We start from the raw sequence: 44,744 nt of genomic DNA on the forward strand, positions 1-44,744 counted from the left end.
CGCCAAGGGGAAGCCAACGCCCTGGGCAATCTGGGCAATGCCTACGATTCCCTCGGGCAATTCCAGCGGGCGATCAACTTGTACGAGCAATCCCTGGCAATCAAAAGTGCAATCGGCGATCGCCAAGGAGAAGCCGCCTCCCTGAGCAATCTGGGCAATGTCTACAATTCCCTCGGGCAAGTCCAGCGGGCGATCGAGTTTCACGAGCAATCCCTGGCAATCCAACGCGAGATCGGCGATCGCCAAGGAGAAGCTAGCTCCCTGAACAATCTGGGCAATGCCTACGATTCCCTCGGGCAATTCCAGCGGGCGATCAACTTGTACGAGCAATCCCTGGCAATCAATCGCGAGATCGGCGATCGCCAAGGAGAAGCCGCCCCCCTGAGCAATCTGGGCAATGTCTACAATTCCCTCGGGCAATACCAGCGGGCGATCAACTATCACGAGCAATCCCTGGCAATCAATCGCGAGATCGGCGATCGACGTGGAGAAGCCAGTGTCCTGGGCAATCTGGGCAATGTCTACGATTCCCTCGGGCAATTCCAGCGGGCGATCAACTATCACGAGCAATCCCTGATGATCGCTCGCGAGATCGGTGATCGCCAAGGAGAAGCCGCCTCCCTGAGCAATCTGGGCAATGTCTACAATTCCCTCGGGCAATTCCAGCGGGCGATCAACTATCACGAGCAATCCCTGGCAATCAATCGCGAGATCGGCGATCACAAAGGAGAAGCCAGTGTCCTGGGCAATCTGGGCAATGCCTACAATTCCCTCGGACAATACCAGCGGGCGATCAACTTCCACAAACAATCCCTGGTGATCGACCGCGAGATTGGTGATCGCCAAGGAGAAGCCTACTCTCTGGTCAATCTGGGCAGTGCCTACCTTTCCCTCGATCAAGTCCAGCGGGCGATCGAGTTCTATCAACAAGCCTTAGCCTTAGCCCAATTTGTTGGTAGTCGCTATGCTGAAAGACAGGCTTTAAACGGACTGGGCTCCGTATTTAAAGAACAAGGTCAAACTGAAGCGGCGATCGCCTTTTATAAGCAGTCTGTCAACGTCACCGAAAGCATTCGCCAAGACATTCGCGGACTCGATCGCACCCTCCAACAGTCCTACACCGACAGCGTTTCTGACACCTACCGCAACCTCGCCAACCTGCTGCTCACCGAAGGGCGACTGCTCGAAGCCCAAGAGGTGCTGGACTTGCTGACCTTGCAAGAAATTCGAGACTACAACCGAGGCACTCGCGCCACCGTCAATGCCCAAGGTAAACTTGAATACACCCGCCTCGAATCGCAAATTATTCAAGAGCATGGCAGCTTGATCGAATTTGATCAAAAAGTGCTGGACTGCGAAAAAACAAATTGCGCCGACAAAGCCCGCTTGGTGCAACAACGCGACGCATTGAAGCAGGAATTTTTGCAAACGATCAAAAAAGCCCAACTCGATAGCCAAGCCAAACAACGCAACGACGAAAGCACCGAAGATCCGACCCTGTTGGCCCGCAAAGCTGCCCCGATCGTGCAACAACAACCGGGCACAATCTTGATTCAAACCTTTGTGCAACGGGGCAAAGAAACCGACAACAAAAAAGGCAAACTATGGCTGCTGTGGGTGGCAGGCAACACGGCCGGCAAAATTGATCGCGAAATTGATTCCCTCGACTTTGCCAACACCGTCCGCGACTTCCGCGATGCCCTCAGCCGCCCCGACGGCGACCCCGCCAAAATCCGGCAACTGGGCCGCAAGCTCTATGACTGGTTGATTAAGCCGCTGGAATCAGAACTACAGCAAAACCAAATTCAACACCTGATTTTTCGGCTCGATCGGGAACTGCGCTACATCCCGATCGCCGCCCTACACGACGGCAACCAATTCCTGATCGAACGCTACACCGTCGCCAACATCCTAACGATCGCCACCACCAACACCACCGATCGCCGCAGCACCACCCCCGAGGGCGATCGCATCCTGGCCCTGGGCAAAACCGAAAACTACGGCGACTTTGGCCCCTTGCCCCACGTGAAAGACGAAATCGCCGCGATCGTCCGTAATCCCGCCCAGGGCAACAGCGGCCTCTACCCCGGCGATGGCTATCTCGATCGACAATTCACCCTGGATGCGCTGCAACAAAACCTCTACGGCCGCCGCTTGCTGCACATCGCCACCCACGGCAAATTCAGCCCCGCCGGGATGACGGAATCCTATTTGCTGCTGGGTGATAACGGTCGGTTGGCCATGTCCGATATCCATAGCCTGACGCATCTCGATGGGCTGCACTTGGCGGTGCTGTCCGCTTGCCAAACAGGTCTGAGTGGCGACCCCGCAGGCGATCTCGATCGCCCCGACGGTCGGGAAATCAACAGCCTGACCCACGCCTTCACGGCCGAAGGCGGCGCAAAGGCGATCCTGGCCAGCCTGTGGAACGTGAACGATCGCTCCACCAGCCTCCTGATGCGGGAGTTCTATCGCCGCCTCGCCGCCGATCCCAAACTGACCAAAGCCGAAGCCCTGCGCCAATCCCAAATCGCCTTTTTGAAAGGAGAATTGACCCGATCGGGCGACGTGGACAACCCCGCCCACCCGTTCTATTGGTCGCCCTTCGTCCTCACGGGCAATAGCTGGTGAACCACGGTGGGGATGAGGGGTGCGATCGCCCCAAACCAGCGGCTAGATTGTGGCCAGGTGTTCTGCAATCTTGGTTCATGAAGTCCTGGCCGCCGTTGACTGACTATCGCCGCGCGTTGGATCGGTTGCCGATCGACCGGCCGTTGACCCCAGAGGAAGCGATCGAACTGCTGGAATTGCGCGATCGGGTGGCGGCGGAACTGGCCCAGACTCCCGATCTGCTCACTCCGGCACTGGGGCGGCAATTGTGGTGGTTGGATCTCCAATTGCGCGGCTGGAGCGATCGGCTTCTGGTCGCGTTGGAGTCAGCCCCCGCCGATCGCCAAGCCGAGGTCGATCGCCTGGTGTATGCGCGATCGCTCATCCCCAGTTCCCAGCGGTGGGAGCGGTTCGACCCATTTGCCAACGTGCTGAGTGCGGTCTTTTTGACCGGCTCGACGGGCTTGATTGTGGATATTGCCGCCAAGTTTTTTGTGCCGGGGGTGGATTTGTTTGGCTCGTTGGCCGTCGCAGGGCAAAGCGCGATCGCCCTGGTCACGGGCCGCACCCTGGTCACGGAAACGGGCCAAACCTGGCTGAAACGGCAGCTCATTCGCTATGGCATCGGCGATCGCTATTGGCAAGAGGCGGGCTGCTTGGGTTCCTTGGCACTGTTGGGGTTGCTGATTGCGGTGCGTCAGGTGGGATTTCCGTTGCTGGCGGAACAATACACCCGCTGGGGCGAAAAAGCCTACAAAGACAACCGCTTGGCCACGGCGGGGGAATGTTATGAGCGGGCGTTGCTGTTTCAACCTGAGGCGATCGAGGCGCGTTACCTGGCGGGGCGGTTGGCCGATGAAGTCAGCGAACCGGAACAAGCCCAACAGCACTATCGATTAGTCCTGAAAAACCCGCCGGAGAAAACCGCCAGCTCGGAAGATTGGCAATTTTATTTGCAAGCGTCTAGTAACCTGTCGCGGCTGTATCTGTTGAAAAAAGACCCGGAACAGGCGGCGGTGATTGCGCAGTTGGCGGTGCGGGCTAGCGCACCCATGCCCAAGGATCCTGCCTTGGACGATGGGCTTTACGGTCTCTATAAAAATCTCGGCTGGGCCCGGTTTGCCCGGGGGCGCTACGAGGAGGCGGAATCGTGGCTGGAAAAGGCGATCGCCCTAGAACCTTTCATCAACCGCTCCGATCGCGCCGCCGCGGCCCATTGCCTGATGGCCAAAACCTTGGATGGGTTGCAGGACTATCGATCGGCCTTGCCCCACTGGGAACGGTGCGCCAACGACGCGGCCCAACTGGGCACACCGGAAGGGGATGCCTGGCAAGGGCAAGCGGGCGATCGCCTCGACCAGCCCAATGCCAAGCCGCCGAAGTCTTCTAATCCTGCCAATTCTGCGTACTAGCTCACAACCATGATTCGACCTCGCCTGTTGTTGCTGACCGGTTGCCTGCTGAGTGCGATCGCCGCGATTGCCCCAGGCCATCCCGCGATCGCCCAAACCAGCTACAGCCTTGAGAGTTGGCAAGGGGATGTGAGATTGATGCGATCGGGGCAGCGAGAACAGCGACTCACGCGCCAAACCGGGCGACGGTTGGACGCGACCGATCAGTTGCGGCTCCAAGGGCGGCGCAGTTGGGCCAATGTGCGCTGTCCGCAGGGCTTGGTGCGCTGGGATGAGGTGCGCCAGTCGCGATCGGTGACGGAGATCTGCAACCCCTCCGACACCATTACCATTAGCCCGAGAACGGGCACTCGCGACGGCGACTCGGACTTGTTGGCGATCGCAACTTGTGAGTTTGTCCCCAAAACCTACTTTCTGCCCCGGCTGGAGTTGTTTTCCTGGCCCAGGGTGGACAATGCCCGCCGCTATCGGGTGGAATGGGTCGATCGCGATCGCGAGGTGGTGATTTGGCAAACCAGCACGGCCGCCACGCAACTGAGCTATGGCGGCCCCCGCTTAACCGGTCGGCGCTATGGCTTGCGGGTAACGGCGATCGGCGCGAACAATCAGCCCATCAGCACCTACACCTTGAATCACGTTTTGCCCCTGCCCAATGAGTGGGCCCCAACTTTTGCGCGCGATTGGGCGGAAATTACGGGCGATCGCACCTTGATGCCCGATAGCCAGCGCTGGGCCCGGGTGGATTTGGCCCTGTCGGTCAGTCGGGCGGAGGGCGATCCGGAGCTGTGGTGGACGGTGGTGCAGGAACTGTCGCCGGAAGCCGACACCAAAAATCCCACGGCGCATATGCGCTTGGCGTTGGCCTATTTGCATCTGAACCGGGGCACTGAGGCGCAATGGATGGCGCGGCGGGCCTTGGCGGCAACGGGGCGATCGCCGTCTGCGGCGCGGGCTGAGGCGTTGATCATGTTGGCGAAGGCTTCGACGGTGATTAACGACCATCCCGAAGCGATGAGGGCGCTCACGGAGGCGCGATCGATCTATCAAGGGCTATCAGAAACCAACCAAGTGGAAGCGATCGATATGGTGACTGAATACCTCCGCGATCGCGCAACCACGCCTTGCAACCAATCGCAGTGATCGCCGTGGCTAGACTGGGAGTGAGCAGCATTTGCGGAGGATGCCTATGTCTGCGCCGGCCAGCGAGGCAAGCCAAGCGTCAGCAACTTGCGGATAAGTTACGGGAATTGGGTGTTGATCCGGATGCGTTGGGGTGAGTGGCGTTGGGGTTGGGTGTTCTTTAAATGTGGAGTGAGCTAATGACAGTTCGAGAGCGGTTGATTGCAGAAGTGGGTGATTTGCCTAACGGTTTGGTGGTGCAGGCGTTAGCGCTGATTCAGTTTTTGAAGGTGGATTATTTGCGTCGCCAAACGGCGTTGGCATCGGGGGGATTTTATCGACCTAGATCAGGAAAGTCACCATTGCGTCATGCGGGGAAATGGGTGGGCGACGATTTGTTGGATTGTCTAGATTTAGTTCACAGCAATCGAGGGGAGGCAGAATTTTGACTTATCTCCTTGATACGAATCACTGTAGCTATATTTTGGCGAATGATCGTTCTGTAGTCGATCAGATTGAGTTGGTTGGTGTTGAGAGTATTGGTATTTCTGTGATTACCGAAGGTGAATTGATTTACATGGCGGAAAATTCTGCAAATCCTGTCGATAATCTTTCGGTTGTTGAAGATCTGATTGATGACTTAGATGTTTATCCTGTCGATAGTGTTACAAGTCGAGTTTATGGAAAATTGAAAGCTGCTATTTTTGAGTGTTTTGGGCCAAAGGATCGCTCCAAGCGGAGGCGGACTAGATTAGAAAGTTTGGGAGTTGGCGAAAATGATCTATGGATTGCTGCTACAGCGATACAACACGATTTCACTGTGGTTTCTGGTGATCGTGATTTTCTGAGAATTCAAGAAGCATTTCCTTTAAAGCTGGAAAATTGGCACATTTCTACTTGATTTGGGTTCTATGAATACTTTTGGTTGATTGTGAGAGGCAAAGCGATGATGAAGCGGTGGGGATTGGTGGGGGCGTTGGGGGTGTGGTTGTGGGCTTGTCCGGTGGGGGCGCTGGAGTCGCGGACGGTTCAAGGGGAGCTGACAGTCACAGATGAAAAAATTGGAGACAAGTTTGTTGATCTGTATCAGTTTTCTGGCCAGGCAGGTGAAAAAGTAGCAATTGAGGCAAGAAGTAAGGATCTTGATACTTTTATTGCTTTATTAGACTCGACCCCCAAGAGGCTAGCAACCAATAACAATGGTTCTGATGGCACTAACTCATTGCTAGTTTTTGAGTTGCCGAAAACAGGTCAGTATTTCATTGCAGTCAGTTCGGCTGTCTCCAACCAGCTTGGAAAATATGAACTGATTTGGAGAGTGGCAACACAAGCAGATGAGTGGCGAGTTGAAGCGAGTCGATTGAACTTAGCCGCTCGACAATTACAAGTCCGCGGTCAGAATCGAGAGGCTTTACCGCTATTTCAAAAAGCCTATGAACTTTATCGACTAGCGCAAGATCGCGCGGGTGAAGGCGCAACCCTCACCAACATCGGCACGGTTTACCAGAGTTTGGGTCAATACTCGCAAGCGCTGGAGCATTACCGCCAAGCGCTGGCAATTCTTAAGGAAGTGGGCGATCGCGCGGGCGAAGGTAAAACCCTCAACAACCTTGGCTTGGTTTACCAAAGCTGGGGTCAATACCCGCAAGCCCTAGAGCATTACCGCCAAGCACTGGCGATTTGCAAAGAAGTGGGTGATCGCGCAACCGAAGGCACAACCCTCAACAACATCGGCTTGGTTTATAACAATTTGGGTCAATACCTGCAAGCGCTGGAGCAGTTCCGCCAAGCGCTGGCGATTCGCAAAGAAATGGGCGATCAAGCTGGTGAAGGCACAACCCTCAACAACATCGGCTTGGTTTACAACAATTTGGGTCAATACCTGCAAGCGCTGGAACATTACCGCCAAGCCCTAGCGATTCGCAAAGAAGTGGGCAATCGTGCTGGCGAAGGCACAACCCTCACCAACATCGGCGCGGTTTACGACAATTTGGGTCAATACCCGCAAGCACTGGAGCAGTTCCGCCAAGCCTTGGTGATTCACAAGGAAGTGGGCAATCGCGCAACCGAAGGCACAACCCTCACCAACATCGGCGCGGTTTACAGCAATTTGGGTCAATACCCACAAGCGCTGGAACATTACCGCCAAGCACTAGCAATCCAACAAGAAGTGGGCGATCAAGCAGGCGAAGGCACAACCCTCAGCAACATCGGCGCGGTTTACGACAATTTGGGTCAATACCCGCAAGCGCTGGAGCAGTTCCGCCAAGCACTAGCAATCCAACAAGAAGTGGGCGATCGCACAGGTGAAGGCGCAACCCTCAATAACATTGGCTTGGTTTACAACAGTTTGGGTCAATACCCGCAAGCACTGGAGTATTACCGCCAAGCACTGGCAATTCGTAAAGAAGTGGGTGATCTTGCAGGCGAAGGCACAACCCTCAATAACATCGGTGCGATTTACGTCAATTTGGGTCAATACTCGCAAGCGCTGGAGCAGTTCCGCCGAGCACTAGCGATTCGCCGGGAAGTAGGCGATCGCGCAGGTGTAGGCAAAACCCTCAACAACATCGGCGCAGTTCACCAAAGTTTGGGTCAATACCCGCAGGCGCTGGAGCAGTACCGCCAAGCACTGGCGATTCTCAAAGAAGTGGGAGATCGCGCAGGAGAAGGCAGAACTCTCAACAACATTGGTTTTATGCTCGCAGCCCAACAAGAACTGATCGCCGCGATCGCCCTATTTAAGCAATCTGTTGCTGTTTACGAAGCCATTCGTAAAGATAACCGCACTCTCAGCCCAGAACAACAAAAGTCCTATACCGAAAAAGAAGCTGGCACTTATCGAGAACTCGCTAATTTATTGATTAATCAAGGGCGATTTGCAGAAGCCGAGCGCGTCCTCGATTTGTTGGTGATCCAAGAACTCAGTAACTACAACCAAGGCACAAGAGCCACCGTCAGCGAACTGGGAACAATCAGCTTCACGGATGGCGAAAAAGCCATTCTGGATAAACACAATGGAATCATTGACTTCGCCCAAAAATTAGCCGCCTGCACCAGCAATTGCAACGACTTGCAACAGCAATACGACAAACTCACCCAGGAATTTCAACAGGCCGTAGCCCAAGTTGCTGAACAAGTTCGCCAACGTAAAGAACGCGGCATCCAAGACCCCGAAGAACTGCGAACCGCCGCGGCCGAAGTGGTGAACCAACAGCCGGGCACGATCGTGATTCAAACGATCGTGCAGCGCCCCAGCGAAACCCCCGACAAACGCGGCCGCCTGTGGGTGTTGTGGACAACCCAAGGCGAAGTCGCCAACTTTCGCGAGGTGATGTTGCCCAGTGATTTTCAGAAAACGGTGTTTGAATTCCGCCGCGCCTTGTCGTCAGCAGACACCGACCCCAACACCACCAAACAACTAGGCCGAAAACTCTATGACTGGGTGATTAAACCCCTCGAATCTGAACTGAAAGCCAACGACATTAAACATTTGATTTTTCGGCTCGATCGGGAATTGCGCTACATCCCCATGGCCGCCTTGCACGATGGCGACAGCTACTTAATCGAAAAATACAGCGTCGCCAACTTCGTCACCCTGGGCGATTTGAATAAAACCGATCGGCTCAAACCACCCGACCAAAGCCGGATCGCCGCCTTTGGACGCACCACGGGCAATGGCGATTTTAAGCCCCTGCCCTATGTGGCTGATGAAGTCGATGCGATCGTCCGAGAAGTCGATCGCCCCGATCCCCAAGGTGGTTTCTATCCCGGCTCCAGCTACTTAAATGACGGCTTCACGCGCGATCACCTGCAAGCCAGCCTATTCAACAACCGGATTCTGCACCTGGCCACCCACGGCCGCTTCAGCCCAACCAATGCAGCCAATTCAGCGCTGTTGTTGGGTCAGGGAAACAACGAGCTGTTGTTGCCAGAAGTCGAAACCCTGCGCGGCTTGGGCAACGTGCATTTGGTGGTGCTGTCAGCCTGCGAAACGGCCTTGGGCGGCGACCCGGACGAAACGGGGTTCAGCGGGGCCGATGGTCGGGAAATCAGCAGTTTGGCCTATTCCTTCACCCGGGGCGATCGCGCCAAGGCGATCCTAGCCAGCTTGTGGAACGTGAACGATCGCTCCACCAGCCTGCTGATGCGGGAGTTCTATCGCCGCCTTGCCGCCGACCCCAAACTGACCAAAGCCGAAGCCTTGCGCCAAGCCCAAGTCGCCTTTTTGCAAGGGGAACTGACCCGATCGGGCGAGGTGAACCAACCCGCCCACCCGTTCTACTGGTCGCCCTTTGTGCTCACGGGCAATAGCTGGTGAGGATCGAGCAGCAACCACTATCGCGACTGGAAAATGTTTTGCACCATCACCCGATCGAGGCCCGCCGCCACCCGATCGAGTTCGGCCACTTCGCCTGCATTCAGCAACCAGCCGATCGCCCCTGTGTTTTCCTTGGCCTGAATCAGGGATTTGGCCCCAGGAATTGGCATAGCGCCCTTGGCGATGCACCAATTCAGCGCCACTTGGGTGATGGTTTTGGCCCTTGCTTGGGCGATCGCTCCCAGGCAATCGAGCAAGGGTTGCAGTCCCGGTAATAGTTGCCGAAACAGCACCCCGCGAATTCCCTTGGGGAGGGTCGTTTGGGGGTTGTATTTACCCGTGAGCAAACCCAACCCCAGAGGGCTGTAGGCAATCAGTTTGATGCCCAGTTCATCGCAGGTGTCCTTCAGTCCCAACTCCGTGACCGGGTAGGTGGACAACAAGGAATATTGCACTTGCAACGTGGCGATCGGGATGCCGCGTTCTTGGAATCGGCGGTGAACCTGTCGTAACCGCTGGGGGCCAAAGTTCGAGAGGCCCACGCCGCGCACCAGTCCTTGTTCGTAAAGGTCGCACAGCCCATCCAGCAGGGCCCATTCTTGCCAGGGAGCGTAATTGGCCGTTGACCAGTGCAGTTGGGCCAAGTCCACTCGCCCCAGGCGCTTGGCTGAAGCTGCACAGGCCCTGACCATGGATCCCCGGGTCAGTCGCCAAGGATAGGCCGCGAGTTTGGTGGCCAAACAGAGGCGATCGCCCTGAGGGCCCTGATAGTCCCGGGCAAACTGCCCCAAAAGTTGCTCACTGCGGCCGTTCAGCCGTCCCGTGCCGTAGGAATCGCCCGTGTCAAACAGCGTCACGCCGGCCGCCACGCAGTGGTTAAACACCTGCTGCAACTCGCTGTCCATGGTTTCGTCATAACCCCAGAGTAGCCGGTTGCCCCAAGCCCAAGTGCCGCAACCCATCACGGGCAGGGCGATCGCCGAATTCTGCATGAGTCCGAGTCGGTTGACATCTTCCCCATCCTAAAGGAGTGGGGATTCTGGCCCTAGACCAACAACCGAAGTGGTTCGGCGAGACTATCGGTTGATGCTATCCCGTTTGATCCGACTCAGCACCCCCCACGGTTAAGCTCAATCATCGTCTCTTGGGAGTTGTCCCCTAGGCGATTTCTGGGACTCCGGTTGGGCATATTAAAGGTAAGAGACGATCGGAATCTTGTCCGTTTGGGAAAGGAACTGGGTTCGATCGGGCGATCCCCGTCAGGAGCCGGTTTTGTGAACCTGCCTGGTTCGTCTCCTGGCGTTGCTAGTTTGACCCGGGCGCTGGGTCTGCCGACTCGATCGGCTGGTCTGGAGGATGATCGAGTCATCTGACCGAAAATGCTCAGTATTTTCAGGGATTTCAGCGGGGTCAATTAAGCTTGAGCGCCCTAGCTGAGCCTATCGATGTTTGAGCGATTTCGCCCCTAGTGAATTGATGGTTGAGTAATGAAAACCAAAGTTCTTGAATGTATAAAATGCGTCTCGAAACTCAATTGGGTTTAAGATTTTCGTCAATTTTCTGATCTGCACTATAAATTTCTCGATTTCGGGTTTCAGTTCCCTAAAATACCCTTTGGTTCTGATCGAAAATATTAATGTAATTTAACAAGAAAGTAATTGCTAATTTTTGTGGCAAGGACGGCTATCAAAGTTTGCTAATTTTTGTTTAAAAGGATAATAAGATAATCTCGGCATTTCTGGGATTTAGGGCTTATCGCTAAGACTATGGCTACTAACTTGCTCGTGGACGCAGAAGCGGATCAAGCCATTATGCGACATCCAATCCAGGTTGAATTGGACACGAGCCTTTGGGATGCTGTTGGGCAAATGTATCAAAATTGCCGATCCTGCTCTCTGAATGCACAAGATCATGATCATCATCGCCCTATTATCCATCTCGAATTTTCTCATCAAGAACTAACTGCCAACTCTACCCATTCAAAGAATAGTTGGCCAGCGGATGATATCTTGGCAACGCATGTTTCAGGCTCCTTGCTCAAGGGGTCTGCCGCAGTGACAGCGAGCGATCAAATTCAAGCCATTGCTGAGCCGAATTTGTCCTTGGGTGATCGCGAGTCTAGTGGCTTGGGGGGCGATCGGTTGGAGGCTAGTCATTCGCCGTTAAATTCTGAGTTGAATTCCGAGTTGACTTCTGAGGCGGCCGTGGTTGATTTGCCGGTTGCGGAGGTTCACTGTGTGGTGGTGGTCGATCGGGGTCAGCTCTGTGGAATTTTGAGCGATCGAACGGTGGTTCGGCTGCTGGCCAAAGGGGTGAATCTTCATCAGGTCAAAGTGGGCGAAGTGATGTCGCCTATTCCTTGCATTTTAAGGCAATCAGAATTTAAAAATGCGCTGGTTGCTATTAATTTAATGGATCAGTTTGGTCTGGAATATCTGCCTTTAGTGGATGATCAAGGGCAGCTCATTGGGTTATTGAATGATGAAGGATTGCGGCGAATTACCAACCCTGTGGACTGGTTACGATCGCGCTCTGTTGCGGATGCTTTGGTGACTGAAGTAGCCTGCGAGACCACTAGGGCCAGCGTCGCTCAGATCACTCGTTTGATGGCGGAACAGGATACGAATTGTGTGGTGCTGATGCAGCTCCAGGAGCCGGATACCTTGGCGGCTGACTATCCACCGATTCCCAAACCAGTGGGGATGATTACTGAGTCGGATTTGGTTCAGTTTCAGACCCTTGGTTTATCGGCGGAGCGCGTGATTGCTGAGGATGTCATGCAGGCGATCGAAAAGCCAGTTCGGCTTCAGGATTCGTTGTTGCTGACGCAACAATTCATGACCCGCCAGGATATTCAACAGGTGGTGGTGGTGCGTGATGATGGATCGCTGTTGGGTTTGGTGACTCAACGAAGCATTTTGAAACTGCTGAATTCCTCAGAGCTATACCAATGGGGCATTAGCCTAGAGCATAAGATTTCTCAGTTGGAAGCAGAAAAATTGGCGCTTTTGGAGCAGCGAACTTCTGAGTTGGAGCAACAAATTATTGATCGCACGGCTTCTTTGCAACGACAGGCGGAGCGCGATCGATTAATTGCCAATGTGGCTTCCCAGATTCGATCGTCTTTAAATTTATCGGAAATTCTAAATTCTACAGTTCAAGAACTGCGAAACCTGGTTCAGTCCGATCGCGCCGAAATTTGGCAATTCCAAGCCGATCAAACGATGGTGATTGCGGCGGTGGCTTTGCTAGATCCCAGTTTGGCCGTGCCCACCAACTCCGTGAAAGACTGCTGTTTCATGGAAGGACTCAGCCCCCTGACTAAGCAAGGCCATGTGCGCGTGGTGAATGATATCTATGCTGCACAAATGACCCCTTGTCATCGTCAATTGCTTGAGCGGTTGCAAGTGCGCGCCAAGATTTTGATTCCCCTGTTTCAGCAAGAAAATTTTTGGGGACTGCTGGCCGTTGTGGAAAGTAATCATCCGCGCTATTGGCGATCGGAAGATATTCAACTGGTGCAGCATTTAGCCATGCATTTGGAGATTGCCATTCAGCAGGCAACGGCCTATGAACAACTGCAAACGGAACTCCATGAACGACGACAAACCGAAGGGAAATTACGAGCGAGTGAGCGTCGCTATGTCAGCTTAGCCAAAGCGATTCCCGTAGGAATTATTCGAACTAATCTAAAGGGTAAAAGCCTTTATATTAACCAACGATTCTGCGATATTTTGGGACTGGCGGCGAGGGTTATTCATCAAATTGGCTGGGAACGCTCAATTCATCCGGACGATCGCGCCTGGGTGATTGAAGAAATGCGTCATTACCGCAAACAAAAACAGCCCTTTTCGCTGGAATACCGAATTCAGCGTTATCAGGCTGGTGTTTGTTGGGTGTTGGCCCAATCCGTGCCCGAATATTCCGACCATGAAGAAGTGGTGGGCTACATCACCACGATCACGGACATTACCAATCAGAAAAAATCGGAAGCAGCACTGCAACAACTCAACCAAGATTTGGAAGCGAAAGTGCTGGAGCGAACAACGGCGCTCAAAAGCAGTGAGGAGCAGTTTCGGCGGCTATTTGAAAAGGAAAAAGTGCTCAGTTCCGTGATCCGGCGAATTCGCCAATCCTTGGAATTGGAATCTGTTTTGTTCAATACGGCGGAAGAGGCTCGACAAATTCTATTTGCCGATCGAGTTGTGATTTACAAAGTCTATGAACAAAGTAGCGGCAAAATTGTGGCTGAATCTCGGATTGACCATTGCCCTAGCCTCTTGGGCATGGAATTTAGTGCAGAGGTTTTCCCGGATAGCTGCCATCAGAAATATATGAATGGTTATGTTTGCACCATTACCGATCGGGATCATGAGCATTTGGCTAACTGCCTGTCTAGTTTCATGCAAACCCTGCAAATTCGAGCCAAACTTGCCGTGCCAATTATTGAGCAAAAATCTAATCAACTGTGGGGGCTGTTAATTGCCCATCAGTGCAGTTCCCAACGGTATTGGTGTACCGGGGAAGTGGAATTTATGCAACGGCTGGCTGAACAATGCTCGATCGCTATTCAGCAATCGGAACTCTATGCCCAACTGCAAGAAAGCAACTTACAACTGGCCAGGGCTACGAAGCTCAAGGATGAATTTTTAGCCAATATGAGCCATGAATTGCGCACCCCTTTGAATGCAATTTTGGGCATGGCTGAAGTTATTCAAGATGGAATTTATGGAGAAATTAATAACCGCCAAGGGCAAGCTCTGAAAACAATCGAACGCAGTGGCACGCATTTGCTGGAGCTAATTAACGACATTCTAGATTTGGCCAAAATTGAATCAGGTCAAATTCTTCTGAATCGAGCACCTACGCCAATCAATCAACTCTGCCAAGCAACCATTACCTTTGTTAAGCAACAAGCGCTGAAAAAACAAATTAAGCTGGGGGTGACTATTCAGCCCAACCTCCCGGATATTTTTGTGGATGAGCGCCGAGTGCGTCAGGTGTTAATTAATTTGTTGAGCAATGCCATTAAGTTCACTGCCGATGGAGGGCAAGTGACCTTAACGGTTTCGCAGATTTTTGAACGACCCACTAACACCTTAAAGTACTTTACAAATTCTGATTCTCAGTCTACGGAAATTCAAGATGCGCACGCTCAAAACACCAAGCGCTCCCCATCGCTTATTTCCTTCAAGGTGACGGATACAGGGATTGGAATTTCTGCTGTTGATCTTGAAAAACTCTTTAAACCTTTTATCCAGATTGATAGCTCGCTCAGTCGTCAATATGCTGGAACGGGGCTGGGCTTATCGCTGGTCAAGCGCATGGTGGAAATGCATCAAGGACTGGTGTCTGTGACCAGTGAAGTTGGGGTTGGGAGTTGCTTTGAAGTTTGTTTTCCGGTGATGGAATTGGCAAACGCGCCAGTCACTGTTCCTGTGCCCCAACTGGAGACCTCCCCAACCGCAATTTCGATGGATCAACCCCGCCCACCCATGATCTTGCTGGCGGAGGATAATGAAGCCAATGTTAATACTATTTCCAGTTACTTAAAGGCTAAGAACTACCAAATTCTGCTAGCAAAGGATGGTGTGCAAGCGATCGAGATGGCAAAACTGCATCACCCCGATCTCATCCTCATGGATATTCAAATGCCCAATCTGGATGGCTTAACGGCAATGCAGCAAATTAGACAAACCCCAGAGCTGGCGAGTACAATGATAATTGCTCTCACAGCGTTGGCGATGCCAGGCGATCGAGAACGCTGTCTCAGTGCGGGTGCAAATGACTACTTCACAAAGCCAATCAAGCTCAAGCAATTAGCAGTCAAGATCCAAGAGCTATTAGCTGCTAAATAGCGAGGCATGACGCTGACATCTCTTGGAACAGCACAGAATAGCAGGAGACAAATGATGACCATTCCTTCCATCTTAGTTGTTGATGATGAGCCGGATAACTTTGATGTTATTGAAGCTTTTTTGAGCGATCGGGATTATCAACTCCACTATGCCTGGAATGGTCTAGAGGCGCTGAAATCTCTACATGTTTTCCAACCCGATGTGATTTTGTTGGATGTGATGATGCCCGAGCTAGATGGGATCACCACCTGCCAAAAAATTAAGGCGATGCCCGAATGGAAATCAGTGCCAATTATCATGGTCACTGCTCTCAGCGACAAAGAAGATCTGGCCCGTTGCATCCAAGCAGGAGCCGATGACTTTATCAGCAAGCCGGTTAACAGCACAGAGCTGAGGGCACGAGTGCAATCGATGCTGCGCATTCGGCAGCAGTATCAAAGCATCCAAGAACTATCCCAATTACAAGAAAGAACGATCGATATTCTTCAGGGTAGTCTTGATGAGTTGCGAGGCAGTTTGTCGATGAGTTTGCCTCACGAGTTAAATACCCCTTTAAATGGAATTTTTGGTGTTCTGGGCATCCTCATTGAGGAACATGAGGACATGGATCATGAGGAAATCGCAGAGCTATTGCAACTGGCTAAAACCTCAACCATGCGCCTAGAGCGGGTTAGTCGTCGCTACCTTAACTATATTCAACTCGTCCGTGACAGTAGTCTGAAATTGGTCAGTAATTCAAGCCTGGCGGCCAATGTCGCATCGACAACTTCCGAGATTGTGCTGGAAACTATTGACAGTGCGGAATGGATTGCCAACGCTTCAGCATCTCAGACTAACTCGGTCAAGCGATCGGCTGATTTGGTTTTGGATTTGGCTACTGCGCAACTGTCCATGTCGATCAAGCATTTGCAAACCATTGTTGAAGAATTGCTGGACAACGCCATCAAGTTTTCCCAGTCAGGTACGCCGATTACGATTAAAACGGAGTCGATGGATTCTTGGTTGTACTTATCCATTACGAATCAAGGGCGCGGCATGACCGAGCTGCAAATTGCCCAAATTGGAGCATTTATTCAATTTGAGCGCCGCAGTTATGAACAACAGGGACTTGGGCTGGGGTTGGCGATCGTTCAAAAATTGATCGATCGTTATGGTGGCTCGCTCCTGATCCAAAGTGTTGTGGATCAAGAAACCACGGTGACGGCAAAATTACCCCTCGCAGTTCAACCTCAAATGGCTATGGTTTAGGGTTGGTGCTTGTTCATGACTGGACAGTTAACTTTCCATGGCAGGCACGAGATCACAGGGACAATATGGGAAACAGGTTAAGATAGGGGGAATCTCTGCTTCCGTTGTCTTTCCCTCATTTATGATTACGCAGTCATGGCTTACAGTTCAGTTCTGGTAGTTGACGATGAGCCGGATAATTTCGATGTCATTGAATCGTTACTGAGCGATCGCCCTTACCAGTTACACTACGTTTCCAACGGCATTGATGCCCTTGAGTCCCTAGACCTCTTTCAACCGGATGTGATCCTGTTGGATGTGATGATGCCCGGGCTGGATGGGATTGAGGTTTGCGCTCGCATCAAAGCCATGCCCGATTGGCACACGGTTCCGATCGTCATTGTTACGGCGCTAACGGAAAAAAAAGACCTGGCCCGCTGTATGGCGGCTGGGGCCGATGACTTCATTACTAAGCCCATTAATGGCATTGAACTGCGAGCGCGTGTGCAGTCAATGTTGCGAATTAAACAAACCTATATTGATCTTGAACAGCAAGTCCAAACCCGCACCGCAGCGCTCCAAGCAAAGGCCGAGCGCGATCGGGTTTTATCAATTATTGCTACTCAGATTTGCGCGTCCTTTGATTTCAACGAAATTGTTGAAACCACGGTTCAAGAAGTGCAACAACTCTTCCAGTGCCGTGCGGTTGCAATTTGGCAATTACAATCCTCTATTGCGGATCACAATAGCCAAGTAGCCACGGTGGTGGCCGCGGCCCAGGATCCGACCATGGCTCCGCTCTTGAAAGATCGTGACCAAATTCATCTGAGCCGCGTCAGACTGCAAGCCTATCAGCTTGAAAAAGGCAATGATGCCACGGTGCATTTTCAGGATTTGATGACCGATTGTCCTGAAAAATTTCCACGAACAGCTCACTGTCAACAGCTTGCCGTGCCCATCTTGCAAAATGAAAAGCTCTGGGGATTTTTAAGCGTCATTAACTGTCAAAGTTCAGAGCATTGGCCCACGGAAGAACAGGAATTTTTAAAACAGCTTTCAACACAATTGGCGATCGCCCTTCAACAGGCCCAGGCCTATCACCAATTGCAAACGGAGCTAAACGAACGACGACAAACGGAAGTGCGGCTGCGGGAGAGCGAACAGCGCTACATCAATCTGGCCAATGCAGTGCCCGTTGGAATTTTCCGCACGGATGCCAACCATCAATGTCTTTACGTGAATCAACGATGGTCGCAGATTACGGGTTACTCCACCCGCGCGGCCATGGGGATGGGTTGGCTAGATTATATTCACCCGGATGATCAGGTGAAATTCCAAGATGAATGGCAGCGATTTGTGAACGAACAGCGGCCTTTTCAGTTGGAATATCGCTTGCGCAGTGATTGTCACGAAGATCCTTGGGTTTTTGGGCAAGTGGTGGCGGAATACGATGCCCAAGATCAGGTGGTGGGTTATGTGGGCACGGTGACGGATATTAGCGCCCTGAAGCGAGCCGAAGCTCAAATTCTGCACAATGCCTTACATGATTTGTTGACGAATTTGCCGAATCGATCGCTCTTAACGGAACGCTTGGAGCTGGCCATTAACCGTTCAAAGCGGGTCAGCAGTTATCGCTATGCGGTGCTGTTTTTAGATCTAGATCAATTCAAGGTGATTAACGATAGTTTGGGGCACTTAATTGGCGATCGCCTGCTAGTGCAAATGGCCCAAAACCTCAAAAGCTATTTGCGCTTTAGCGACTTTCTCGCCCGAGTGGGGGGAGATGAGTTTGTCATTCTCTTAGAAGATTTGGAAAGCTTGGATGCGGCGGTGCGCATGGCGGAGGGCATTCTCAGCAGCTTTGAAAAGCCGATCGCCATTGATGATTATGAAATTGTGATTACTGCCAGCATTGGCATTGTGCTGGGCAGCGCCGACTACGATCACCCATCGGATCTGTTGCGGGATGCGGATATTGCGATGTACCGCGCCAAGTCGTCGGGGCGCAGCACCTACAAGATTTTTGGAGCAGAAATGCATCACCAGGCGATCAATCGTCTGACCTTGGAAACCGATTTGCGCAAGGCCCTAACCCAAGAAGAATTTCGGGTTTACTATCAACCGGTGATTAATTTAGCCAAAGGCCGATTGGTGGGCTTTGAGGCTTTGGCCCGTTGGCACCATGCAACGCGGGGCTGGATTTCTCCGGCAGAATTCATTCCCGTGGCGGAAGAAACGGGCGTGATTCAACAGCTCAGTCGGTGGATTTTGCGCCAGGCTTGCCAACAGTTGTTGCACTGGCAGCGATCTTTCCCGGAGTTTGCACCCCTAAAGATGAGTGTGAATCTTTCGGCGCAGGAGTTGCGAAAACCAACGATGGTTTCAGAAATCTTGCAAACGTTGGATGAGGTGGGTTTGGAGCCTCATTATCTGACGCTGGAAATTACGGAGAGTATGCTAATTGAAGATATTAATCAGACGATCGAGCTGTTGACGGAGCTAAAACGTCACCACATTCAAATCAGCATTGATGATTTCGGGACGGGGTACTCATCCTTAAGCTACTTGCACCGCTTGCCCGCTGACTATTTAAAAATTGACCGATCGTTTGTGGGGCAAATGGAAAAGGGAAACCGCAATTTCCAGGTGGTCAGCACGATCGTGGCCCTCAGTAATCAGTTGGGTTTGGATGTGGTGGCGGAGGGGGTGGAAACCCAACAGCAATTGCGGTGGCTGGAACAATTGGGCTGTGAATTTGGCCAGGGCTATTGGTTTGCCAAGCCGCTGCCGCCGCAGGAAATTGAGAACCAGTTCTTCACCAAAGGTTTAAATCCCGGATTGATCGAAGAGGAGCGGCGAAGCGTGATCAATCAAAGCTTGGTGAGCCATGACCAGCCCCGATCGGGGCCTTGTCCCAGTTCGTCGGTTTAAGGGATCGGGCGCAGGAATGGGGAATCAACGGCAGTCAGAAGCTGGGTGAAATAGCGGTTGGCAAATTTGGCAAATGTCGCTGTTCGCAAATTCCACCGCCAGACCCCTTAAGATGATAGGCGCTAACCGCCCGATCGCCCGTTGGCTGGCTGCGACCCTTGCGGGCGATCGGGTTGTGTCCTTGGTCCATTTCACGATTCACTATGCGCGTCTTCGTTCTGCTCTTCAACGCCCGCACCGAAAATGAAGGAATCTACAGCATTTGGCTGCGAGATGGGGAAGGTGTGGAACGTAACTGCGTCCTGATGTTTGAAGACGAGGACGATGCCACTCGCTATGCGGGCTTGCTGGAGGCCCAGGATTTTCCCCTGGCCACCGTGGAGCCGATCGAGGATGACGAAGTGCGGGAATTTTGCAAAGAAGCGGGCTACGAGTGCCAATTGGTGGCCCAAGGGGAATTGGCGATCCCGATGGAAACCAATCGATCGACCGATGAAATGAGCTGGCAGGTGGAGGGGGAAGCGCCTCCCACGGCTAATGAAGAGGATGCCGGATCCATGAGTGCCGCCGAGCTGGAGCGAATCCGGCGGCGATTGGAGGGATTGCTCTAGAAATTCCTGCCCTCGATGTCCAATCAGGTGACATTCACTGTGACATTCACTAGGGATTATGCAGCACCGTTGACCAGCGACTGAGCAACCCTTCAATTGCCTGGAGACAGCGCTCACTGTCCCAACCGGCGGCACAACTGGCCGCGATGGCCGCCCCGCCGGCCCCAACTCCTTCCTTCACAAATCCGGCTTCATAAGCTCGTAATTGCGTCCAAGTGGACTGGGCAAAATTCAGCAAGGTTGTGAGCAGGATCGGTTCCTCCTCCGGTGGGGCGATCGCCTTGGCCAGGCCAAGGGTGTCGCCGCTGGCATCGTAGGCCACCCAACGGGTCGTGCCAACAGCGATCGCCTCCGGTTTCCAGGGCAACTGTCGGCGTTGGGCGATCGCCCGGGCCAGGGCATAGACCGCCAACATTTGTGTTCCTCCCGCCAACAGCACACCGCTGGTTTGGCTGGCCGCGAGGGCCATGCCCGCCGCCACCGGTTGCATGGGGTCACCCACCGCCGCCACCACGGCCAGCGGATCTTGGTCGAGGGATCCTTGCACGCATTGGCGATCGGGATGCCACTCGCCCAGACCCGATCGCCGCAAGCCCGTAAGAGCCAAGTCCAATTTCTGGGCATGGTTACAGAAAATATGGCTGCTGTTGACCCGGTTGGTGGCATCAATCCCCAGTCCCAACAAGACCGCCAGGGCTGTGCTAGTGCCGCCCACAACGCATTCAGAAATCAGCAAATAATCCGGCGGCAGGGGGTTGCCCTCGGTGGCGAGCTGTTGTCCCAAACGATAGCCCGCTGCAAAGAGCTGCTCCACCACGGCTCGATCGAGCGCATAGCCCGTGCTTAAACAGCGAGCCGGCAGTCCGCCCATGCGGATGTGGGGAATGGAGGGCAAATCCTGTAGCCCCGCATTAATCACACGCAATCGCCAATGGAGAGATTCCAAAATGGCCCGAGAAATCAAAACCGGTGAGGCTCCCCCAGCCAAGGGAGGGAGCGGATAGGCCGGATTGCCCCTGGGCCCATTCACCAAAAATTCCGCATCGGCCAGGGCCGTGTAGCGGCGATCGGCCGGAGTGGCCCCGGCCGCAGAAATGCCCGGAATCAGCCCCGTTTCCGTGAACCCCAACACACAGCTAAACAGCGGTTGTTGGCCACGTCGTGATTGCACCCAAGCCCGTGCTCGATCGCCCCCCGCCAAAATGTGCAACGACGGGGGCAGCATCGAGTCGCAGTTATCCGCTGGCAATTGATCGATCGACAATGGCTGAATATCCTGTGGCTGCATCATTGCCATAGCGCAGATCGCCTGATCAAGCGTTCCTAGTCTATCTCGAGTAAGGTTTGAACCCAGCGCGGCGGCGGTGGCAACCGCAGGCCCAACCGCTCAAAGACGGCCCAGGAGACCAAATGCACCGCGAACACATACACGGCTGCATTGACCAGGATCATCAAAACCGTTGCTCCTTGAACCGCTCCCAGTTCCGGCCGCCAAAGCAGGCCCAACCGGGTGGCTCCCCACTCCAGCAAACCGGTGACCTGGACGGTGACGTAAGTCCACAGATCATCCCCAAGCAGGGTGGAAACCAACGCAATTCGGAAAAACAGCCCCGTGGCGCTCAGGAGCGTTCCCAGGGCAATGGAACGTCCCCAACCTACGCCACGCCGCCATAGACAGCCTAGCAAGACCCCCAGAAGTCCATAGGGCATCACGTACTGGATGCTGCGAGGCGGGCCCATCAGCACCGATAGCAAGAGTCCGGACACAATGGCCGCCATCCAAGCCGATCGGGATCCCCATCGGAGGTATACCAAGGCGATCGGGAGGGAAAAAAAGACCCGGAGCGCCGGCCCAAGGGGGAAATAAAAATTGACTAACCAGATGAGGCTGGCGGCACTGGCTAAGAAGGCCGTTTCCACCAGGGCTAATGGGGCGATCGTGTCTGTGCGGGGAGGCTGAAGCGGGCGATTCTCTGGCTCGGGGGGTAAATCGGCGGGCGATCGGGGAGGGGAAACAGTCATGGGCTGAATCGATTGATGAAGATTGGTGTGTGATCAAGTGGCCCTAGATCGCCCCGATCGGTTCCAAAGCCGCCGTGCTCGATCGCCCCCACACCAGGCCTAAATAGCGTCGCCAACGGGTTCCGGCCGAAGCATCGAGAGCATACCACCCGCTAGCCAAGCATTGAAATGGTGATTGGGCCGCCAGCGCTTGATAGTCCGGATCCGCCAGGGAGTTGGGGGCCCAGCATGGATGGGGTAACAGACCGGGCGGAATTTCCCCCGCCAGCAGTTGTTGAATCGATCGACGGCAGGTGCGGCCGTGAATGCCATCTTGCGCCAAGGCTTCCAAGAGCCGATCGAGCGGTTGAGGCTCCGGGGTCAAATGGCGCAACAGGGCCGCAAACAGGAAGTAGTCATCATAGGGCTTGGCCTCATCCCAGGGCGGACAGTCCACCATCCGACTCAACCCCATGGCCAATCGTCCGAGCGGTTGGGAGGAGGGTTCCCAATGGAGCGTGGCACTGGGGCATTTTTGACGCAGGTAATCCTGAAGGGCCCCGGCGGGGTCACTCGATCGGGGAGCTTGGGCGATCGCGCCACGCAACAAAATCCGTTCTACCTTTTGGGGAGCAATACCCGATTGGGCCACCAAATGATTGAGGGCTGAATTTAGGGCCTCAATCCATTGGGGCCAACCATGCCATGGGCCAGTTAAGCCGTGGGTTTGGCCCAGTTGTCGGCCAAAGTCCCGATCGAGCAAGGTGATTTGGGTTAGGTGAGCTTGGGTTAAGGGGGCTGGGGTGGGCGATGGGAGAAGGGGCAAGGGGCCTGGCAGCGCCAAATCAATCACCCAGCAGCAGCCCCAACCTTGCAGCCCATCCCAACCCAAGGCCGCCCCCAATCCTTCGGCCACCGTCATCACCCGTTGACCGTGGGTGACCAAGCCAGCCTTCAGCACCAGTTCTCGGCTGTTGAACCGAAAAGCCTCCCCAGAGGGGACAGGATAGCCCACTACCACGTCCTCAACCGATCGCAGCACCTGGCTCGGCACAGGCTTTCCGGTGGCGGTGACCCAGGCGATCGCCGGATCCCGCAACCTTGCCAGGGACTCGGCTAGCGTCTCCAGCAATTGTGGCAAGGGTCGCAATTCACCGGCCCAGGTGACCAGGGGATGCGCTTGGCCCGTTTGGGGATTGCGGTAGGGCAATCCTGCATCCAACAGCAACCGAGAGCCGCCGGATTCCGGTGACTCCCAGCCTAATGAACTCCAGGGTTGAGCGAAGGTTGTGCCACCGGCTTGGACTTGACCGAGCAGCCCGACCCGATCGGACTGGCGATCGCGCAGGGCCACTGCCCAGAGGCCGTCTCCTAAGCTGAGGCCCAAACACCAGCGCCCATCGGTCGATCGGCTCATTCCTTCTTGGTTTCGTCCAGGTCAGTATCCGCCAGCAGGGATTCCGCCAGCAGCGCATCCAGCTCTGGATCCAGTTCGCCCAAGGGGGAAACCGATGATTCACCAAATTCCGTCAAGGCCGCATCCAGCGCCGTTGGGTCAAAATCAGTCCCACCGGTCAGATCCAGGGCGATCGGATCCAAAGAGCCATCCGTTGGCGCATTGGGCAGCTCAAAGGCCGCCATTCCCATGTCAAGGGCTTGATCCAGGCTGCTGATTTCCAAGGGATTCGCCGTCACATCATCCAGCGACAGCAGCGGCTCACCCATGGCCTCATCGAAGGAAGGTAGATCCAAATCCAGCGGATCCAAACCGGCCAGCGGCTCCGCGTTGGCTGTGGCCCCGTCGCCAAAGTCGAGATCCTCAGCTTCAGCATTGAAATCTAGAAGGGAAGGGGCGATCGCCCCATCATCCGTGGCCTCCCCCATCTCCAACAGCAGGTTATCCATCTCCAGCGGTGCAGTGTCGGCTTCCGGGGCGATCGGGGGTGTGGAATCTGCGGCCCAATCAAAATCATCTGCGCTGGCTTCTGCGGCCAGGTCGAGATCCGCGCCGAGATCCAGATCGGTAGCGAAGTCCGATCCATCCTCAGCGGCAAGTTCCGGCAGTTCCAAGCCTGAGTCATTGGCAAACTCCAGCAGCGGATCGTCATTGGCTTCACCAACCGTCGCCAAGAGATCAGGATCCGCAGCGGTTTCCAGATTGGTCTCCAAGTCCGCCAAAGGGTTGAACTCAGTGGATCCCAAATCGGCCCCTAGACCCGGGTTGAAGTCAGCGCTGAAGTTTGGCTCTAAGCCCAAATCATCCCCCACCTCATCGCTCAGTCCCTCGATGCCGAATGCCGTCCCGGGATCGTCGCCCAAATCCTCGATCGGGGAATCCAGGTCATCGCCCAAGTCTAGGGACTCCAGGGATGTCGGTTGCTCTTCGGCTTCAGCGGCCGTTGACGGTTGATCGCTGAACTCCACGAAATAGGCGGCAAGATCACTGGACTCCTCTGGATCATCGGCATTGGAATCGCTGGCGTTGTCTAAGTCAGTCCATGCGTCAGTCATGAATTGACCTAACCCCACGGGAGCGCTGATGCTTGGATCGTTGGCGTTGCCTAGATCAGTCCATGCGTCAGTGGTCGCCGCCTCTGTGGCCAAGTCGTCTGTGGCCAAGGCCTCGGCGGTCAAATCCTGCTCAACAGCCGGTTCCGCCAAGGCCGCTTCCCAATCCACTTGCTCAGGGAGATTGAGGGCTGCGTCGGTTTCCAGTTCTGATAACTCCGCTGCGGCCTCGGAATCCAGAGCATTGCCAAAGGCGCTGCTGATGTCACCGAAACTCAGGTCATCGCGCAACCCTGCGATCGCCTCTAAACCGGCATCGAAGGGATCGCTTTGGGTTTGTTCATCCGCTGGCAAAGACAGATCCAAACCCAAGTCGCCCACAGCAGCCGAGTCGGCTGGGAATGCCTCTGCAAATTCGTTCGGCAATGAGGCTTCCGACGAGTCCAGAGGATCGGAAGACCAGTCCAGATCTGGGGGTTCCAGGGCCTCAAGGGCTGTATCCCCGGAGCTGGCGATCGCAAAATCGGTTGCTTCCGAGGTCAAATCAATCGCGGAACCGATGGCCGCGTCGGTTGTGAAATCATTGGGTTCCTCGATCGCCTCATCCACCGGCAAATCCAAACCCGGCAGCAGATCATCGCCAAAGTCTGCGCCAAAATCAGACCCGGAACCGTCGTCCGACAATACCAAATCTTCCGGTAATGCCAAATCGCCTAAATCCGACCCTTCGAGGCCCGGCTCGATCGCCCCTTCGGATACCAACTCGGGTTCCGGGGCGGGCTGGTTCGTTTCGCCGTCCCAGAAATCAAACGTTACTGCCTCTGCGGTTTCGCCGATCGGTTGTCCCTGGTCGGGGGGCAACAGGCTACCGATGGGGGCGGCCAAGAATTCCAGGTTCTCGAAACCTGGGGTGTTGAGTTCATCGGCCGGAGTGGATTGATCGAGATCCGCGCCCAAGTCTGTGCCCAAGGCCGCTTCCAGATCCGAACCTGGGTCGTCAGCCAGATCCGTGGCCAAGTCCAAATTCAAATCATGATTCAAATCATTCAGATCACCACCCAGATCACTCGCCCCATCGCCCTCCAGTTCGATCGCTCCCAGATCAGCGACTCCCAAGTCTGCCAAGTCGCCCGCGTCCGGGTCAGCCTCCAAGCCCAAGGGCAGCGATTCAACATTGCCGGATAGGTCGATCGCTCCGAGGTCGCTATCACTGGCCACATCTAGCGCGAGGTCAAGGCCAAGGTCATCATCCGCCGCGCCTCCCAGGAGATCTGCTGGGGCCGCCGATTCCGCCGCCAGCAGATCGGAAGGCTCATCTGACCAGGATCCTTCAAACCCGGGCGTTTCTTCTGCCACCAAGCTGGTGTCGGGTGTGCCGTCGAAGGCAGACATCAACTCTGGCTCTAGTTCGATCGCTGGGTCAATCGCTGGGTCGATGCCTGGGTCAAGATCCTGCGCGAACAGATCATCCTCGGGCTGATCGAGCGACGGCTCAGGCAGTTGATCAAAAGATTCCTCAAAAGATTCCTCAGGGGGTTGCTCAAGGAATTGGTCAAACTGATTAAGCGGATCAAAGGTGGCAATAGCTTCCGGCGTTGGCAATTCCAAATCACTGGGAGCGATCGAGCTTTCGATCGGCTGTTCCTCTTCCTCCACTTGCCAGAAGGAATCTTCAATGGATGGGGCGATCGACTCTAGATCATCACTGACCCCAGCATCACTGGGTTGCTGCCAAGCGGCCAGCTCCGCCCGCAAATCACCGCCCAAATCTTCCGACTCGGAAGCCAACTCAGCGGCCAGCGGCGGTAACTCCGGTTCCGAATCCAGCTCAAGACCAAGATCCAGCCCAGCACTGGGGTCAGGCTCGGAGGGGAATGCTTGAGCAAGCGCGGAATCTTCGGCATCGGGTTCCAGGGATGGAACTTCATTCCCCAAATCCCAAGCATCGGTCGGCTCAAGGGGCGAGCTACCCGCATCCGGGGCTTCCACCGCAATTTGATCCCACTGGCTCACGTCCTCGGCCAGGTCTGCATCACCCGTGAGTTCCGAGTCCAGCCAAGGCTCCGGCAAAACGCTATCGGCGGGGGCGACCGCTTCCAAATCCGGCTCCACTGACCAATCCTCAAGCCCCGCGAGGGGGCTAAATTCACTGGCGGCGGCCGCTTCGATCGCCTCCGGTGCAGCAGTTGGCTCCCCGATCGTCTCAAAATTCACCTCTGAAGAGAGGTCTGAAGGGAGGTCTAACCCCAGCGCCGGGCTTGGCCCATCCAGATCCAAACCGTCAGCCGTGGTGAACGAACCCCCACCGCCGCTAAAGCTGCTCAAATCTGCCGTGGCGGTGGATTCCGCTTGCCAAGGCAGATCCAAATTGGTGACCTCGCTGGTAGCATCCACCGCGTCGATGATGTCCGCCGGGGATTGGCCATCGGGCAAGGGGGGGCTGTCGCTGAGATCCGGCTCTGCGCCGTAATCCAGAGAGGGGGGCGGGGCGATCGCATCGAGGGCGATCGGCAGGTCTGCGGGCGGGAGGGCAGCTTCAGCGGAAGCGGCCACGCCCAGCAGGCCAACGCCGGCCACGGTTGCCCCTGTCACGGCGGCCAAAGGATCCCAATCGCCTGGGCCGGCATCATCTGAGGCTGAATCATCCGGGGCGGTGGTTTCCGGCTCCACGGGGTCATCAAACCGGAAGATGGCATCCACATCCGAAAAAATATCTTCCTCGGAGCCAATCCAGGTGGGATCGCTGGTGTCTAGATCGTCGCTGTCGGTTGGTGCGGGCGCTTCGGTGGCGATCGCTGGTTCCGTGGTGGGCGAGTCGATCGCCTCGTTCAGTTCGATTGCTGAATCTCCCGCCGCGATCGATTCTGTTGTCAAGGGCGGCAGATCCAGGGCATCAAAGTCAATGTCGCCAATGGTCTGATCATCAACGGCCTGATCGGCAATGGCTTGATCATCAATGGCCCCGAGATCGTCCGTGGCGGCGCTGTTGTCTTGATCGGGAGCCAGCAGCGAATCTGGTTCAGCCCTGAAATCAGCTTCCGAATCGGGAAGATCCTCGATCGGGGCGATCGTGCTCAGGTCTGCCGTGGGGTCATGGGCCGTGGAATCGATCGCCAGGTTCAGATCCAAATCCAGCGCATCCGGTGCTTGACCAGCCTCGGCCGTTGTCAGCTCACTCCCCTGTTCAGCGGCTTCAGGTTCACCGAAACCCGAACTCCCCGCCCAATCCGATGCGTCATCGGTGGGTAAGTCATAGTTCAGATCCAAATCGAGGGGTGCTGCTTCCGTAGCGTCGGCGGGGTCTGCGGTGGCCGCAGCCGCGGCCGCGATCGCCCCACCTCCCAGGGCCGACAGGGCCAAACTGGTGGCGATCGCCGATGAACGTTCGTCGGCCGCGTTGGTCGCCTCGGAACGTCCCTCGATCGCGGCTTCGTCGGCCGGCAAATCGCGGCCCAGGGCCGAGGCCAAACGACTGAGCCAGTGATCAAGCACCGCTTCACTTTCTTCGCCCAGCACGTGCATCCGCTCCAGGGCCGCATTCAGGGCCTCTTCGTAGCGCTGCGAATTGGATTGCAGGGTGCTGGTGATGGCGTTGAGGGTTGTTTGCAAATGCTCCAGAATGCTGCTGGCGGAGCTGTCCAGTTCCGTGAGGTCTTGGGAGCTAGGGGCCGCTTCCTTACGAGCCACGAGCTGCGAAACTTGGTCGGTGATGCTGGTTTGCAGGCGATCGCGCACTTGTTGCAAAAAGTCGCCGATGATCTGCTCTTGGTTCGCCTGCTGCTGGGCCAGGGATTGGTAATACTGGCGCTGATTTTCCAGTTGGGCAATTTCTTCGCTCAGAATTTGGCGCTGTTGACGCAGAGACTCCAAATCTGACTGGATTGGGGCGATCGCCCCTTGGCGCAGTTGGTCAATCTCCTGCTGCATCGATCGCAGCAGTCCTTGGGCCAAGGCTTGCACGGTGGTGGTGGCCGGTGGTTCCGTTTGCAAGTCCGGCGCGAGCGCATCCCAAGACTGCTGAACCCACAGGGCCTCATCGATCGCTACCTCACCGGCATCCGTGGTCGGAGTCGCCAATTGGGTTAAACGACTTCGCACCTGCTCGATTAAGGCTCGGGGCGCTTGAACCTGCGTTGTATCGTTACCAGCCGCAGCAAGAGCCGCGTCTAGGTCGGCCAAAAGGCTTTTAATTTCCAAGTCTTGATCGAGCGTCACGACGACAAACCCTTACCCAAACGTTTTGGTTACAGCGCTGTTGACATCTTCTCCACCCCTGATGGGCGGCGATTCCCGAGCCTCGCGAGTCGGGTTCCTGCTTCTTTTCGTTACGGCTTCTCTAAATCATGGCTGCGACTCGCCAGCAAATGCGGCAATCAGGAGGCTTCCTGCTTTATTGCGGCGAAGTCAGCTTCATCCGCTCAATCACCGTTGATTAACCCTTACGTTCTAACAGCTACAACCCCAGACATCAACCAACGCGCCGGTCAGCCGCTGGCTTTGTCCCTTTTGGGTCTTGTTAAATATCCCTGGGCGCGGGTGCGATCGCCCTGCCCATTGACGAGCGATCGCGCTGGGTCGCTTGAAGGGGAGATAGACCGTTGATTAACCCCAAAGAGGGCCAGAGAATCACGATGGCCCCAAAGGAGGGCATGGTCACCGCCAGGCGCGGTTGTCCTTGCGCTCAATTCACGCCTACTTTGCTGGTGGTTTTGCGATTTTTTAACTATCTTTAACAACTGGCCGGGGGCCGATCGGCGGCCAATCCTAACCTCTAACTGGGTCTCTCATGCAATTCTGATGGGGTGGCGATTCCGGTGGGCTGTAATTCGTCCTGATCACCCCAACCATTTGCTTTTGGCGGCGAGGGCCTTGAAACTAGAGACCAAGGCTTGGCATGAGGGAGAGAGAAAGTGCTGGGTCTAAAGGTTAGGCGTAAGGTTAGATATTGATTAATGTTCGTAATTTTGGAGGCGATCGCGTCATGAATAGCTGTGTGTTGATGGCAGAGGTGGTGAAGGATCCCGAACTGCGCTACACGCCGGATAACTTGGCGATCGCGGAGATGTTGGTGCAATTTCCGGGGCAGCGCCCTGAAGATCCGTCCGCGACGATTAAGGCGGTGGGGTTTGGCAATTTGGCCAATGAAATTCAGCAGTCTTGCCATCAGGGCGATCGGGTGATTTTGGAAGGCCGACTCACCATGACCACGATCGACCGTCCCGAAGGGTTTAAGGAAAAACGAGCCGAGTTGCGGGTGGGCCGTGTTCACAGCTTGGGATCGCTGGCCAGCTCAGCCATGGCCGCGCCCGTGGCCCCGCCCACCAATGCCAGCTATCGATCGGCTCCGCCACCGGCTGCCACCGTGCCGCCTCGTCCGGCCCCGGCTCCGACCCCGGCTCCGGCTCCGAGTGATGAGCTAGATTATGATGAAATTCCGTTTTAACGAGTCGAATTCAGTTAAATTCAGTCAAATTTAGTTGAATTTAGCCGAATTCAAAGGTTCAAACTTCCGAACTGAAACTCCTTGAAATCAGGCCGTCAGGCTACGATCTCACCCGATCGCACCGTCAGCACCTGGGCCGAATCCAGCCAGCGAGCATCAAAGGCTCCCAGGTGCGTGGTGGTGACAATCGTTTGAAACCGATCGGCGATCGCCCCCAATAATTGGTTCTGGCGGGCTAAGTCCAGTTCCGCCAACACGTCATCCAACAGCAACAGCGGCGGTTCCCCCACCACGGCCTCGATCGCGCAAAGTTCCGCCAGCTTCAGCGCCAAAACTAACGTGCGTTGTTGCCCTTGGGAGCCGTACTGTTTAGCCGGGGCATCATCCACCGCCAGGGTCACTTCATCCCGGTGGGGGCCCACTAGGGATGTGCCTTGGTATTGCTCAATTTCCCCCCGATCGCGCATTTGGGCCAACAAGGTGGCTTCAATGGCCCGCGCTTCTTCCAGGGCCGGCAATTGCCACACATCCGGCGCGATCGCCACATTCGGCGCGTAGGTCAACGTCAGGGTTTCCACGCGGCCGCTAATGGCCCCATGCCAACGACTGGCCAAGGGGGCTAACCGGGCGATCGCCCTGGCCCGCCGTCGAATTAGCCGGGTTCCCGTAGCCGCCAATTGCGCATCCCAAACGGCCAGCTCTGCCGCCCGATCGCTCAAGGCCTGACCCTGGCGGCGTTGCTTGGCCCAATCCCGCAGCAGGGCATTCCGTTGGCGCAACACTCGCTCGTATTGGCGCAACAGGTGCGCATAGATCGGCTCCAGTTGCATCACCAAGCCATCTAACCAACGGCGGCGCTGTTCCGGCCCGCCCCGCACCAAGTCCAGATCAAGACTGGAAAATTCCACCGCATTCAGGGATCCCAGCCCGTCCAGTTGCCGCCGCAGGGTTTCGCCGCTCCGTACCAGGGTGCGTCTGCCCACCCGTTGCAGGCTCAAGCTCAGTTCCAGGGGCCCCGCTGCTCGATCGATCCAACCGGTAATTTGGGCGCAGTCTTGGGCCGATCGCACCAAATCTCCATCGCGGCTGGTGCGGTGCGATCGCAGGGTGGCCAGCAGCTCCACCGCCTCCAAGAGGTTGGATTTGCCCTGGGCATTGTCCCCCACCAGGATCGTCTTGGGTGCAACAAATTCAACCCACTGCTCGGCATAGTTCCGAAACTGGCGCAGATGCAGACGCTGGAGATACACGACGGCGACCGGGGCGATCGAAAAGAACCCAACCATCAAAACACCAAACGTCCTCTCCCAAGCACCGCAAATTCGTTGTGCCGGTGCAAACCCGTTCGTTCGGGGGACTGAAGCTTATGCTGCTAACGAATACTCCAATGGGCACTCATCCAATGGGTACTCATTAGAAGATCTCTAGATACAGCTCTTACCTCAATTACTAAGCATAGTCGCCCGTAGGGTGGGCACTGCCCACCAAACCGTTGCTTCATGGCATCTGCAATATGGCGTGCCAATAATTCTAGGTAAAGGCTGTATCTCCTAGGATCACTTGTGGCGGGCCGCACGAATCACGTGGGGCAATACACCAACGGCCGCCGCTAGGACTTGATCCGGTAACTTGTCAATATCTGAGCGATCGAAAAATTCTTCAAACTGATCCAGCAGTTTGCGGGCCCGCTGCTTAGCATCGCCCCGCGCCGTGAATCGTTCCACCAACTTCAGCCATTGCAACCGAATTCGATAGCCTGTTTCCTGCTCCTTTAAAGACTTGGGCAGCAACAGCTCAAAATCTCCCAACGGAATCACCGCCTGACAGTCTTGATCCACCAGACCGCCCACCGCCGCCCCGGGCCCCGCAAATTCGGCATAGAACTCTTTGATCAACAACAGGCCGTTGCGGCGGCGATTGTTGACAATCCAAACCTGACCACTCAGAACACGGCCGAGGGGCGATTCGGGGTTGATCGGGTCGAGGGGCGGCGGGTCAAGCTGAAACACAGAGGCGACGTGGGACGGGTCTCGATGGGCGGCGGTAGAAAAACGATCGGGAGAGAGAGAGAGGCGAATCACGGTCGTAGCTTACCCCAATGGCTTTTGCAACAACAGACGTGTGGAACGTTGCCAACTGGGTCGAGAACCACCGCCCGATCGCCCGCTGGGTAAAAAGCCAGCTCGATCGTATAACCGCCTCGCCGCACAATTATCGGCCAGGACATGAAGATACAGGGCGGAACTATCCCAGTGACGTGCCACTTCTTCGCAAGCGGACAGGAGTTGGAGTGCAACTCCCCGCCGACGATAGTCGGTGCGTACCGCCAGATTGGAAATGTAGGGATAGTGATGTTGGTTCAATCGCCAAGGCAGATTGGAGCGTGCCGCAATCTCGATCGTGCCGATCAGCTCAGGATGCTGAACCCGACCCGTCGCCGCCGTGGGGGCCGTGAAAGCCACCAAACACAGACAGCGATCGCGCTGGGATTGCAGTCGCGTTCGCAAATCTTCGTAGATGCCAGCCCGCAACAGGGGGAACAGCCAACGCCACCAGCCTTGTCGTCGGTGAAAGCTGTCTGCCAACAAATCGGCTAACTCGGCTAAGTCTCGAAACTCCGCCGGTCGGATTTGCAAAGGCAGGTCAGCGCATGGGTAACTCGATCGAACCAGGTTTTGGGGAATCAGCATGAGCAACGGGGCCACAATCTTTAGGAACACCAACCACCCATCAACAGCAGCGAACTGCCTTGATGCTAACCATCTTCACACCTGTGCCGACTGTTGATTAGCCTCCTCAGTCTCGGGCATTTTCTGGGGTGCGTTTGGGGCCCCCGATGGGGACTCTTTTGGGGGTCTTTGGGGGATGGGGTGTCTGGCCACCTAGCGATCGATCAACACTCAACACCATGGTTGATAACAATCGATAGGGAAAATTGCGGGAAGGCTAACTAAATTTTGCCCACCTAGCAATCACGTCCCTGTTGATGTCAATCCCATGAAATTTCATTGCCCCAATGCCACATTGGCAATCTCCTAGAACTCATTTATCTCCGCCTAGAACCAACAGTCCGGTGGTTTCTAAGGGGGTTTTTAAATTGTCTTCTTAGGAAAAGAGCAAAGCTTGCGTTCGATCATATCCTGACCAGCCCAGAATCAAATCAGGATCTGATCCGAGGCGATCGGGTATTGATTGACACATGGAGATCTGGGAAATTCGAGATCTGCAAACAAAGAGGAGCGATCGCCTCAATTCAGTCTGCAATTAGGTGCTTAGAAAGAAGACCGCAACAATCGGCCAATTATGGGATTTAACCTGAATTTGATCAATTCAGGCTTTGTTGCGATCATGAAGCAACAAGGACAAAGTTGGATTTAGAAAAAACACCATCCAAACTTCAGCCTAATTTAGACCCCAAAGGTTGACAAATGGGTATGGCCACAGCTTCCTGACAGACTTTCTTGAATTGTGCCGCGCACTATCCTCACAGCACCCATACAACCCATCTTGAGTTGATTCTTGGGTTGTCGTTAAATTACGATTCATCCATTATTTGGCGAAATCCATAAAAACTCAATCTATCTCTCCAATCTTCAAGCAATCTTTAAATAAGATCGATAAAATTAGTTTGCTTATCCATCACTTTTGCTAAAGGGAGAAGTCAGGTTTTCGGAGGGGTGGAGACGGATTTTGGCAGCAACCAATCCCCACAGGACGCAATGGGGCTGGTTGCTGAAGGGGCTGATGCAGCCCATCGATCGGCCGCGCTTGGGCAAGGATTAGCGATTGGAGCGGAAGGCGGGATTGAAAAAGAGTCGGCGGATGGTTTGTTGGCGACGCTCTCGGTTCTCAGAGGTCAAATTCCAGAGGCTTTCATAGAAAAAGAAGGACACGCCGGCCAGTTGCTTTTGGCGCACCAGTTGCACTTGGGTGGCCACGCGATCGATTGGCATGGGCTTGACCTTCAGCCCCGTGAGAATGCCGACGCTGACGGGAATTTTGTAACTGGCAATTTGTAAATCCCGATCGAGCAGTTCCGCCTCAAAGAGGGCCGGATCTTCCCGGTAAATTTGCACAATCAGTTCATCAATCCAGCCGCGCCCCACCCAGTCTGACCAAGATTGCAAGGAAGTGCTGTAGGCAAAGGGTTGGGGATTGGGCGAAAGGGACATGATCGCCGTCGATCGCTTGGCCTTGAGGGTTTGTTGAATTTGCCCCATCAGTTGTGTTAGCCGACCCGATCGCCAGCGCATCCAGTCTGGATCTGTGGCTAAATCCGGTGGGGTTTGGCCATCTCGCTCCAAGGCGTATTGGGCCAAGGTGGTGGGGTCATAACCCAACTCCACCGGATAGGCGAAATGGTCATCAAATTGAATGCCGTCCACTGGGTAGCGAGCAGCCAGCTCATCCACCAAATCGGTCATGAATTTCTGCACATCCGGGTGGCCAGGATTCAGCCAAACCCTTGTATCGCGTCCGTACTGAAACCGGTTGGAACCGTCACGGCGCTGGGCAATCCAACCTGGATTCCGCCGAGCTAACTCGGAGTTGGCCGGAGCCATTAACCCAAATTCCAACCAGGGCACAACGGCCAAACCTAAACGACGACCTTCAGCGATCGCCTCGGCGAGGATGTCTCGCCCTTGCAGACCGGGGTGGGGGTCAATGCGTTGGCCGCTGGCCCGTTCGGCCACGTCGCTGGGGTAGAGGGTGTAGCCACCGTTCCAAACGGTGATGTAAACGGTGTTGAAGTTGGCGGCTTTCAGGTTTTCAAGGGCCTGACGCAGGCGATCGCGATCGAACAAGATATCGCTGTCAATGTTGGTTAACCAAGCGCCGCGCGTTTCCGGCGGCCGGGCCACGAAGGGCGTGAAGGCATCGGTGGCGGGGGTTTCCAACCGATCATTCAGGGCTTGGCAGAGGAAAGCGGCGGCCTCTCCTCGGGTGACCGATCGCTCCGGCTCCAAGCGACGGGGGTTGGGATAGCTCACCACCTTGCCGGCCCGGACGGCGGCGGCCACGGCCGGTCGCACTGGAAATTCCACCCGTTCACCATCTTCAAAGGTTTGGCGCAACAGGGTTCCAGCCCGAGGGTCGGCCGCGTTATCCGTCCAGCCCAAGCGGGTCATGATCATGGCAATTGCCCGATCGCGGCGCAGGGGTTCGTTGTCCTTGCTGGTGCGGACGATCGGGGGGCCTTCTGGGACAGCCTGATTCAGCAGCCGCGCCAAATCTTCCGGGGTGGCTGGCTCATCGGGCTGAAATTGCCCAGCGCTGTTCAGGGGTAACCATCGCCGCTCGGCCAAAGCTGCCAAACAGCTTCGCGACCAATGATCACCGCCATCGGTGGGAGCTGCGATCGCCCCCAGCGCCAGGGGCCCCGCCCCGATCGCGCCCGAGAGTAATGCGCCTGATAAGAGCCTGCCCAACCCTAACGGCTTGGTGAATGGCTTGTGGAATGGCTTGCTGAATAACTGGGTTAATCGCTGGTTGACTGGCTTGGCTAAGGCTTGGGATTTGGCCAAAACGCCGGATAGGGGCGCTGGGGATCGTGTCATGGTGTTTGCTGCCCGTTCGATCGCATGTTCACCGCAGGGGCGGAAATGCCCAAGGATATAGCGCAATACGAACCATTTCTGACGAGGCCGGCATAGATTGCCTAAAAATCTCCGCCTATTCCCCTAACCTTCGCCCTTCTCGCCACAGAGAATGAACAGCGGGTCGATCGCCGCCAAAACCTGGTTATTGGCCCGCCGCTCCAAGCGATTGCCCGCTGCTTGCACCACCTCAATGTTCAACGCTTGCACCTCCGCCAGGGCTTCCGAAAGGGCGTACAGGCCCTCCAGGCTGGTAGACAGGGCCACCACGCGCCCCCCCAAAGGCAGCCGCTCCCACGCCGTTTCCAACAAGTCCTTCAGGGGCCGCCCACCACCGATGCAGACCCGATCGGGCGGTTGTTGCAGCAGTCCAAAACAGTCCGGCGCGCTGCCTTCCACCACCCGCACATTCTTGACCCCAAAGCGATCGCAGTTGGTACGAATCAGTTGCACCACATCGGGATCTCGTTCGATCGCCACCACTCGCCCTTGCGGGATCATCAAAGCTGCCTCCACCGAAATCGTCCCCGTTCCTGCGCCGATATCCCACAGCACGGAATTGGCCGACAACCGCAACATAGACAAAATCGCCAGCCGGGTTTCGCGCTTGGTCATCGGAATGCCCGGCAACCGCTCAAACAAATCATCGGGAATGCCGGGTGTGACGTAGGGCCAAAGAGGTGTGGTCATAAAAATTCAACGATATCAAGGTTTCGAGAACTGGGGTTTCGATCGACTGGCCGATCGCCCCGGAATGGGCCGATTTATAAATTAATAATTCTGATTAATCAAGATTGGTTTCATTAGTTGATTGGATGATGCTTGATTCTTCAATCGCTTTATAGTTATAAAACGAATACAGGTTCGGGCTGGGGTCACTCAATTCCTGGGAGATTGAGCGTCCCATCTCAATGGGCAATGCCCGGAATCAAAGGCTGAAGGCTGACTGGGCGATCGCTTGCGGGTTGCTCAAAGCATTAGCTCTCTGAATCTAAGGCATTGCCCGTCACTGGAGTGCTAGTCCCATAGGGGCATAGGGAATCGCTTTCGACTTGTTCGATCGCCCCTGTGCCCCCATTTAATTCCTGCTTACCCGGCCTCCAGTAGCCATAGCCCGAAGTCTGGTGGGCTTTCTGAGTCCCCAGAATACCAACCTTAACCAAGGTTTGACAGAGGTACTCATCCATGACCCTATCTTTGCGATCGACTCCCGCGCCTAGTCGCTGGGATCGGTTTTGTAACTGGATCACCAGCACCGAAAACCGCTTGTATGTGGGCTGGTTTGGTGTGTTGATGATCCCCACCATGCTGACCGCCGCGATCGTCTTCATCCTGGCATTCATTGCCGCGCCGCCCGTAGACATTGACGGCATCCGCGAACCCGTTGCCGGTTCCCTGCTCTATGGCAACAATCTGATTTCCGCCACCGTTATTCCCCCGTCCGCTGCGATCGGGTTGCACTTTTACCCCATTTGGGAAGCCGCCTCATTGGATGAATGGCTCTACAACGGTGGCCCCTACGAGCTGATCGTTTTCCACTTCCTGATTGCGATCTACAGCTACCTGGGTCGCCAATGGGAACTGAGCTACCGATTGGGAATGCGTCCTTGGATTCCCGTGGCCTTCTCGGCTCCCGTCGCTGCTGCCACCGCTGTTTTGTTGATTTACCCGATCGGGCAAGGTAGCTTTTCCGATGGCATGATGCTCGGCATTTCCGGCACTTTCAACTTCATGATTGTGTTCTCGCCGGAACACAACATCCTGATGCACCCCTTCCACATGTTGGGCGTGGCTGGTGTTTTTGGGGGCGCACTGTTTTCCGCCATGCACGGCTCGTTGGTGACCTCTTCCTTGGTACGGGAAACCAACATGAACGAATCGCCTAATCATGGCTACAAGTTCGGCCAAGAAACGGAAACCTACAACATCGTGGCAGCCCACGGTTACTTTGGCCGGTTGATTTTTCAATACGCCAGCTTCAACAATTCCCGTTCGTTGCACTTCTTCTTAGCCGCTTGGCCCGTGATTGGCATTTGGTTCGCCGCCTTGGGTGTTTCCACCATGTCTTTTAACCTGAATGGATTTAACTTCAATAACTCCATTTTGGATAGCCAAGGACACCCGATTAACACCTGGGCTGATGTGCTGAATCGAGCCAACTTGGGCATCGAAGTGATGCACGAGCGGAACGCGCACCAGTTTCCTTTAGACTTGGCAAGTTCGGCGGACTTTCAACCCGTTTCGGCCTTGCAATCGGACTTTCAACCCGCTAGCCTGACAGCTCCCGCAATCGCAGGCTAACTGAAAGTTTGTGACAGGCTAACTGAAAGTCTGTGGTGTCGAAATTGGTCTTGAGGCTGATGGAAATGATGAATCAATGTCATGGTTGGCATGAATTCGTTACCCCGTAGAAGCGCAACAGATTAACTTCTCAGGTTAACTTCTCGGATTCGTCATTCTCAGCACTCATTGAATGGGGGAGACTGCGCGATCGCACCTCCCCTTTTTGTTCGGCCAAACCACCCCAGCCGAAATCACCGGTTTATTTGTGGCTCTTGAGGAGTTGTGTTCATGACCGTTATTTGGAAACAGCTATCAACCGATCGTCCGCCGGTTCAATTAAACCTGTGGGCCGTGGGCTTCTTTGCTGTCTTTCATCTTGTTGCCCTCTCTGCTCCTTGGTTTTTCTCTTGGTCAGCACTGGGAGTTTGCCTCCTGTTGCACTGGCTATTTGGCAGCATTGGCATCTGTCTCGGCTTTCACCGCCTCCTCAGCCATCGCAGTTTCCAAGTGCCCAAACCCCTAGAATATTTGATTGCCTTAATTGGCTCCATGGCGCTGCAAGGGGGGCCAATCTTTTGGGTTGCGGGTCACCGATTGCACCACGCTTTCACCGAAGATGAAGACAAGGATCCCTATTCCTCTCGGCGCGGCTTTTGGTGGAGCCATATGCTCTGGATGTTGTATCCGCGGCCGGAGTTTTTTGAATACGATCAATACCAACGCTACGCGCCCGACTTGGCCCGCGACCCCGTTTATCGGTGGTTAAATCAAAACTTCCTGTGGCTGCAACTCCCGATCGCGATCGGGTTGTATTTCTGGGGTGGTTGGTCTTTTGTGATTTACGGCATTTTCCTGCGAGCCGTTTTGCTTTGGCATTCCACCTGGTTCATCAATTCCGTAACCCATTTGTACGGGGGCTATCGTCCCTTTGCGACTGAAGACACCACCCGCAATCTCTGGTGGGCGGCCATTTTGACCTATGGCGAAGGTTGGCATAACAATCACCATGCCTACCCCCACGTGGCGAAATGTGGTTGGCGTTGGTGGGAAATTGATATGACCTGGTGGGCGATTTGGGTGCTGTCTATTTTGGGCTTGGCGCGCAATATTCATCAGCCGCCGGAGTTACTGGAATCATAGACCTTTGATCCGGAAGCTTGAAATAGGATCCGTGATTCAATAACCGAAAAAATTGAATTGAAAACCATCGGAGCAAGGGGCTTAAGCCCCTTGTTTTTATTGGTAGTTTTATCTTAATAAAATCCGTGATTCAATAACCGAAAAAATTGAATTGAAAATCATCGGAATAAGGGGCTTAAGCCCCTTGTCTTCGTTAGCCCGTAGGGTGGGCATTGCCCACCAAATTGTTGCTTCATGGCATTTGCGATATGGCGTGCCAATTATTTTAGGTAAAGACTGTAAACCTTAAAAATAAAGCTTAAAAGATAAACCTTAGAACCCACGAGTTGATCGATCGACTTGATAGACCCGACCATTAACCATTACTAAAACGATCGAACCGGTTGACGATCGGGTCATGTCGTTCGGGAAGCCGTGCGGCATAATGGGGCGTGGTCTCGGCTTTGGGGCCGATCGACTGGGATTTTTGACCGAGATCGCTCGCCATGATTGAAGTGGAACAGTTGCGGAAGGTCTACGGCAGCACCGTAGCCATTCGCGAGGTGACGTTTTCTGTGGAGCCGGGAGAAATTTTGGGGTTTCTGGGCCCCAACGGTGCAGGCAAAACCACCACAATGCGGATTTTGACCGGCTATCTACCGGCCACCAGTGGCACGGCGCGGGTGGCGGGATTTGATGTGCATGACGATTCGATGGCGGTGCGCGAACGGATTGGCTATTTGCCAGAAACGCCGCCTCTCTACCCAGACATGACGGTGGAGGGATTTTTGAACTTTGTGGCGCGGATTAAGGGCGTTTCGGCGGGCGATCGGGCGGAGCGGGTGCGCTGGTCGATCGAGCGCTGTGGTTTGAGCGATCGCCGCAAAACCATCATTAATAAATTGTCGAAGGGCTATCGCCAGCGGGTAGGGATTGCCCAGGCGATCGTGCATGATCCACCGGCCATTGTGTTGGACGAGCCAACGGTGGGTCTGGATCCGCGCCAAATTGCGGAAGTTCGTAACCTGATCAAAAGTTTGGCGGGCGACCATACGGTGATTTTGTCCACCCACATCCTGCCGGAAGTGAGCATGACTTGCAGCCGGGTGGCGATCGTGAACGGTGGGCGAGTGGTGGCCACCGACACCCCCGACAACCTGATGGCGGGTCGTGTGGGCGGCGCGGCCTACGACTTGGAAATCGATGGCGCTGAGTCGGCGTTGGTGACCCTGACGGAAGGGGAGCCGCCGCAATTGCTCGATCGGGCGGCCCAGTTGGTGGAGCGGTTGCAAACGCTGGCGGGAGTCCGATCGGTCACGCCCCAAGGATCTCCGGGCGATCGACCCGATCGATTGCGGTTAAAGGTGGCGATCGAGCGAGATACGGAACCGGCCCAGGAAATTGCCCGCGCCGTCATTGCCGCCGATTTGGGGCTATGTGAATTGCGCCGCAGCCAAGCCACCTTGGAAGATGTGTTCTTGGATTTGACCACGGAGGAACCGACGACCCCAACGGAGACAACTGGGGCGATCGACTCCCATGATCCGGTGGCTGTGGATCCCGAACCGATCGACCTTGCCATTTCCCCGGACTCGCCCCCGGAAGCGGCTGAATAAGGCCCGCTTGGGTTGACCTGTCATACCAATTTTGAGCTGCCAGCTTTCCTGCGCATGGATTGTGAGTGACGGATATGGAACCGGCAACCAGCTAGTCAACGAATTGCATGATCAAAAAGTGCTTTCTCCTGGTCTTGTTTCCTAATACTTTCCTGCTTTAATTGCCACGACTGATTCTTTTTACTTCTCAACTTTCAATTCTGAATGCTGGCTTCTCAATTTTGCTTGCGCATCTTTCACGGCTAACTTTTAGATTTTTCTCAAGGATGGTTGAAACTGAGGCATGGCTGTTAACTTAGGACATCGATTGCGAGTGATTTTGGCCAATATTGTGGCCATCTATCAACGGGAATTACAGAGTTATTTTGTCTCTCCCTTAGCCTATGGAGTGGCTAGTATTTTTTGGCTAATTGCAGGCATCTTCTTTGTGGCGGTGCTGCTGGGGCCGGCGGGCATCATTGCCCAATCGGCCATGCGCGATATGCAGGGCCAGCAAATGGGCATTCCTGTGCCGCCGATCGATGTTCCCTATGAATTTCTGAAAATTTATTTGGGGAGTTTGGGGTCACTATCCCTTTTCATTCTGCCGATTTTGTCCATGAGTCTCTATACCGAAGAGCGCAAACGCGGCACGATCGAGCTATTAGCCACATCACCAATTACGAACTGGGCCGTAGCCCTGGGCAAGCTCTTGGGGGTGCTCACCTTTTTTGCCAGCATTTTGGCTCCGATTCTGTTGCTGGAATTGATTGTTTTGGCGGCTTCTAATCCGCCCATTTCTCCTTGGGTGGCAGTATCAGGACACTTGGGGCTGTTGCTGATGGGGGGTGGCGTTTTGTCTCTGGGAATGTTCCTGTCATCCCTGACGGCTAGCACGGTTTTGGCGGCGATGATGACCTTTGCCCTCAATCTTTCCCTCTGGATTATTGATCTGTTGGCTAACGCGATCGGGGGTGATGTGGGTCAGGCGATCGGGCATTTATCTTTGCTGAAACATTACGAAGCGGCGGTGCGTGGTGTGCCCGAAACAGGCAGTGCAATTTTGTTTTTGAGCTATATCCTACTCGGCATTTTCTTGACGGCTCAATCGGTGGAAACCTTCCGTTTTCAGCGCTCTTAGGCATATCCTCAGCAGTCTGCATTTTGGGGCGATCGCCTACATTTCATCGCCTAAACTTCATTGCCTGAGTTCAAGCGCTTGAGTGCGATTAGGGAAATGCAATTGAGGAACTGCAATTGAGCAGATGAAATTGTGCAAGTGAAATTGAGCGAATTCAGTATTAATTCTGGCTTGTTTGCCATTCAGGGGGAACTGATTTAGTGGCTATGAAACTGGCATCTGTGCGGCAACTGTTGCCTCGTTATCTCAAATCTGGGCTTAGATATCTCGGTAAATATCTAATTTTCGTGGGCCTGTTCCTGATGGCGGCGGGCCTGTCAGCGGGCTTTGTGGGTGGCTGGGGCCCCTTGGCTGGGGGGCTGATGGTGGCTGGCATTGTGGCGATCGGGACTTGGCTGGTCACCCACGGTAATTTGCGCCGTACTTGGAGCCAGCGATCGACCCAATCCAATACCAATGCGTTGTTGGCGACCTTGGCCGCGTTGCTAATTTTTGGGGCGATCAATTTCTTGGGATCTCGTTACAGTACCAAGTTTGATTTAACCGAAACTCAACTGTTTACGCTGGCTCCCGAAACCCAGGAAACGGTGCGCAATTTGGGTCAAAAAATCAAAATCTTGGTTTTTGATCGATCGCTCTCTGATACTGATCGGGAACTGCTGAATAATTACGCCAAATTAAATCCCAACTTCACCTATGAATTAGTCGATCCACAGGTGGATTTTGGCCGGGCCCAAAGTTTTAAGGTCAAATCCTTTGGGGAAGTGTATTTGGAAGCAGGTGAACAAAAACGCTTAGTGACCACCTTGGGGCCCGAAAGTCGCCTGAAGGAAACGGAGTTAACCAACGCGATCGCCCAGCTTTCCAGCACCACCCAAGCAACGATTTATTTCCTGCAAGGCCATGGGGAGCGCCCAATTGAAGGGGAACAGGGCGGTTTGACGGAAGCGGTGACGGGCCTGAAAACCAAAAACTTCATCGCCAAACCCTTGAACCTGATTCGTGAGGGCAAAATTCCCGAGGATGGCATTGCCTTGGCGATCATTGGCCCCCAACGTCCTTTGCTCGATCGGGAACTGGTGCTGCTGGAAACCTATTTGCAGCGGGGTGGGCGGCTGTTGGCGCTGTTGGATCCCGCGTCCGATGGCGGCCTCAGCCAGTTGCTGACCCGTTGGGGGGTGAAGCTGGATAACCGCCTGGTGGTGGATGCGTCGGGAACGGGCCAGTTGGCCGGTTTAGGCCCCGATGCCCCGATCGTCACCCAATATGGCGACCACCCAATCACCCAGGATTTCAAAGGCGGGGTTTCGATTTACCCGGTGGCGCGATCGCTCGAAATCGTCACCACCAGCGGCATCACGGCCACACCTCTCATCAAAACCGACGAAAAGAGTTGGGCTGAAAGCGAACCCACCGCCCAACAGCTCACCTTCACGCCCCCGCAAGATCGCCAAGGGCCGTTGGTTTTGGGGGTTGCCTTGGAACGGGCGATCGCCTCTGAACCGGCCGCGAGTCCCTCCTCCAGTCCTAGCCCGACGGCCAGCCCCAGCCCGACCGTATCTCCAACGGCATCCCCAACGGCCAGCCCAAGTCCGACCGTATCTCCAACGGCATCCCCGACTGCTTCTCCGACGGCTAGCCCCAGCCCGACGGCATCCCCAACCACATCCCCGACGGCCAGCCCCAGCCCGACTCCTAGTCCTTCGCCGAGTCCTTCCCCCAGCCCGGCCCCTCCGAAAGCCGCTCGGCTGGTGGTGATTGGTAACTCGTCGTTTATGGCGGATGGGCTATTTAGCCAGCAGCTCAATGGCGATGTGTTTCTGAATTCGGTGGGTTGGTTGGGCGATCGCGCGGAAAGCAGCCTTTCCATTCGGCCACGCGAACCCAATAACCGACGTTTCACCATCACGAATCAACAGTCCGCACTGTTGCTGCTGTTGGCGTTGGGGGTGTTCCCGATCGGGGGGCTGACCTTGGCGGGTGTGATGTGGTGGAAGCGACGCTAGGGAGCGAACGACCATGAAGCTCAAATCTTCGACCCTTTGGATTTTGGCGATCGCCCTGGGGGTGGCCGGTGGCGTGGCTTTGTTTGAGACGCAATCCACCCAAAAACAAGCCCAACAACAGCAACAGGCCAAGCTGTTTGGCTTTGCGGAAGCTGATATTCAACAGTTGACCCTGAAATTGGGCGATCGAACCGTGCAGCTTGATCGCCGGGCCAACTTCCAACCGGGGCAAACCCTGTGGGAACTGCGGTTGAATGGAGGTGCAGCGGAACCGGCCAGCGATGGAGCCGTGGCGTTTTTGACCAGTTTGCTGGCCTCGTCTCAGCGCGATCGCACCATTGAGCGATCGCCCGCCCAGCTTGCAGAATTGGGACTCGATCGCCCCCGTGCCGAAATCACGATGCGCCTGAAAACCGGCCAGCAACATCGACTGGCGATCGGGCAGGCTGGGTTTGACGATTCTTTTCTCTATGCGCTGGTGGATCCGCCCCAACCCTTGCCGGGCAAGGTGTCTGTGGCCTTAATCCCCAAGGATTTCCAGCTCGCCACGGTCGATCGGCCCTTGGCGGAATGGAAGCAACCGCCGCCGCCTCCAAGTCCCAGCCCGAGTGGATCGGTCACGCCCAGCCCGACAACCAGCCCCACAGTCAGCCCCACAGTCAGCCCCACAGTCAGCCCGACGGCTAGTCCCACAGCCAGCCCCAGCCCCACGACCTCACCATCACCCGCAGCCTCACCGTAGGGGCGCATCGCCATGCGCCCTCCGGTACGCCAAGTCTCGAATACCCAACCGAGATCAGGCGATCAACCCTGATCGCCCGCAGCCTCACCGTAGGGGCGCATCGCCATCACTGGCTTCAACTTAAGGAGAATCAGCCCAAATCTCCTTAAGTTGAGCTTCTCGCAACCGATGTCGCTGACGGATGTTTTTAACCAACCCTAGCAACTGATGATGTTCTAGG

General features: G+C 55.1%; 28 protein-coding genes and 1 pseudogene (1 of these 29 cut by a window edge). 18 read left to right on the forward strand and 11 right to left on the reverse strand.

What is annotated here, in order from left to right; genetic code table 11:
• From H6G52_RS06230 to H6G52_RS06255, 7 genes and pseudogenes are all read left to right on the forward strand, one after another.
• On the forward strand, positions 1 to 2,631 hold the 3' portion of the coding sequence (locus H6G52_RS06230; RefSeq protein WP_190527120.1) for a tetratricopeptide repeat protein. Its footprint begins 1,845 nt before the window's first position; the window shows 2,631 of its 4,476 coding nt (coding positions 1,846–4,476); the start codon falls outside the window, past its left edge; it ends in the stop codon at positions 2,629 to 2,631.
• Positions 2,632 to 2,708: 77 nt separating this feature from the next.
• Positions 2,709 to 4,022: a tetratricopeptide repeat protein gene (locus tag H6G52_RS06235; protein ID WP_190527121.1), complete on the forward strand. Its 1,314-nt coding sequence runs from the start codon at positions 2,709 to 2,711 to the stop codon at positions 4,020 to 4,022.
• A 9-nt stretch (positions 4,023 to 4,031) separates the two neighbouring features.
• The gene (locus H6G52_RS06240; protein WP_190527123.1) at positions 4,032 to 5,162 is read left to right on the forward strand and encodes a tetratricopeptide repeat protein; all 1,131 of its coding nucleotides are present in this window, start codon (positions 4,032 to 4,034) and stop codon (positions 5,160 to 5,162) included.
• Between the two features lie 179 nt (positions 5,163 to 5,341).
• The gene (locus H6G52_RS06245) at positions 5,342 to 5,590 is read left to right on the forward strand and encodes a hypothetical protein (RefSeq protein ID WP_190527126.1); all 249 of its coding nucleotides are present in this window, start codon (positions 5,342 to 5,344) and stop codon (positions 5,588 to 5,590) included.
• Positions 5,587 to 6,042: a type II toxin-antitoxin system VapC family toxin gene (locus H6G52_RS06250; protein WP_199312197.1), complete on the forward strand. Its 456-nt coding sequence runs from the start codon at positions 5,587 to 5,589 to the stop codon at positions 6,040 to 6,042. Before H6G52_RS06245 ends, H6G52_RS06250 begins: the two co-directional genes overlap by 4 nt.
• 48 nt (positions 6,043 to 6,090) lie before the next feature.
• Positions 6,091 to 6,405: pseudogene (locus tag H6G52_RS19030) on the forward strand (PPC domain-containing protein); the annotation flags it as partial.
• A gap of 54 nt (positions 6,406 to 6,459) precedes the next feature.
• The gene (locus H6G52_RS06255) at positions 6,460 to 9,462 is read left to right on the forward strand and encodes a tetratricopeptide repeat protein (protein ID WP_370567678.1); all 3,003 of its coding nucleotides are present in this window, start codon (positions 6,460 to 6,462) and stop codon (positions 9,460 to 9,462) included.
• Positions 9,463 to 9,479: 17 nt separating this feature from the next.
• Here H6G52_RS06255 and H6G52_RS06260 read toward each other — a convergent pair whose 3' ends face one another.
• Complete coding sequence (locus H6G52_RS06260; protein WP_190527132.1) at positions 9,480 to 10,454, reverse strand: aldo/keto reductase; 975 nt, start codon at positions 10,452 to 10,454, stop codon at positions 9,480 to 9,482.
• A gap of 1,062 nt (positions 10,455 to 11,516) precedes the next feature.
• Here H6G52_RS06260 and H6G52_RS06265 point away from each other — a divergent pair.
• From H6G52_RS06265 to H6G52_RS06275, 3 genes are all read left to right on the forward strand, one after another.
• Positions 11,517 to 15,320, forward strand: a complete 3,804-nt coding sequence (locus H6G52_RS06265; protein WP_190527134.1) for a GAF domain-containing protein — start codon at positions 11,517 to 11,519, stop codon at positions 15,318 to 15,320.
• A 54-nt stretch (positions 15,321 to 15,374) separates the two neighbouring features.
• Positions 15,375 to 16,568 carry a response regulator gene (locus H6G52_RS06270; RefSeq protein WP_190527135.1) on the forward strand — a complete coding sequence of 398 codons (1,194 nt, stop codon included), beginning with the start codon at positions 15,375 to 15,377 and terminating at the stop codon, positions 16,566 to 16,568.
• Positions 16,569 to 16,703: 135 nt separating this feature from the next.
• Complete coding sequence (locus H6G52_RS06275; RefSeq protein WP_190527137.1) at positions 16,704 to 19,478, forward strand: EAL domain-containing protein; 2,775 nt, start codon at positions 16,704 to 16,706, stop codon at positions 19,476 to 19,478.
• 34 nt (positions 19,479 to 19,512) lie between these two features.
• Here the strand turns inward: H6G52_RS06275 and H6G52_RS06280 are convergent, their stop codons facing one another.
• On the reverse strand, positions 19,513 to 19,668 hold the full coding sequence (locus H6G52_RS06280; protein ID WP_158234357.1) for a hypothetical protein: 156 nt from the start codon (positions 19,666 to 19,668) through the stop codon (positions 19,513 to 19,515).
• A gap of 13 nt (positions 19,669 to 19,681) precedes the next feature.
• Here H6G52_RS06280 and H6G52_RS06285 point away from each other — a divergent pair, with 13 nt between their 5' ends.
• Positions 19,682 to 20,089, forward strand: coding sequence for a DUF3110 domain-containing protein (locus tag H6G52_RS06285; RefSeq protein ID WP_099532308.1), 408 nt, complete (start codon positions 19,682 to 19,684; stop codon positions 20,087 to 20,089).
• A gap of 49 nt (positions 20,090 to 20,138) precedes the next feature.
• Here the strand turns inward: H6G52_RS06285 and cobT are convergent, their stop codons facing one another.
• The 4 genes from cobT to H6G52_RS06305 all read right to left on the reverse strand — a co-directional run bounded on the left by cobT (position 20,139) and on the right by H6G52_RS06305 (position 28,813).
• Complete coding sequence (gene cobT / locus H6G52_RS06290; RefSeq protein ID WP_099532318.1) at positions 20,139 to 21,314, reverse strand: nicotinate mononucleotide-dependent phosphoribosyltransferase CobT; 1,176 nt, start codon at positions 21,312 to 21,314, stop codon at positions 20,139 to 20,141.
• Positions 21,315 to 21,412: 98 nt separating this feature from the next.
• Positions 21,413 to 22,111 carry a DUF2232 domain-containing protein gene (locus H6G52_RS06295; RefSeq protein WP_190527139.1) on the reverse strand — a complete coding sequence of 233 codons (699 nt, stop codon included), beginning with the start codon at positions 22,109 to 22,111 and terminating at the stop codon, positions 21,413 to 21,415.
• 43 nt (positions 22,112 to 22,154) lie between these two features.
• A complete protein-coding gene (locus H6G52_RS06300) occupies positions 22,155 to 23,507 on the reverse strand; it encodes a hypothetical protein (RefSeq protein ID WP_190527141.1) in 1,353 nt (450 codons plus the stop codon).
• Positions 23,504 to 28,813, reverse strand: a complete 5,310-nt coding sequence (locus H6G52_RS06305; RefSeq protein ID WP_190527143.1) for a hypothetical protein — start codon at positions 28,811 to 28,813, stop codon at positions 23,504 to 23,506. Before H6G52_RS06305 ends, H6G52_RS06300 begins: the two co-directional genes overlap by 4 nt.
• Before the next feature lie 766 nt (positions 28,814 to 29,579).
• On the opposite strand from H6G52_RS06305, the gene H6G52_RS06310 reads away from it, so the two are divergent.
• Positions 29,580 to 30,041 (forward strand): single-stranded DNA-binding protein, encoded by a 462-nt coding sequence (locus tag H6G52_RS06310; RefSeq protein WP_190355271.1) that lies wholly within the window; start codon positions 29,580 to 29,582, stop codon positions 30,039 to 30,041.
• Positions 30,042 to 30,136: 95 nt separating this feature from the next.
• Here the strand turns inward: H6G52_RS06310 and recF are convergent, their stop codons facing one another.
• The 5 genes from recF to cbiT form a co-directional block, all read right to left on the reverse strand.
• A complete protein-coding gene (gene recF / locus H6G52_RS06315; RefSeq protein ID WP_190527191.1) occupies positions 30,137 to 31,291 on the reverse strand; it encodes a DNA replication/repair protein RecF in 1,155 nt (384 codons plus the stop codon).
• A 306-nt stretch (positions 31,292 to 31,597) separates the two neighbouring features.
• On the reverse strand, positions 31,598 to 32,122 hold the full coding sequence (locus tag H6G52_RS06320) for a hypothetical protein (protein WP_199291502.1): 525 nt from the start codon (positions 32,120 to 32,122) through the stop codon (positions 31,598 to 31,600).
• A 9-nt stretch (positions 32,123 to 32,131) separates the two neighbouring features.
• Positions 32,132 to 32,761 (reverse strand): GNAT family N-acetyltransferase, encoded by a 630-nt coding sequence (locus H6G52_RS06325; RefSeq protein WP_190527145.1) that lies wholly within the window; start codon positions 32,759 to 32,761, stop codon positions 32,132 to 32,134.
• A 1,059-nt stretch (positions 32,762 to 33,820) separates the two neighbouring features.
• Entirely contained in the window at positions 33,821 to 35,599 is a 1,779-nt protein-coding gene (locus H6G52_RS06330) for a glycoside hydrolase family 10 protein (protein ID WP_190527147.1), read from the reverse strand.
• 123 nt (positions 35,600 to 35,722) lie between these two features.
• A complete protein-coding gene (gene cbiT / locus H6G52_RS06335; protein WP_190527149.1) occupies positions 35,723 to 36,328 on the reverse strand; it encodes a precorrin-6Y C5,15-methyltransferase subunit CbiT in 606 nt (201 codons plus the stop codon).
• Between the two features lie 495 nt (positions 36,329 to 36,823).
• Between cbiT and psbA the strand changes: the two genes are divergently transcribed.
• The 6 genes from psbA to H6G52_RS06365 all read left to right on the forward strand — a co-directional run bounded on the left by psbA (position 36,824) and on the right by H6G52_RS06365 (position 44,524).
• The gene (gene psbA / locus H6G52_RS06340) at positions 36,824 to 37,939 is read left to right on the forward strand and encodes a photosystem II q(b) protein (protein ID WP_190527152.1); all 1,116 of its coding nucleotides are present in this window, start codon (positions 36,824 to 36,826) and stop codon (positions 37,937 to 37,939) included.
• A gap of 270 nt (positions 37,940 to 38,209) precedes the next feature.
• Complete coding sequence (locus tag H6G52_RS06345) at positions 38,210 to 39,061, forward strand: fatty acid desaturase (RefSeq protein ID WP_099532315.1); 852 nt, start codon at positions 38,210 to 38,212, stop codon at positions 39,059 to 39,061.
• A 485-nt stretch (positions 39,062 to 39,546) separates the two neighbouring features.
• Complete coding sequence (locus H6G52_RS06350; protein WP_190527154.1) at positions 39,547 to 40,656, forward strand: ABC transporter ATP-binding protein; 1,110 nt, start codon at positions 39,547 to 39,549, stop codon at positions 40,654 to 40,656.
• A 307-nt stretch (positions 40,657 to 40,963) separates the two neighbouring features.
• Positions 40,964 to 41,776: an ABC transporter permease subunit gene (locus H6G52_RS06355; RefSeq protein ID WP_190527193.1), complete on the forward strand. Its 813-nt coding sequence runs from the start codon at positions 40,964 to 40,966 to the stop codon at positions 41,774 to 41,776.
• Positions 41,777 to 41,982: 206 nt separating this feature from the next.
• Complete coding sequence (locus H6G52_RS06360; RefSeq protein ID WP_190527156.1) at positions 41,983 to 43,782, forward strand: Gldg family protein; 1,800 nt, start codon at positions 41,983 to 41,985, stop codon at positions 43,780 to 43,782.
• A gap of 13 nt (positions 43,783 to 43,795) precedes the next feature.
• Complete coding sequence (locus H6G52_RS06365; RefSeq protein WP_190527158.1) at positions 43,796 to 44,524, forward strand: DUF4340 domain-containing protein; 729 nt, start codon at positions 43,796 to 43,798, stop codon at positions 44,522 to 44,524.
• Positions 44,525 to 44,744: the final 220 nt, after the last annotated feature.

Origin of the sequence: Limnothrix sp. FACHB-881, assembly GCF_014698135.1 — a bacterium.
Lineage (GTDB): Bacteria > Cyanobacteriota > Cyanobacteriia > CACIAM-69d > CACIAM-69d > CACIAM-69d.

What these genes read in the sequence shown, in the direction of transcription:
- cobT (WP_099532318.1), bottom strand. Translation starts at nt 21,314, where the DNA reads ATGCTGCCCCCGTCGTTGCACATTTTGGCGGGGGGCGATCGAGCACGG.
- psbA (WP_190527152.1), top strand. Translation starts at nt 36,824, where the DNA reads ATGACCCTATCTTTGCGATCGACTCCCGCGCCTAGTCGCTGGGATCGG.
- H6G52_RS06245 (WP_190527126.1), top strand. Translation starts at nt 5,342, where the DNA reads ATGACAGTTCGAGAGCGGTTGATTGCAGAAGTGGGTGATTTGCCTAAC.
- H6G52_RS06350 (WP_190527154.1), top strand. Translation starts at nt 39,547, where the DNA reads ATGATTGAAGTGGAACAGTTGCGGAAGGTCTACGGCAGCACCGTAGCC.
- H6G52_RS06285 (WP_099532308.1), top strand. Translation starts at nt 19,682, where the DNA reads ATGCGCGTCTTCGTTCTGCTCTTCAACGCCCGCACCGAAAATGAAGGA.
- H6G52_RS06240 (WP_190527123.1), top strand. Translation starts at nt 4,032, where the DNA reads ATGATTCGACCTCGCCTGTTGTTGCTGACCGGTTGCCTGCTGAGTGCG.
- H6G52_RS06310 (WP_190355271.1), top strand. Translation starts at nt 29,580, where the DNA reads ATGAATAGCTGTGTGTTGATGGCAGAGGTGGTGAAGGATCCCGAACTG.
- H6G52_RS06260 (WP_190527132.1), bottom strand. Translation starts at nt 10,454, where the DNA reads ATGCAGAATTCGGCGATCGCCCTGCCCGTGATGGGTTGCGGCACTTGG.
- cbiT (WP_190527149.1), bottom strand. Translation starts at nt 36,328, where the DNA reads ATGACCACACCTCTTTGGCCCTACGTCACACCCGGCATTCCCGATGAT.
- H6G52_RS06330 (WP_190527147.1), bottom strand. Translation starts at nt 35,599, where the DNA reads ATGACACGATCCCCAGCGCCCCTATCCGGCGTTTTGGCCAAATCCCAA.
- H6G52_RS06270 (WP_190527135.1), top strand. Translation starts at nt 15,375, where the DNA reads ATGACCATTCCTTCCATCTTAGTTGTTGATGATGAGCCGGATAACTTT.
- H6G52_RS06235 (WP_190527121.1), top strand. Translation starts at nt 2,709, where the DNA reads ATGAAGTCCTGGCCGCCGTTGACTGACTATCGCCGCGCGTTGGATCGG.
- H6G52_RS06300 (WP_190527141.1), bottom strand. Translation starts at nt 23,507, where the DNA reads ATGAGCCGATCGACCGATGGGCGCTGGTGTTTGGGCCTCAGCTTAGGA.
- H6G52_RS06360 (WP_190527156.1), top strand. Translation starts at nt 41,983, where the DNA reads ATGAAACTGGCATCTGTGCGGCAACTGTTGCCTCGTTATCTCAAATCT.
- H6G52_RS06365 (WP_190527158.1), top strand. Translation starts at nt 43,796, where the DNA reads ATGAAGCTCAAATCTTCGACCCTTTGGATTTTGGCGATCGCCCTGGGG.
- H6G52_RS06280 (WP_158234357.1), bottom strand. Translation starts at nt 19,668, where the DNA reads ATGGACCAAGGACACAACCCGATCGCCCGCAAGGGTCGCAGCCAGCCA.
- H6G52_RS06275 (WP_190527137.1), top strand. Translation starts at nt 16,704, where the DNA reads ATGGCTTACAGTTCAGTTCTGGTAGTTGACGATGAGCCGGATAATTTC.
- H6G52_RS06345 (WP_099532315.1), top strand. Translation starts at nt 38,210, where the DNA reads ATGACCGTTATTTGGAAACAGCTATCAACCGATCGTCCGCCGGTTCAA.
- H6G52_RS06295 (WP_190527139.1), bottom strand. Translation starts at nt 22,111, where the DNA reads ATGACTGTTTCCCCTCCCCGATCGCCCGCCGATTTACCCCCCGAGCCA.